At 70.8% G+C, this 52,832-nt stretch carries 54 protein-coding genes (1 of these 54 only partly in view); 28 read left to right on the top strand and 26 right to left on the bottom strand.

The features are described 5' to 3' along the window. Positions 1-122: 122 nt before the first annotated feature. Positions 123-1,196 (bottom strand): zinc-dependent alcohol dehydrogenase, encoded by a 1,074-nt coding sequence (locus AC5020_RS09090; RefSeq protein WP_464988049.1) that lies wholly within the window; start codon positions 1,194-1,196, stop codon positions 123-125. A gap of 98 nt (positions 1,197-1,294) precedes the next feature. Here AC5020_RS09090 and AC5020_RS09085 point away from each other — a divergent pair, with 98 nt between their 5' ends. After that, positions 1,295-2,056, top strand: a complete 762-nt coding sequence (locus AC5020_RS09085; protein ID WP_377018103.1) for an SDR family NAD(P)-dependent oxidoreductase — start codon at positions 1,295-1,297, stop codon at positions 2,054-2,056. 8 nt (positions 2,057-2,064) lie between these two features. Here AC5020_RS09085 and AC5020_RS09080 read toward each other — a convergent pair whose 3' ends face one another. Genes AC5020_RS09080 through AC5020_RS09070 form a run of 3 tightly spaced genes read right to left on the bottom strand, consistent with a single transcriptional unit; the run spans position 2,065 to position 5,418 of the window. Beyond that, complete coding sequence (locus tag AC5020_RS09080; protein WP_464988048.1) at positions 2,065-3,609, bottom strand: tripartite tricarboxylate transporter permease; 1,545 nt, start codon at positions 3,607-3,609, stop codon at positions 2,065-2,067. Between the two features lies 1 nt (position 3,610). Next, entirely contained in the window at positions 3,611-4,327 is a 717-nt protein-coding gene (locus tag AC5020_RS09075) for a tripartite tricarboxylate transporter TctB family protein (protein WP_464988047.1), read from the bottom strand. Further along, positions 4,324-5,418: a tripartite tricarboxylate transporter substrate binding protein gene (locus tag AC5020_RS09070; RefSeq protein ID WP_464988046.1), complete on the bottom strand. Its 1,095-nt coding sequence runs from the start codon at positions 5,416-5,418 to the stop codon at positions 4,324-4,326. The genes AC5020_RS09075 and AC5020_RS09070 overlap by 4 nt, the downstream gene beginning before the upstream one ends. Positions 5,419-5,713: 295 nt before the next feature. On the opposite strand from AC5020_RS09070, the gene AC5020_RS09065 reads away from it, so the two are divergent. Together AC5020_RS09065 and AC5020_RS09060 are read left to right on the top strand one after the other, a co-directional pair. After that, on the top strand, positions 5,714-6,658 hold the full coding sequence (locus tag AC5020_RS09065) for a LysR family transcriptional regulator (RefSeq protein WP_377792440.1): 945 nt from the start codon (positions 5,714-5,716) through the stop codon (positions 6,656-6,658). Then, complete coding sequence (locus AC5020_RS09060) at positions 6,655-7,899, top strand: MFS transporter (RefSeq protein ID WP_464988045.1); 1,245 nt, start codon at positions 6,655-6,657, stop codon at positions 7,897-7,899. Before AC5020_RS09065 ends, AC5020_RS09060 begins: the two co-directional genes overlap by 4 nt. A gap of 78 nt (positions 7,900-7,977) precedes the next feature. Here AC5020_RS09060 and AC5020_RS09055 read toward each other — a convergent pair whose 3' ends face one another. From AC5020_RS09055 to AC5020_RS09030, 6 genes are all read right to left on the bottom strand, one after another. Then, on the bottom strand, positions 7,978-8,769 hold the full coding sequence (locus tag AC5020_RS09055; protein ID WP_464988044.1) for an SDR family NAD(P)-dependent oxidoreductase: 792 nt from the start codon (positions 8,767-8,769) through the stop codon (positions 7,978-7,980). Next, the gene (locus AC5020_RS09050) at positions 8,769-9,797 is read right to left on the bottom strand and encodes an NAD(P)-dependent oxidoreductase (protein ID WP_464988043.1); all 1,029 of its coding nucleotides are present in this window, start codon (positions 9,795-9,797) and stop codon (positions 8,769-8,771) included. The genes AC5020_RS09055 and AC5020_RS09050 overlap by 1 nt, the downstream gene beginning before the upstream one ends. Next, a complete protein-coding gene (locus AC5020_RS09045) occupies positions 9,794-11,077 on the bottom strand; it encodes an alpha-hydroxy acid oxidase (protein WP_464988042.1) in 1,284 nt (427 codons plus the stop codon). The genes AC5020_RS09050 and AC5020_RS09045 overlap by 4 nt, the downstream gene beginning before the upstream one ends. Before the next feature lie 127 nt (positions 11,078-11,204). After that, on the bottom strand, positions 11,205-12,008 hold the full coding sequence (locus AC5020_RS09040) for an SDR family NAD(P)-dependent oxidoreductase (protein WP_377792430.1): 804 nt from the start codon (positions 12,006-12,008) through the stop codon (positions 11,205-11,207). 148 nt (positions 12,009-12,156) lie between these two features. Continuing rightward, positions 12,157-13,713 (bottom strand): GntP family permease, encoded by a 1,557-nt coding sequence (locus AC5020_RS09035; RefSeq protein WP_464988041.1) that lies wholly within the window; start codon positions 13,711-13,713, stop codon positions 12,157-12,159. 47 nt (positions 13,714-13,760) lie between these two features. Next, positions 13,761-14,681 carry a sugar phosphate isomerase/epimerase family protein gene (locus AC5020_RS09030; RefSeq protein WP_377792428.1) on the bottom strand — a complete coding sequence of 307 codons (921 nt, stop codon included), beginning with the start codon at positions 14,679-14,681 and terminating at the stop codon, positions 13,761-13,763. A gap of 239 nt (positions 14,682-14,920) precedes the next feature. Here AC5020_RS09030 and AC5020_RS09025 point away from each other — a divergent pair, with 239 nt between their 5' ends. Together AC5020_RS09025 and AC5020_RS09020 are read left to right on the top strand one after the other, a co-directional pair. Continuing rightward, on the top strand, positions 14,921-15,811 hold the full coding sequence (locus tag AC5020_RS09025) for a hypothetical protein (RefSeq protein ID WP_464988040.1): 891 nt from the start codon (positions 14,921-14,923) through the stop codon (positions 15,809-15,811). A gap of 15 nt (positions 15,812-15,826) precedes the next feature. Then, positions 15,827-17,047, top strand: a complete 1,221-nt coding sequence (locus AC5020_RS09020; protein WP_464988039.1) for a toxic anion resistance protein — start codon at positions 15,827-15,829, stop codon at positions 17,045-17,047. Positions 17,048-17,077: 30 nt separating this feature from the next. On the opposite strand, the gene AC5020_RS09015 is transcribed toward AC5020_RS09020, so the two are convergent. Then, a complete protein-coding gene (locus AC5020_RS09015; protein ID WP_464988038.1) occupies positions 17,078-17,857 on the bottom strand; it encodes a FadR/GntR family transcriptional regulator in 780 nt (259 codons plus the stop codon). Positions 17,858-18,031: 174 nt separating this feature from the next. Between AC5020_RS09015 and AC5020_RS09010 the strand changes: the two genes are divergently transcribed. From AC5020_RS09010 to AC5020_RS08985, 6 genes are all read left to right on the top strand, one after another. Beyond that, positions 18,032-18,841 carry a sugar phosphate isomerase/epimerase family protein gene (locus tag AC5020_RS09010; protein WP_464988037.1) on the top strand — a complete coding sequence of 270 codons (810 nt, stop codon included), beginning with the start codon at positions 18,032-18,034 and terminating at the stop codon, positions 18,839-18,841. Between the two features lie 81 nt (positions 18,842-18,922). Further along, on the top strand, positions 18,923-19,825 hold the full coding sequence (locus tag AC5020_RS09005) for a phosphogluconate dehydrogenase C-terminal domain-containing protein (RefSeq protein WP_464988036.1): 903 nt from the start codon (positions 18,923-18,925) through the stop codon (positions 19,823-19,825). Between the two features lie 67 nt (positions 19,826-19,892). Further along, complete coding sequence (locus AC5020_RS09000) at positions 19,893-21,296, top strand: GntT/GntP/DsdX family permease (RefSeq protein ID WP_464988035.1); 1,404 nt, start codon at positions 19,893-19,895, stop codon at positions 21,294-21,296. Between the two features lie 35 nt (positions 21,297-21,331). After that, positions 21,332-23,047 (top strand): dihydroxyacetone kinase family protein, encoded by a 1,716-nt coding sequence (locus tag AC5020_RS08995; RefSeq protein ID WP_464988034.1) that lies wholly within the window; start codon positions 21,332-21,334, stop codon positions 23,045-23,047. A gap of 41 nt (positions 23,048-23,088) precedes the next feature. Then, positions 23,089-23,847: a triose-phosphate isomerase gene (locus tag AC5020_RS08990; RefSeq protein ID WP_377018075.1), complete on the top strand. Its 759-nt coding sequence runs from the start codon at positions 23,089-23,091 to the stop codon at positions 23,845-23,847. Positions 23,848-23,983: 136 nt separating this feature from the next. Continuing rightward, positions 23,984-24,754 (top strand): hypothetical protein, encoded by a 771-nt coding sequence (locus AC5020_RS08985; protein WP_464988033.1) that lies wholly within the window; start codon positions 23,984-23,986, stop codon positions 24,752-24,754. On the opposite strand, the gene AC5020_RS08980 is transcribed toward AC5020_RS08985, so the two are convergent. Beyond that, complete coding sequence (locus tag AC5020_RS08980; RefSeq protein ID WP_464988032.1) at positions 24,741-25,445, bottom strand: GntR family transcriptional regulator; 705 nt, start codon at positions 25,443-25,445, stop codon at positions 24,741-24,743. The genes AC5020_RS08985 and AC5020_RS08980 overlap by 14 nt on opposite strands. A 124-nt stretch (positions 25,446-25,569) precedes the next feature. Between AC5020_RS08980 and AC5020_RS08975 the strand changes: the two genes are divergently transcribed. Beyond that, positions 25,570-26,103: a hypothetical protein gene (locus tag AC5020_RS08975; protein WP_464988031.1), complete on the top strand. Its 534-nt coding sequence runs from the start codon at positions 25,570-25,572 to the stop codon at positions 26,101-26,103. A gap of 68 nt (positions 26,104-26,171) precedes the next feature. Here the strand turns inward: AC5020_RS08975 and AC5020_RS08970 are convergent, their stop codons facing one another. Next, a complete protein-coding gene (locus tag AC5020_RS08970; RefSeq protein ID WP_464988030.1) occupies positions 26,172-27,161 on the bottom strand; it encodes a Gfo/Idh/MocA family protein in 990 nt (329 codons plus the stop codon). Further along, positions 27,155-28,150, bottom strand: a complete 996-nt coding sequence (locus AC5020_RS08965; protein ID WP_464988029.1) for a Gfo/Idh/MocA family protein — start codon at positions 28,148-28,150, stop codon at positions 27,155-27,157. The genes AC5020_RS08970 and AC5020_RS08965 overlap by 7 nt, the downstream gene beginning before the upstream one ends. Positions 28,151-28,311: 161 nt before the next feature. On the opposite strand from AC5020_RS08965, the gene arfA reads away from it, so the two are divergent. Then, positions 28,312-29,859, top strand: coding sequence for an arabinosylfuranosidase ArfA (arfA, locus tag AC5020_RS08960; RefSeq protein WP_464988028.1), 1,548 nt, complete (start codon positions 28,312-28,314; stop codon positions 29,857-29,859). A 26-nt stretch (positions 29,860-29,885) separates the two neighbouring features. Here arfA and AC5020_RS08955 read toward each other — a convergent pair whose 3' ends face one another. Both AC5020_RS08955 and AC5020_RS08950 read right to left on the bottom strand, forming a co-directional pair. After that, the gene (locus AC5020_RS08955) at positions 29,886-31,130 is read right to left on the bottom strand and encodes a nucleoside permease (RefSeq protein ID WP_377018067.1); all 1,245 of its coding nucleotides are present in this window, start codon (positions 31,128-31,130) and stop codon (positions 29,886-29,888) included. A 41-nt stretch (positions 31,131-31,171) separates the two neighbouring features. Next, positions 31,172-32,506, bottom strand: coding sequence for an aminotransferase class I/II-fold pyridoxal phosphate-dependent enzyme (locus AC5020_RS08950; protein WP_464988027.1), 1,335 nt, complete (start codon positions 32,504-32,506; stop codon positions 31,172-31,174). An 84-nt stretch (positions 32,507-32,590) separates the two neighbouring features. Between AC5020_RS08950 and pdxS the strand changes: the two genes are divergently transcribed. Next, on the top strand, positions 32,591-33,475 hold the full coding sequence (pdxS, locus tag AC5020_RS08945; RefSeq protein WP_464988026.1) for a pyridoxal 5'-phosphate synthase lyase subunit PdxS: 885 nt from the start codon (positions 32,591-32,593) through the stop codon (positions 33,473-33,475). Further along, entirely contained in the window at positions 33,472-34,080 is a 609-nt protein-coding gene (gene pdxT, locus AC5020_RS08940; protein ID WP_464988025.1) for a pyridoxal 5'-phosphate synthase glutaminase subunit PdxT, read from the top strand. Before pdxS ends, pdxT begins: the two co-directional genes overlap by 4 nt. Here the strand turns inward: pdxT and AC5020_RS08935 are convergent. After that, a complete protein-coding gene (locus AC5020_RS08935; RefSeq protein ID WP_464988024.1) occupies positions 34,064-34,564 on the bottom strand; it encodes a flavodoxin domain-containing protein in 501 nt (166 codons plus the stop codon). The genes pdxT and AC5020_RS08935 overlap by 17 nt on opposite strands. 4 nt (positions 34,565-34,568) lie before the next feature. Continuing rightward, entirely contained in the window at positions 34,569-35,039 is a 471-nt protein-coding gene (locus AC5020_RS08930; protein ID WP_464988023.1) for a RidA family protein, read from the bottom strand. A gap of 78 nt (positions 35,040-35,117) precedes the next feature. Between AC5020_RS08930 and AC5020_RS08925 the strand changes: the two genes are divergently transcribed. After that, positions 35,118-35,498 (top strand): winged helix-turn-helix transcriptional regulator, encoded by a 381-nt coding sequence (locus AC5020_RS08925; protein ID WP_464988022.1) that lies wholly within the window; start codon positions 35,118-35,120, stop codon positions 35,496-35,498. A 10-nt stretch (positions 35,499-35,508) separates the two neighbouring features. Here AC5020_RS08925 and AC5020_RS08920 read toward each other — a convergent pair whose 3' ends face one another. Further along, a complete protein-coding gene (locus AC5020_RS08920) occupies positions 35,509-36,234 on the bottom strand; it encodes an SDR family oxidoreductase (RefSeq protein WP_464988021.1) in 726 nt (241 codons plus the stop codon). Positions 36,235-36,326: 92 nt separating this feature from the next. On the opposite strand from AC5020_RS08920, the gene AC5020_RS08915 reads away from it, so the two are divergent. Continuing rightward, positions 36,327-37,163 carry a LysR family transcriptional regulator gene (locus tag AC5020_RS08915; RefSeq protein WP_464988020.1) on the top strand — a complete coding sequence of 279 codons (837 nt, stop codon included), beginning with the start codon at positions 36,327-36,329 and terminating at the stop codon, positions 37,161-37,163. Between the two features lie 95 nt (positions 37,164-37,258). On the opposite strand, the gene AC5020_RS08910 is transcribed toward AC5020_RS08915, so the two are convergent. Together AC5020_RS08910 and soxR are read right to left on the bottom strand one after the other, a co-directional pair. Next, positions 37,259-37,888: a superoxide dismutase gene (locus tag AC5020_RS08910; RefSeq protein ID WP_464988019.1), complete on the bottom strand. Its 630-nt coding sequence runs from the start codon at positions 37,886-37,888 to the stop codon at positions 37,259-37,261. 83 nt (positions 37,889-37,971) lie between these two features. Further along, positions 37,972-38,433 (bottom strand): redox-sensitive transcriptional activator SoxR, encoded by a 462-nt coding sequence (soxR, locus tag AC5020_RS08905; RefSeq protein ID WP_377018061.1) that lies wholly within the window; start codon positions 38,431-38,433, stop codon positions 37,972-37,974. Between the two features lie 147 nt (positions 38,434-38,580). On the opposite strand from soxR, the gene fdxA reads away from it, so the two are divergent. From fdxA to AC5020_RS08890, 3 genes are all read left to right on the top strand, one after another. Continuing rightward, complete coding sequence (gene fdxA, locus AC5020_RS08900) at positions 38,581-38,910, top strand: ferredoxin (protein ID WP_377018060.1); 330 nt, start codon at positions 38,581-38,583, stop codon at positions 38,908-38,910. Between the two features lie 79 nt (positions 38,911-38,989). Then, positions 38,990-39,397 carry a YciI family protein gene (locus AC5020_RS08895; protein ID WP_464988018.1) on the top strand — a complete coding sequence of 136 codons (408 nt, stop codon included), beginning with the start codon at positions 38,990-38,992 and terminating at the stop codon, positions 39,395-39,397. Further along, entirely contained in the window at positions 39,394-40,551 is a 1,158-nt protein-coding gene (locus AC5020_RS08890; protein WP_464988017.1) for an RNA polymerase sigma factor, read from the top strand. Before AC5020_RS08895 ends, AC5020_RS08890 begins: the two co-directional genes overlap by 4 nt. Before the next feature lie 7 nt (positions 40,552-40,558). Here AC5020_RS08890 and AC5020_RS08885 read toward each other — a convergent pair whose 3' ends face one another. The 3 genes from AC5020_RS08885 to AC5020_RS08875 form a co-directional block, all read right to left on the bottom strand. Then, positions 40,559-41,260, bottom strand: coding sequence for a TetR/AcrR family transcriptional regulator (locus AC5020_RS08885; RefSeq protein ID WP_464988016.1), 702 nt, complete (start codon positions 41,258-41,260; stop codon positions 40,559-40,561). Continuing rightward, positions 41,260-41,556, bottom strand: coding sequence for a hypothetical protein (locus AC5020_RS08880; RefSeq protein WP_464988015.1), 297 nt, complete (start codon positions 41,554-41,556; stop codon positions 41,260-41,262). Before AC5020_RS08880 ends, AC5020_RS08885 begins: the two co-directional genes overlap by 1 nt. Before the next feature lie 109 nt (positions 41,557-41,665). Continuing rightward, positions 41,666-42,397 carry a GAF and ANTAR domain-containing protein gene (locus AC5020_RS08875; RefSeq protein WP_464988014.1) on the bottom strand — a complete coding sequence of 244 codons (732 nt, stop codon included), beginning with the start codon at positions 42,395-42,397 and terminating at the stop codon, positions 41,666-41,668. Between the two features lie 360 nt (positions 42,398-42,757). On the opposite strand from AC5020_RS08875, the gene AC5020_RS08870 reads away from it, so the two are divergent. From AC5020_RS08870 to AC5020_RS08855, 4 genes are all read left to right on the top strand, one after another. After that, positions 42,758-43,261 carry a hypothetical protein gene (locus AC5020_RS08870; RefSeq protein WP_464988013.1) on the top strand — a complete coding sequence of 168 codons (504 nt, stop codon included), beginning with the start codon at positions 42,758-42,760 and terminating at the stop codon, positions 43,259-43,261. A 65-nt stretch (positions 43,262-43,326) separates the two neighbouring features. Further along, on the top strand, positions 43,327-44,184 hold the full coding sequence (locus AC5020_RS08865) for a DUF4097 family beta strand repeat-containing protein (RefSeq protein WP_464988012.1): 858 nt from the start codon (positions 43,327-43,329) through the stop codon (positions 44,182-44,184). Next, positions 44,181-44,972: an ABC transporter ATP-binding protein gene (locus tag AC5020_RS08860; RefSeq protein ID WP_464988011.1), complete on the top strand. Its 792-nt coding sequence runs from the start codon at positions 44,181-44,183 to the stop codon at positions 44,970-44,972. Before AC5020_RS08865 ends, AC5020_RS08860 begins: the two co-directional genes overlap by 4 nt. Continuing rightward, positions 44,969-45,733, top strand: coding sequence for an ABC transporter permease (locus AC5020_RS08855; RefSeq protein ID WP_464988010.1), 765 nt, complete (start codon positions 44,969-44,971; stop codon positions 45,731-45,733). Before AC5020_RS08860 ends, AC5020_RS08855 begins: the two co-directional genes overlap by 4 nt. 16 nt (positions 45,734-45,749) lie before the next feature. Here the strand turns inward: AC5020_RS08855 and manA are convergent, their stop codons facing one another. Both manA and AC5020_RS08845 read right to left on the bottom strand, forming a co-directional pair. After that, entirely contained in the window at positions 45,750-46,967 is a 1,218-nt protein-coding gene (manA, locus tag AC5020_RS08850) for a mannose-6-phosphate isomerase, class I (protein ID WP_464988009.1), read from the bottom strand. Beyond that, complete coding sequence (locus AC5020_RS08845; protein WP_464988008.1) at positions 46,967-48,730, bottom strand: class I mannose-6-phosphate isomerase; 1,764 nt, start codon at positions 48,728-48,730, stop codon at positions 46,967-46,969. Before AC5020_RS08845 ends, manA begins: the two co-directional genes overlap by 1 nt. 74 nt (positions 48,731-48,804) lie before the next feature. On the opposite strand from AC5020_RS08845, the gene AC5020_RS08840 reads away from it, so the two are divergent. From AC5020_RS08840 to AC5020_RS08825, 4 genes are all read left to right on the top strand, one after another. Next, positions 48,805-49,707 (top strand): ROK family protein, encoded by a 903-nt coding sequence (locus tag AC5020_RS08840; RefSeq protein WP_464988007.1) that lies wholly within the window; start codon positions 48,805-48,807, stop codon positions 49,705-49,707. A gap of 230 nt (positions 49,708-49,937) precedes the next feature. After that, on the top strand, positions 49,938-51,236 hold the full coding sequence (locus AC5020_RS08835) for an ABC transporter substrate-binding protein (protein WP_464988006.1): 1,299 nt from the start codon (positions 49,938-49,940) through the stop codon (positions 51,234-51,236). Then, on the top strand, positions 51,236-52,135 hold the full coding sequence (locus AC5020_RS08830; RefSeq protein ID WP_464988005.1) for a carbohydrate ABC transporter permease: 900 nt from the start codon (positions 51,236-51,238) through the stop codon (positions 52,133-52,135). The genes AC5020_RS08835 and AC5020_RS08830 overlap by 1 nt, the downstream gene beginning before the upstream one ends. A gap of 16 nt (positions 52,136-52,151) precedes the next feature. Next, a protein-coding gene (locus AC5020_RS08825) for a carbohydrate ABC transporter permease (protein WP_464988004.1) crosses the window boundary here: on the top strand, positions 52,152-52,832 show its 5' portion. Its footprint extends 126 nt past the window's final position; the window shows 681 of its 807 coding nt (coding positions 1-681); the start codon lies at positions 52,152-52,154; its stop codon lies off the right edge, out of view.

Raw genomic sequence — 52,832 nt, 5'->3', positions numbered from 1 at the left:
CGGATCATCTACGCCTGCTGGCGCGACGGAACGTGCTACGACCCCACCATCCACGAGCGGCGCAGAACCGACAGAAACGACCACAGCAGCGCTCTCACGGCCTAGAGGTTGACTCAGGGAACTCATGCAGCGTTCCCCTCGTGCTCCTCCTGCTGGGACGGGTCCTCCTGCTCGAAGCTCACCAGGATCTTGCCGGCCGGGCCCTTTCCGGCGGCCAGCCTCGCGAAGGACTCCTGGGCCTGCTCGGGCGGCACCACGTCGCTGACCAGCGGGGCCACATCGTCGGCGTGCGCCCCGATCCAGGCGGTGGCGTCGGCGAAATCCTGCGCGGTGTAGGTGAAGGACCCGTGGATGGTGCGCTCCTCGGTGCTGATGGCGAAGGCCGGCAGCTCCAGTCTGGGCGATCCCATGCCCACCAGGACGACTCGTCCGCCCAGCGACGTCGCGGAGAGGGCGTCGGCCATGGTGGCGCTGATGCCGACGGCGTCCACGGCGAGGCCGGCCGGGCCGCCGAGCGCGTCGGCCACGAGGTCGGCGGTGCTGCCCGCAGAGGGGTCGATGGGCTCTGCGCCGAGCGCCGCGACCAGCTCCCGGCGGGCGGGATCCATCTCGGAGAGCACGATGCGGTCGACCCCTGCCATCCGCAGGGCGATCACGACGCTCTGCCCGATCGGTCCGCCGCCGATGACCAGCACTTTCTCTCCCGCATCGGGCCGGCCCAGGCGCACCGCGTGGACGGCGACGGCCAGGGGCTCGACGAGCGCACCGAGGTGCAGGGGAAGCTCCGGATCCAGCAGGTGCACGTTGCGTGCGGGCACGACGAGGTAGTCCGCGAAGGACGCCTGGATCTCCTGGGCGACCCCGATGACCTGCTTGCCGGGAGCGTGCTGCTCGCGGCCGCGGTACTGCTCGGCCTGCTCCGGCGGCACCACCAGCGGGTTGAAGGTCGCGGGGGCGCCGACGGGCAGCTCGTCGGGATCGACCCCGTCCCCGAGGGCTGCGACGGTGGCGGCGGATTCGTGGCCCATGACCTGGCCGGGGACGCGGCGGCCGTTCTCGCCGGTGAACCCGTGGAAGTCGGAGCCGCAGATGCCGGTGGCCGCGATCCGCAGCAGCACCTCCCCGGGACCGGGGTCGGGACGATCCCTCTCGAGGACCTCCAGGCGGTGGTAGTCGGTCAGGACGAGTGCTCGCACGATGCTCCTTCGAGGGGTCGGGTGGTGGAAGCGTGGTGGTCCAGGGGCGGGAGGTCGCCTATCCTGCAGCGACGATCACTCGATGAGGAGGAGAGCCCATGACGGCGAACCAGGACGCGGAGTTCCAGGGCTTGAAGGCGCTGGTGACCGGCGGCGGGGCGGGCATCGGCGCGGCGACGATCCGAGCCCTGAGCGCGCGCGGAGCCTCGGTGGCGGCGCTCGATCTCGATCCCTCCGGCGCTCCCGAGGGGGCGCTGCGCATCCAGGTCGACGTCACCGACACCGAGGCGGTGCAGGCCGCCGTCGACCAGGCGGCCCATCATCTCGGCGGCCTGGACATCGTGATCAACAATGCCGGGATCGGGGCGCAGGGCCAGGTCGACGCCCACGACGACGAGGAATGGGCGCGGGTGCTGGATGTGAACGTCACCTCGGTGGCCCGCGTGACCACGGCCGCGCTCCCCCATCTGCGGCGCTCCGAGCACGCCGTGGTGGTCAACACCGCCTCGATCGCCTCCATGCTGGGACTGCCCGAGCGCGTGCTGTACTCCGCCTCCAAGGGCGCGGTGCAGGCGATGACCCTGGCCATGGCGGCGGACTGGGTGCGTGAGGGCATCCGGGTCAATGCCGTCGTCCCCGGCACGGCGAACACGCCGTGGATCGGCCGGCTGCTGGCCAAGGCCGAGGACCCGGTGGCGGAGCGGCAGGCGCTGGATGCGCGCCAGCCCCACGGCCGCATGGTCGAACCGGAGGAGGTGGCCGAGGCGCACTGCTACCTCGCCTCTCCGCGCAACCGCTCGACCACCGGGGTGCTGCTGCCGATCGACGGGGGGATGACGACGCTGCGTCCGCGCACCTGAGGCCGCGCTCACCGCTCGGCCTCGGCGGCCTGCAGCGCGGCGGCCCGCTCGGAGCGTCGGCCCAGCCATCCCATCAGCGGCACCGAGACGATCGCCGCGACCACGAGCAGGATGAGGACCGCGCTGATGGGGCGGGTGAAGAACTGGGTGAGATCCCAGTTGGTCTTGATCACCGACTGCATGAAGTTCTGCTCGACGATGGGGCCCAGCACGATGCCCAGCACCACTGGGGCCAGCGGGATGCTGCCCTTCTCGAAGAGGTACCCGAGCACTCCGAAGATCACCATCAACCCCACCTCGAGGTAGCCGTTGTTGATGGCGAACGCGCCGCAGATCGAGATGGCCACGATCAGCCCCATCAGCACCGAGCGCGGGATCCGCAGCACCAGTCCGGAGGCCCGGATCAGCAGGAAGCCGAGCGGCAGCAGCAGCAGGTTGGCGAGGATGAAGATCATGTACAGCGCGTAGAGCATGTCCGTCTGGTACAGGAACAGGTCCGGCCCCGGAGTGATGCCCTTGACCAGCAGCACGCCGATCAGGATCGCGGTGATGGTGTCGCCGGGGATGCCGAACGCGAGCGTGGGGACGTAGGCGGAGGCCACGCCGGCGTTGTTCGCGCTGGAGGCACCGGCGATGGACTCCACCCGCCGTTCGTCCGATACCTCGGCCGCGTTCTTCGCGGATCCGCGACGGCTGGTGGCACGGGTGAAGGCGTAGGCGATCCAGGCCGCGATGTCGGCCCCCGCCCCGGGCAGCGCCCCGACGACTCCGCCGATGCCCGAGCCCGCCGCGACGCGCCCCTTGTACCGCCACAGGGCACTGAAGGCCGGACGCACCGTGCCCTGACCGGCGATCTTCGGGATGGGCATCGACTCACCCCGGCGGGCGGTCACGGCACGCAGCACCTCGGAGAGGCCGAACAGGCCGATCATGGCGGCGATGAAGTCGACGCCGCGGTAGAGCTGCTCCTCCCCGAAGGTGAACCTCGGGTAGCCCAGGGTCACGTCGAGCCCGACGGTGGAGATCAGCAGCCCTGCCATCAGGGCGATCGCACCCTTGAGCTGGGAGCCCCGGGAGACGATCACGGCCGCAGTCAGGCCCAGCACGGCCACCCAGAAGTACTCGTAGCTGGTGAAGCGCAGGGCGAACTCCCCGAGCACCGGGGAGACGAAGATCAGCACCAGGGACCCGAACAGACCGCCGATCACCGAGCCGATCAGGGAGACACCGAGCCCGAGGGCGCCCTTCCCGTGCCGGGTCAGGGCGAAGGCGTCCTCGGTGTAGGCGGCGCTGGAGGGCGTGCCCGGGATTCTCAGCAGGGCACTGGGGACGTCTCCGGCGAAGATCGTCATCGCCGACATGGTGATGATGGCGGCGATGGCCGGCACCGGGTCCAGGAAGAAGGTGAAGGGCACCAGCAGGGCTGCTGCCAGGGTGGCGGTCATGCCGGGCAGGGAGCCGATGACCAGGCCGAAGAGCCCGGCCAGGACGACCACGAGGACCGTGGTGGGGTCGGCGACCAGCTGGAAGGCGCTCTGGAGGTCGTATCCCATCTCAGAACCCCCGGATGATGCCGTCGGGGAGCTGGACCATCAGGCCCTGCTCGAACATGGCCCACAGGGCGAGCGCGGTGACCACGCCGGTCGCCACGGCCACCCACCACTTCGCCCGCAGCGACCACACGATCGCGGTCACCAGCAGCGCCATGGTCAGCGGGAAGCCGAGCGTCTCGACGAGCAGCACGTACCCGACGATGCCGCCCATGAGGATCGCGCCGTTGATCCAGCGCCGCGCCCCGTCGGAGCCGATGTCGGTATCCATCACGGCCACGGTCTCCGGGGGCTCGGCCTCCGGCTCGGTGTCCGGTGAGGGCTGCGCCCCGGTCTCCGGCGCGGCGTCTTCGAGCGCGTCGGCCGCACTGTCCGCACCCGGCCCACCGGCCCCGGTGGGTGCTGTTCCGCTGGTCACCGCAGTCGTCGCGATGGCCGGGCCACCGGCCGCAGCGGCGGAGCGTATCTCGGCGAGCTCGTCGCGATGACGACGCTCGCGGCGTGCGGTGAGCACGCTGGTCAGGATCAGCAGGGCGCCGAAGAGGACCAGCAGGCCGCCGATCATCATCGGAAACAGACCGGGCCCGGGGATCCCCTCGCGGACGTAGGGCATCGCGGCGCCGTAGGGAATCACCGCGGCGCCGACCAGGACGGAGGCGGCGCCGATGATGACGTTCCCACGCATCGCCCCCGCCGTGTCGCTGTGTCGGGCGGTGCTCACTTGGCGAGTCCCGCTTCCTCCATGACCTCGCCCTTGGCGGCATCGTCCTCGCGCATGAGGGTCTGGAACTCCTCGGCGCCCGCGTACTTCACGCCCAGGCCGGTGTCGGTCATAAACTCGTTGAACTCATCGGACTCGGCGATCAGACCGAGGTGGCATTCGAGCTCCTCGACGATCGTGGGGTCGAGCTCCTTGGGTCCGGCGATGCCGCGCCACACGGTCATGGAATAGTCGGAGCCGAGCTGCTCCTGGAGGGTCTCGACGTCCGGGAAAGCGGGGTCGCGCTCCGTGCCCATCACGCCCAGGGCCTTGGCGCGGTCCGAGTCGAGCATGGTCTTGGATTCGCCGAGGGCGTTGGTGGTCATGTCGATCCCGCCGGCCACGAGCTCCTGGAGCGCGGGGGCCGCACCCTCGGAGGGCACGAAGTTCACGGCGTCGACGGGGATGTCGTTGTCGATGAGCATGCCCAGCAGGGCCAGATGCCAGATGCCTCCCTGCCCGGTGCCCGAGGCGGTCACCTCCCCCGGGTTCTCCTCGATGTAGGTCAGCAGCTCCTCCGCGTTCTCCCACTCGGCGTCGGCGGCGACGGTGATCCCCGCGCCGTCCTCGTTCATCTGGGAGATGGCGGTGAGGTCCTCGCCGCTGATCTCGGTCAGACCCTGGTGGTGCATCATGCCGATCTCCACGGTGACCAGGCCGAGGGTCTGCCCGTCGGGCTCTGCGTCGACCATCGCCTGGTGGCCGACGACGCCGGAGCCGCCGGTGCGGTTGACGACGTTGACGCTCGTCTCCATCTGGCCGGACAGCTGCTCGCCGATGAGGCGAGCCACGCCGTCGGTCCCGCCGCCGGCGGCCCAGGGGACGATCAGTTCGACGGGGCCATTGGGGTACTCGGCGTTGACGTCGTTGCAGGCCTGGAGAGCATCGCCGTCCACGGAGCCTCCGCCCGAGCCGCCCGAGCAGCCGACGGCGACCAGGGCGAGAGCGGCGGCGCCGGCGATCCCGGAGACCAGGCGCCGCGGGACGCGGGGGGCGCCGGCGGGATCGACGCCGGGACGATCGGAACGTGAGGAAAGGTCGGTGCGCGTCATGGCTGACTCCACTTCATCGTGCGGGTCGGGGGTGAGGCCCATCGATGCGGAGCGACCGCCCGCACGGCTGTGTGCTGGGTCGAGAGAGCCACTCGTCATCGAGGTGCTTCGACGCTACCAACGCCCGGACCCGGGGTCGCCCCCCGAGCGATCCGAGATCCGGAAATCCTATATACAATATTGATATGTGGGTCACACCGGGCCTCTGACCAGGAACCATGCTGCGGCCCGAGCTCAGGGTGCACTCGAGCGTGACCCGCTGCGATCAAGGACGACCACTCCCCAGGAGGAAGCGATGCCCCGCGTCGACCAGACGGACTGGCTGGAGACCTTCGTCGCGGTCATCGATCACGGAAGCTTCTCGGGTGCCGCACGCGCCCTGCACCGCGCGCAGTCCCGCGTGAGCACGCATGTCGCAGCGCTCGAGCGTGCCCTGGGCGGCACGCTGGTGGACCGCAGCCACCGCCCGATCGGGCCGACGGAGCTCGGCACGGCCTTCCTCCCCCACGCCCGCAAGGTTCTGGAGGCGCTCGAGCGCGGAGCGGAGGTGGTCGATCAGCACACCGGCACCCCGCGCGGGCGGGTCGTGATCGGCTGCCATCCCAGTGTCAGCGCGGGGTTCCTGCCCGCCGTCCTCGCCGCGGTCCACGCCGAGCATCCGCACATCCGGATCGAGCTGACTGAGCTGACCACGCAGGACCTCATCTCCGGCATCGTCGCCGGCCGGTTCCACATCGCCATCCACTCGCTGGCCGGTGATCCGCCGCCCGAGGACTTCGAGAGCGTGCATCTGTGGACCGAGCGCTACGTCGCGATCGTGCCTCCTCAGCATCCGCTGGCGCAGCTCGGCCCGAGGACCGATGGAGGGCTGGACCCGTGCCTGATCACCGAGCATCCCCTCATCGCAGTGGCGCAACCGGGGGCGGAGATCGATCCGGACACCGGCAGCGCACTGCACGCCTGGGGCCTGGAGATCCCCGTGGCCTGGCAGACCGAGCAGCCGCAGACCGTCGCGAATCTCGCCAAGGCCGGCCTCGGGGTGGGTGTGCTGAACGCACTGGCGGCGACCATCTCCGATACCAGCGAGCTCGATGTCATCCCGGTGGGCAGGATCGGCGAGGGACGGAAGGTCGCCGCCACCCGTGACCGGCGGACGGCCTCCTCCCCCAGCGTCGACGTCGTCTACCGGGCGATCCTCGAGACGCCGCCACCCGACGGCGTGCTGCCGGGAGCACGGTGACCGCGGCACCGCGCCTCGGCCGCGCCCACCTCGTCTGGGCCGTCGGTGTCCTCGCCTACCTGTGCGCCGTCTCCGGCCGCGCCTCGTTCGGGGTGGCCAGCGTGGAGGCGTCGGAGCGCTTCGATGTCAGCGGCGCCGTGCTGAGCCTGTTCGGGGTCGTCCAGCTCGGAACGTACGCGGCGGCCCAGATCCCCGCCGGGCTCCTGCTGGACCGCATCGGCCCGCGCCGCATGCTGATCCTCGGGGCGGTGACCATGGCCGTCGGGCAGGGGCTGCTCGCCGTCGCCACGGACGTGCCCACTGCCCTGATCGCACGCATGCTCACCGGCGTCGGCGACGCCGCCACGCTGATCAGCGTGGTGCGGCTGACCGCGACCTGGTTCCGCTCGGGTCAGGTCCCTGTGTTCACGCAGCTGGCGGCGATGATCGGCCAGTTCGGCCAGGCCGTGGCGGCGGTACCGTTCCTCGCCTTGCTGGTGGCGGCCGGATGGACCACGGCGTGGGCCTCTCTGGCCGCTCTCCTGCTGGTCAGCGTGCTGCTGGTGATCGCCGTCGTCCAGGATGAGCCGCCCGGGGACGACGGCCACACCGTTCCCGTGCCGTCTCGCCCGGGTCAGGTTCTGCGGGAGGTGTTCACCTCCCGCGCCGCCTGGTCGGGGTTCTTCCTGCACTCGCTGACGCTGCTGAGTGTGAACTCGTTCCTGTTCCTGTGGGGCGTGCCCTTCATGACCGAGGGCCATGGGCTCGCGCCTGCCGAGGTGGGGACGCTGCTGACCCTCAATGTCGTCGTCATGGTGGCGGTGGGCCCGATGATCGGCGTGCTCACCGGCCGCTTCCCCCGGCATCGTGCTCGGCTCGGCTGGATCGCCGGCGGAATCCTCACCCTGGTCTGGACCCTGACTCTGCTCGCGCCCGGGCATCTCTCCGCCGGGCAGCTTCTGCCGCTGATGGTCGCCTTGGCGATCGGTGCGGCGACCTGTCCGGTCGGCTTCGACCTCGCGCGCACGGGAGTCTCCTCACGGGCGATCGGGACCGCCACAGGGATGGTGAACATCGGCGGGTACTCCACGTCGTTGCTCGCCGTCCTCCTGATCGGGGTGGTGCTGGACGTGCTGGCCCCCGACCGTTCCGCCGGGCTCGCGGACTACCGTGCCGCCTTCGCCGCCGTCGGCGTGCTCATGCTCGGTGCGGCGATCGGGCTGCTCTGGACCACCCGATCACGCCGTGCCACGACGCGTTGACCAGGCGTCGTCCCACGCTGCTCCAAGAACTCACTGGCCGGTCGGCCAGCGTAGGCGCGCCCCGGTGTCCGGGGCCCCTCAGCCCACCCGCAGCCCGCCGTTGAGGTTGTAGGTCGCCCCGGTGGTGAACCCGCCGTGGGGGCCGACGAGGAAGGCGACCAGCTCGGCCAGCTCCTCGACGGTGCCGAGCCGCCCGACGGGAGTACGGGCGACGAACTGCTCGCGACGCTCCCCCTCGAGGCGGCCGCCCATGATGTCGGTGTCGATGTTGGCCGGGGCGATCGCGGCGGTGGTGACGCCGGTGCCGGCGACCTCTTTCGCGAGCCCGCGGATCAGACCCTCGACGCCGGCCTTGGAGGCCGCATAGGCCGAGGTCGAGAAGTTCCCACCGCCGTCCTGCGCGGCGGTCGAGCTCATCGCGACGATCCGCCCCAGGCCCTGCTCGAGCATCCTCGGGAGCACGCGCTGGGCGAGGTGGAACGTGCCCAGGGTGTTGATCGACAGGGTGTGCAGAAAGTCTGCGCTGGTCAGCTCGAGGAAGGGCGTCGGGTTCGCGATCCCGGCGCAGCTGACGAGCGTACCGATCGGGGCGACCGCAGCGTCGTCGACCGCGGCGACGGCCGCGCCGACACTGGCCTCGTCGGCGATGTCCGCCTGCGACGTGGCCACGCTCGGTGATCCGGCGGCGCGGGCCTGCTCGGCGGCCTCGGCGAGCCCGTCGGCGTCCAGATCCAGCAGTGCCAGCGGGCGGCCGTCGCGCGCCAGCCGCAGCGCCACACCGCGGCCGATGCCGCGCTCGGAGGCGGCGCCGGTCACGAGCGCGGTGAGTTCGCAGATGCGGGCCTCATCGGCCGCGGAGCGCTCGCCCATCAGGCCTCTCCCGCCAGGGTCGGCTCTCCCGCAGCCCCACCGCGCGGGGCATTGACGACGTGGTGCGGGGTGCGGCCGGCAGCCATCGCGATGACCTCGCCGAGCGCCTCGGCGCCGACGGCATCGGTGAAGTCCTGGGTCCAGCACAGCGAGTGCGGGGAGAGCACCACGTTCTCCATGCCGATCAGCGGGCTGTCGGCCGGGAGCGGCTCGACCTCGAACACGTCGAGGCCGGCGCCGGCGATGCGTCCCTCCTGCAGCGCGGTGATCAGGGCCGGCTCATCGACGACGGCGCCGCGGGCGATGTTGACCAGGAACGCGGTCTCCTTCATCGCCGCCAGCTCGCGCGCACCGATGAGGTGACGGGTCTCCCCCGTCGCGGCGACGGTGACGATGAGGTAGTCGCTGCGGGCGATGACCTCGTCCAGCGCGAGCTGGCTGATGCCCGTCTCGGCGCAGAACTCGGGACGCGGTGAGCGGTTCCAGGCCACCACCTCGAGGTCCAGCGCCCGCAGCTGGCGCACGGTCTCCTGCCCGATGCCGCCGAGACCGATCACGCCGATCGTGGCCGCGGCCAGGCCGGGGCCACGGTAGTCGGCCTTGCGGTCCCAGTCGGCCTCGCGCACCAGGCGATCCTTGGGCAGCAGGTTGTGGGCGAGGGCGAACATGAAGGTCAGCGCGGTGTGCGCCATCGGCACGCGCAGTCCGGTGGGGGCGTTGGTGACGGTGATCCCGCGCTCGTCGCACGCGGCGAGGTCCACGGAGTCGTAGCCGGCGCCGAAGCGGGCCACATGCTTCAGCGTGGTCACGCCCTCGAGCTGGTCCCGGCCGAGCGGCGTGCCGCTGAGCAGCAGCACCGCGTCGTAGCCCTCGAGCTCCCCGGCACGCAGCGGGACGCCGCCCTCGCCGACCAGGGACCACTGGATGCCGTGCTCGGCGAGCGCGCCCAGGCCGATATCGCCGTAGACGGTGGTGCCGTCGGCCTCGGCGTAATCGGCGGTGACGGCGAGCTTCCAGGTGCTGGTCATGGGGTGAACTCCTCGGTGACGTCGGCGGGCTCGGGTTCGCGGTGCCGGCCGTGGCCGTGCCAGGCCTCGGGGTAGTCGACGAAGCTGCGGTCCAGCGCGTCGATGCTGGTCGCGCCGAGCTGGCCCATGGCCAGCGCCAGCTCGCCGTCGAGGATGTCCAGCACGCGCAGCACGCCCTTCTCCCCCGCGGCGGCGTTGCCGTAGCCCCAGGCCCGGCCGATGGAGACGAGGTCCGCGCCGACGGCGAGGGCCTTGGCGATGTCGTCGCCGGTGCGCACGCCGGAATCGAACACGACGGTCATGCGGCCGTCGACGGCGTCCACGATCGAGGGTAGGGCGCGGATGGAGCTGGGCGAGGAGTCGAGCTGGCGACCCCCGTGGTTGGAGACGTAGACCCCGTCGGCCCCGACCTTCAGCGCGCGCAGCGCGTCCTCCGGGGTGAGGATGCCCTTGATGTAGAGGGGGCCGTCCCACTGACGCCGTACCTGTTCGATGTTGTCCCAGGTCAGGGTGAGGTTGGTGAGGTGCTTGTTGACGAACTCCTGGTGCGAGACGGCGTTGTCGCCCTGGATCTCGTCCTTGAGGTTGCGGAACCCGATCGCCGGGGGCCGCATCACCGCTCGGGTCCAGTCGAGGTGACGGATCGCCTGGACGGCATTGCGGGGGGTGATCTTCGGCGGGATCGACATGCCGTTGCGGTGGTCGCGGTACCGCTTCCCGTTCAGGGGCACATCGACGGTGACCACGAGCGCCTCGGCGCCGATGGCCTTGGCTCGGGTGATGAGGCTGGAGACGATGGCCTCGGACTTGTACATGTACAGCTGGTACCACAGCGGCCCCGTCGCCTGGTCGGCGAGCTCCTCCATCGCCCAGTTCGAGGCCGTGGAGATGGTGAAGGGGATGTTCGCCCTGCCGGCGGCGCGGACCGCCCCGAGCTCGCCCTCGCCGCCGATCATGCGCTGCAGGCCCAGCGGGCCGAGTACGTAGGGACGATCCAGGGTCATGCCGTCGACGGTGGTGGAGGCGTCGACGTGGGAGATGTCGGTCAGCCAGCGCGGTCGGAAGAGCACCTCGCGCAGGTCCTCCACGTTCGCCTCGCGGGTCAGCTCGTGGTTGGAGGCTCCGTCGATGATGTCGAAGGCCATCGTGGGCAGGCGTCGCCTGGCGAGCAGGCGGATGTCCTCGATGGAGGGAGCGGATTCCAGCGGGTCCAGGCGGAGACCGCCGGCGGCGAGCATCCTCGCGAATTCCAGGGCGCCGGACAGTGTCGAATCGGCCATGGGTGGGCTCTCCTGTGGGGGCGGTGACGTGGGGGCGCCGAGAGCGCGACGGCGCGGGATGGCGCCGGACGGCGCGGGGCAGGGCAGGCAGGGCGAGCCCCGAAGAGGACCTCCGGGGCCCGGCCCGTCAGTGCATGTGCTTGCCGCCGTCGACGCTGATGGAGGTGCCGTTGACGTAGCTCGAGTCCTCGCTGACCAGGAAGTTGATCAGTCCGGCGACCTCCTCGGGCTGGCCCACGCGGTGCAGCGGGATGTTGGAGGACATGCCTTCCTTGCGCTCATCGGTGAGGGTGCCGCCCATGATGTCGGTGTCGATGGGCCCGGGCAGGATCACGTTGGCGGTGATGCCGTACTGGCCGAGCTCGCGGGCGGTGCCGCGGGTGAGGCCCTGCACGGCGGCCTTCGCCGCGGCGTAGCCGGTCTTGGAGAAGGTGCCGCCGCCGTCGAGCGCGGTGATCGAGGAGGTGTTCACGACGCGCCCGCCGAAGCCGCCGTCGATCATGCGCTTCGCCGCGGCCTGGGTCATCAGCAGGGTGCCCTTGCCGTTGACGTCCATGACCTTGTCCCAGATCTCGCCGGTCAGCTCGAAGATCGTGTGCGGGCTGGGGATCCCGGCGAGGTTCACCAGGGCGGCGATGGGTGGCATCTCGGCGTCGATGCGTTCGAAGGCGGCGTCCACGGCGGCCTGATCGCTGACGTCGACGGCCACGCCGATCACCTTCTGAGCGGCCCCGTCGGGGAGCTCGCCGCTCAGCTCGGTGGCGAACTGCTCCACGGCAGCACCGTCGAGGTCGGCGGCGACCACGCTCCAGCCTTCGCTGACGAGCTTGCGGACGACGCGGCGGCCGATGCCGCGCTCGGCGCCGGCACCGGTGACGATCGCGGTGCGCTCGTCGGGGAAGGGCTGGATCCTGGTGTTCTCGAGGGTCATGGGGTCGGTTCTCCGTCCGGTCGGGATCTGGTGGGTTGCGATGGGTCGGTCGTGCGGGTCGGAGGGGCTGGCAGGGGTCGGGGGATCGGCAGGGGCAGGGGGCCGGTGGGGCAGAGGAGGGCGGGCCCCACCGGCCGGGTGGCCAGCGTCAGCCGCCCGCTCCCAGGACGAGGCTGAGGACGAACAGCATCGGGATCGAGGCCGCCCACATCACGGTGGTCATCCCGGAGTGGGCCTTCAGGGCCGCGGTGCCCTCGAGGCCGAGGAAGCGGGTGACGACCCAGAAGTAGGAGTCGTTGAAGTAGCTGCACACCATGGCGCCGGCGACGCAGGCCATCACCGCGACCAGAGGGTCCAGGCCGATCGTGCCCATTACCGGTGCGGTGACGGAGGCGGCGGTGATCATGGAGACCGTGCCGGAGCCCTGCGCGATGCGCACGATCGAGGCGATCAGGAAGGGCAGCAGGAACGAGGGCAGCGGGAGCCCGCCGATCGCCTCGGCCAGCGCATCGCCGATACCGGTGTCGCGCAGCACCTGGCCCAGGCCGCCGCCGGCGCCGGTGATCAGCAGGATCAGGCCTGCGTCGGCCGCGGCGTCGCCGAGCCACTTGTGGCTCTTCTTGCGCGGCGTCCAGCGCGGCAGCAGCAGGTAGACGGCCATCACCAGACCGATCAGCAGCGCAATCACCGGGTCGCCGAGGAAGATGAAGGGCCCGGCCCATCCGGAGGGCTCGTAGTCCTCGGGCAGGGCCACGCCCTGGGCTTCCATGTCGAGGGCGGAGACGACCGTGTTCATCACGATCAGCACGATCGGCACCACCAGGGGCAGCAGCCCGACCACGGGGCCGACGCGGTGGGGCGGCTCCCCCGCAGGCGGCTCGCCGAGCTCGGCGCCGGTCCCGAGACCGTCCAGGCCTGCCGCGCCGTCGGACCCGTCGGACCCGTCGGGCCCCTCCGGCGCCGGCCCGTCGGCGACCGGGGTTCGGGGTCCCGGCCCGCCGCCCGCAGGGCCGCCGGTCGCGACGGCCACGGCCGAGCGATCCTCGCGCACGTTGCCGTACACGGCTTCCTGGACCTCGGCATTGATCACCGGTTCGACCCGCGGACCGATCCACTTCGCGTAGAGGGTGACGACCGGGATCATCAGCACGGTGAACACGAGGCCGGTGAGGATGACGGAGCCGACGTTGACGCCGAGCAGCCCGGCCACGCCGAGCGGGCCCGGGGTGGGCGGGACGAAGTGGTGGGTGATGACCATGCCGCCGGCCAGCGCGATGCCCACGGTGGCGTAGCCGTACTGCTTGACCCTGGCGATGGCGCGAGCCAGCGGGTTCATGATCACGTAGCCGGAGTCGCAGAACACCGGCACCGAGATCAGCGCACCGATGCTGGTCATGGCCCAGGGCTCACGGCCCTTGCCGAACAGGCGCAGGAACGCCATCGCGATGGCCTGCGCGGCGCCGGAGACCTCGAGGATCTTGCCGATGGCCACGCCGAGGCCGATCACGATGCCGATGGAGGCCAGCGTGTTCCCGAACCCGGTCTTGATGGATTCGACGATGGCCGGCAGCGATTGACCCGCGATGAGACCGACCACCACGGAGGCGATCAGCAGGCCGGCGAACGCGTCCAGGCGGGTGCGCAGGACGATGACGATGATGAGCGCGATGCCGACGAGCAGCGCGATGAGCAGGACGGGATCCATCAGAACTCCTTCGTTCCTCGGACGTCAGGGGCGTGCGCCCCGGGGCCTCATGCTAGAGCCGAGCTCAGCACCTGCCTGATGTAGTGCACGTTCTCGGCGATGACGCCGAGGGAGTCGGAGCCGTAGTGCTCGCAGCAGAACGGACCCGTATAGCCGAGCTCGAGGGCGCGGCGGATCACGGAGCGGTAGTTGATGTAGCCGTACTTCAGCGGCATCGGCGCCGAGGAGTAGGCGCCGGTGGCGGTGTCGTAGTCGCGGGTGTAGTTCTTGATGTGCCAGAAGTTCGAGTGGGGCAGGACCTTCTCGAAGATGTCCTGCCAGGGCTCGACCTCGCGGTGCAGGCGCACCAGGTTGCCGACGTCGGGGTTCAGGCCGACGGCCTCGTGGTCGACGTCGGCCAGGAAGGCGACGGCGTCATCGGCCGTGCCGACGTAGGTGTCCTCGTACATCTCGAGGCTGACCTGGATGCCCTGCGCCTTCGCGGCATCCCCGAGGGTGCGGATGCGTTCGATGGCCAGGTCGCGCAGGGCCGGATCGTCGTGGTGGCCGTCCTCGAGCCAGAACCAGATGGCCTTGCTCTGGGCCTCGGTGAGGGCCTGCATGAAGCCGGTGTTGACGACGCTCACGCCGAAGCTCGGGGCGAGTTCGATGAACCGCAGCGCGTCGGCGAGGTTCTGCTCCCCGTGGCGGGCGTCGACGACGGAGTTGCGCGTCATGGAGATCGAGGACAGCGACAGACCCTCCCCGTCGAGCACGCTGCGGAACTCCTCGAGGCGCTCATCGCTGAGCTTGGCCAGCGGCAGCCAGGCATCGGTGGGGTCGATCTGGTCGACACCGAGCTCCTTGACCTGGCGCAGCTGCGAGGCCCAGACGGAGGACGGGGCCTCCAGGGTCGGGGTGCCGTCCGAGGTGGTGTTCCCGAACGACAGCATGTTGGCCCCGATCGGCCAGTTCTCCGCGGTGAACATCGCTGTCCCTTCAACGTCGACGGTGTCTCGACGTGGATCCTATAGGATCATCGCGGCGGTGTGAAGGGCGACGGCGTCAGCGCCCCGGCATCGTGGCGGGCGTGAAGGGCCGGGTGTGAAGGGCGCAGCCATGTTCCCTCCCAGCCGATCGCGATAGCCTTCCGACAAGCCGACGACGGGGCGCTCGGGCGGCTCCCGGGCCCCGCGCCGGCTCCGCCTTCCGAGAGATCGGGTTACCTGTGCACGAGGGGAACGATCGCCCGGCCCACCGGCCGGACACCGGGGACGGCACGTCCCCCGATCCCGTCGCGCCCGGCGACCGCGACCTGCCGTGGAAGGCCACGCCCGAGCGCCGGGACCTGTGGGGACCCGCCCGGCGCCCGCTTCAGGGCACCGTCCACCCGCCCTCCGAGACCGCATTGGACCGCCCGCGGCGTCGGGGCGGCCTGCTCTGGGTGGGGGCGCCTCTCCTCGCCGGTGGCGCCGCCGGCCTCACCAGCCTTGTGCTCGGCCTCGGCAACGTCATCGCCGGCCCCCTCGACACGGTCGGGGTCGCCCTCGGCGTGGGCGCGCTCGTCGCCGGCGGCAGCGGTGCGCTGGCGCGTGCGCTGCGGCCGAAGCCGGCGCTGCTGAGCCCCGTCGGCCCCGACGTCCCCGAGACCACGCGCGAGACCCTCGAAGGGATCCTGGAGGCAGCGGCCCGCACCCGGGAGCGCACCACCGCACTGCGTGAGCGCGCCTCCGACCCCGCCGCACGGCTCGCACTGGACCACGTCGACTCCCTGCTGGAGCGCATCGAGACCCTCGTGGGCTCGGAGACGATCCAGGCGCGGCGTCCCTACGACGGCGACGTCACCATGCTCGAGGGCATGGCCACCCGGTACCTGCCGGACCTGGTCGACGCCGCCGAGGACACCATCGGCTTCCTCGCCTCCTTCGCCGGCGCAGCCCGCCAGGAGGCGCTGGAGAACCTCGGCACCATCGACCAGCAGCTGAGCGTGCTGGACGAAGGGCTCGAACGCATCGAGGCGGACATCGTCGCCGGGGTCTCCCGCGACCTCGACGTCCACGCCGAGTTCCTGCGCTCACGCTTCGCCGACCAGCACCTGAACCCGATCATCGACGTCTGATCCGAAGGAGACCCCATGGACAAGCTCGAACCGCCGGAACCCGCCGAGGAGATCGTCCCCTCCGAGCCCGTGGAGGAGGTCAGCGAGGACAAGGCCGTCTCCCTCCTGCCCGACCTCCCTGCCGAGCAGCACCAGGAGCTGGAGGCCAAGGCGAATTCCTGGCTCGACACCGTCACCTCGCTCAATCCGCACTCCCAGGAGTTCACCGCGGAGGTCGCGGCCATCGGCTCGGTGGCCCGCCGCACCTTCGAGCGCACCAGCACCACCTCCTCGCGCTTCATGGAGCAGTCCCTGCGCGACGCCCGCGACAGCGGCGACGCCCAGCAGTCCGTCTCCAAGTCCCTCGTGGACCTGCGCACCACCATGGAGGACCTCGCCCCGCAGGAGGACACCTTCGCCTCGAAGGCACTGTCCTTCCTGCCGGGGATGGGAAGCGCCAAGCGCTATTTCCGGCGCTTCGAGTCCAACCAGAAGCAGCTCGACGAGGTGCTCCAGGCCCTGGGTCGCGGCCAGGAGATGCTCCAGCGCGACAACGCGGAGCTCACCGTGGAGCGCCGGTCCCTGTGGGAGGACCTCGGCGCCCTCCAGAAGGCCTCCCACCTGCTCGGTCTTCTCGACGATCAGGTGGTGCGCCGCGCCGAGCGGTCCCGCGCCGAGGGCAAGGCCGAGGTGGCCGACGCGCTGGAGCGCGACGTGCTGTTCGCCGTGCGCCAGCGCCGGCAGGACATGGCCACGCAGATCGCCGTGACCGTCCAGGCCTACATGGCGATGGGATTGATCGAGGACAACAACACGAAGCTCGTCCAGGGGGTCGATCGCGCCCGGACCACCACCGTCACCGCGCTGCGCACCGCCGTGATCACGGCCCAGGCGCTGGAGAACCAGAAGATCGTGCTGGACCAGATCGACGCGGTCAACCGCACCACCGACGACCTGATCGACCGCACCTCCGAGATGCTCTCGAAGAACACCGTGCGCATCCAGGAGCAGGCGGCGACCTCGGGTGTCTCCCCCGAGACCCTCGAGCGGGCCTTCGACAACCTCTTCACCACCATGGACGGCCTGGATGCGTTCCGCACCAAGGCCAACGAGTCCATGCTGACCACCGTGAACGCCCTCGAGCACCAGGTCGAGCGCGCCCAGCCGTACCTGCGGCGCATGCAGCAGGAGCCGGCCGAGGAGATGAACCTCGAATCGGCCAGCGACCTGCTCTCGATCGAGGACGAGACCCGCTGACGGCGCGGCCGCCGTGGCCGCCTTCGGTGGTCAGTCGGTCGCTGTGTCCTCCCGGAGGATGCGCTCGGTCGCCGTGGCCATGTGTCGTTCCATCGCCTCGGCGGCCGCCGTCGCGTCCCCGGCGGCGATGGCGCGCGCGATGACGTCGTGCTCCTCGATCGCACGGTCGATGTCCTCGCGATTGTCGACGGCACGGTCGAACCAGACCCGCAGCAGGGATCGGGTGGTGGCCAGCAGCTCGCCGATCAGGCCGTTGCCGGCGATCTGGGCGAGCACGCGATGGAAGGCGACGTCGGCCGCGACATACCCCTCGGCATCATCCGCGGCCGCACGCTGCTCCTCGACCAGACGCACCAGCTCGGCCTTCTGCTCCGCGCTCGCACTGAGCGCGGCGAGCTGGGCGGCCGAGCGTTCCAGCGCTCCGCGCACCACGCTCAGCTCCGCCGTGCGCTCCTGATCCATCAACAGGGACCACGACAGCGTGCTGGGCAGCAGCTCGGAGGTGTTCGAGCGCAGATACGTTCCTGACCCGGCACGGGTCTCGACGACGCCGAGCACCTCGAGCGCGGAGATCGCTTCGCGCACCGCGCTGCGTCCCACCCCGAGGCTCTCGGCGAGTGCGCGCTCCCCCGGCAGGCGGTCCCCGGGGCGCATCGACTCGCCCAGCAGAAGGTCCAGGAGACGGTAGGTCACGGCGCTGCTGGGTGAGCGACTGAGCCCGGCGGGCACGGCACGGCCGGGGCCGAAGCGCGGGGGCGCGGTTCCGTCGTCGTCCTCGGGCCCGGGGGCAGCTGGCGAAGGGGTGCTCACAGTGCCACACAGTACCGGGGAGGCCCTCTCCGGCCCATCTCGACGGCCCGGAGATTGTCCAACCGGTTGACCAATTACGGGGCGCGGGTCTAGTGTGCTCGTCGTCCGGGGTGCGAGCCCCTTCGCGCCCCGGACCCTCAGCACACCGCGACCGCACGACGGAGTGACCCGCGCATGAAGATCGGTATCGGCACCTACGCCCTGTTCTGGGAGTTCCAGGACGTCAACCCCGACCCGCTGGACATCCCCGGCATGATCGACCGCGCCGCCGAGCTGGGCTGCGACGTGTTCCAGATCTGCGACGACCCCCGGATCGAGGCCGAGGGTCCGGCCGGCCTGGCCGCCCTGCGCGAGCACGCCGACGCCCACGGGCTCGAGCTCGAGCTCGGCACCCGCACCATCGACCGGGAACACCTGGGCCGCTACGTCGGCATCGCCGAGGCGCTCGGCGCCCGCACCCTGCGCTCAATGATCCAGACCCACGAGATCGCCGACGGAGTCGAGTCCGCCGCCAAGGAGCTCCGCGCCACCCTCCCCCGCCTCGAGGGCGCCGGCATCACCCTCGCCCTGGAGACCTACGAGCAGGTGGCCACCGCGACGCTGCTCGAGGTGATCGACCGGATCGGCTCGCCGCGAGTTGGCATCTGCCTGGACCCGGCCAACTGCGTCGCCGCGCTCGAGCACCCGAAGCAGGTCGTCGAAGCCTGCGCCGCGCACACCGTGAACCTCCACGTCAAGGACTTCGCCTTCACCCGCCAGGAGGGATGGGTGGGCTTCGCCTACACCGGCGCCCCGCTCGGGGAGGGACTGCTCGACCTCGACCACGAGCTCGGTGCCGTCTACGCCGAGGGGTCGCCCAGCGCGATCGTCGAGCACTGGCTGCCCTGGCAGGGCGACCTCGACGCCACCCTGGCTGCCGAGCGCGACTGGACCGAGCGGGCCCTGGCGGCGCTGCGCAGCCGGCGCGACGCCCTCACCAGCTGAGTACCGACCTGCGACCGCACGTCCCGCGGTCGCCCCGTACCGCGCCCCGAGCCGGAGCGCGCCACCCAGAGGAGTCATGAGATGACCAGCAGCAAGGAACTGAACCCCCTGTTCGGCAAGACCGTCGAGCTCGACCCGTCGATCAGCGTCGCCGTCGTCGGCGCCGCCGGCAAGATGGGCACCCGGGTCTCGAACAACCTCAACCTCACCGACGCACCGGTGTACTACGTCGAGGCCTCCGAGGCCGGCCGGCAGCGCCTGGCCGAGCTGGGCCGCGAGGTCACACCGCTCGAGGAGGCCGCCCAGGCCGCCGACGTCGTGATCCTCGCCGTGCCGGACGTCGTGCTCGGCAAGCTCTCCGAGCAGGTCGTGCCGCTGATGAAGGACGGCTCCGTGCTGCTGACCCTGGACCCGGCCGCCGCCTACGCCGGCCTGCTCGCCGAGCGCGACGGCGTCCACCAGGCGTGCGCGCACCCGGCCCACCCCTCCGTCTTCCTCGAGCGGACCAACAGCGAGGAGTGGGCCGACACCTTCGGCGGGATCGCCGCCCCGCAGGAGGTCGTCGCCGCCTACGAGGGCGAGGACGAGACGATCCGCGAGCGCACCGCCGCCGTGATCCGCGCGATCTACGCCCCCGTCATCGACGTGCACTGGGTCAGCGTCAAGCAGCTCGCCCAGCTCGAGCCGACCCTGGTCGAGACCATCGGCTGCATGATTGGCCAGTTCCTCAAGGACGCCATGGACCACGCGGTCAACGAGAAGGGCATCCCCGAGCCGGCCGTGAAGGCCCTCTTCCACGGCCACATCTTCATCGCCCTGACCAACGCCCTGCGCGGCTCCAACCCCTTCTCCGACGCCTGCCTGCGCGCCATGGACTACGGCCGCGAGAGCATCATCCAGCCCGACTGGACCAAGGTCTGGGACGACGAGGAGCTCGACAAGGTGCTCGCCCAGATGCTCGACCTCGACACGATCGAGCGCTGAGGCTCCACGACCCCCCGACCCCGGGGCGACCAGCGACGGTCGCCCCGGGCCCCCTTCGAAAGGCCCAATGATGGATCCTCTCGTCCTCACCCTGATCGCCGTCGGCGCGATCGCCATCCTGCTCTTCACCGTGATCGCGCTGAAGTGGCCGGCCTACGTCTCGCTGCTGTTCGTCTCGATCCTCACCGCGCTGGCCGGCGGCATCGCCGTCCAGGACATCATCCCGCTGGTCATCGAGGGCATGGGCGGGACCCTCGGCAGCGTGGCGCTGCTGGTGGGCCTCGGCGCCATGCTCGGCGGCATCATCGAGCGGACCGGCGGCGCTGAGGTCATCGCCCACCGCGCCGCCGGCGTGCTCGGCGAGAAGCGCCTCGAGCAGGCTCTGCTGATCGCCTCGGGCCTGGTCGCGATCCCGATCTTCTTCGACGTCGCCTTCATCATCCTGGTCCCGATCATCTTCGCCTTCGCCAAGGCCGCCGGGCACCGCGGGCCGGTCGCCATCGGCATGCCCGTCGCGGTGTTCATGGTCTTCATCCACAACACCGTTCCGCCCCACCCGGGCGTCGTCGGCTCCACCACCCTGCTGGGCGAGGGCCTGATGGGCCTGGTGACCGTCATGGGCATCGCCCTGGCGATCCCGATGGGCTTCCTCGTCTACTTCGCGGGCAAGCAGGTCACGGCTCGTCCCGTCTTCCGCCTCGCCGCCCCGGTCCAGGAGAAGTACGCCCAGGCCGGTGCCGCGAGCTTCGGCTCTCCCGGGCCGGCGGCCGACGGGGACGCCGACGCGGCGGCAGTCCGCCGCCCCTCTGCCGGCCTGGTCATCGCGCTGATCCTGCTGCCGATCCTGCTGATCACCGCCGGCACCGTCGGCTCCGTGGTCTTCGAGGAGGGCTCGCGGGCCGCGAACGTCATCTCCTTCGTCGGCGCCCCCGGGTTCGCCCTGCTGGTCGCCACCATCGCCGCGATGTACCTGCTGGGGATCATGCACGGCTGGGGCCGCCAGCAGGTCAGCGAGCTGATGGACGGCGCTCTCGGTCCGGCCGCGATCGTGATCTTCGTGACCGGTGCCGGCGGGGTCTTCGCCAAGGTCCTCACCGAGACGGGCGTGGGGGATGCGGTCTCCGGGCTGCTGATCGGTGCGGGAGTGCCCATCCTGCTGCTCGCCTTCCTGGTCGCCCTCGCCTTCAAGGTCGCCCAGGGCTCCGGGACCGTGGCGACGCTGTCGGCCGCGGGAATCGTGCAGGGCACCGTGCTGGCCGGGGACTACTCCCCCGTCCAGGTGGCGCTGATCATCCTGGCCATCGGCCTGGGCTCGGTCTCGCTCTCCCACATCAACGACTCCGGCTTCTGGATCGCCACGAAGTTCCTGGGCCTCTCGGTGGCCGACGGACTGCGCACCTGGACCGTCCTCACCTCGATCCTCGGCTTCACCGCCATGGCGATCCTCGGCCTGGTCTGGCTGATCGTCTGAGCCCTGCCCTCCACCCGCAGCGAAGGAACGACCCGATGACCTACCTCCACAACGACCCCGCCGACTTCGCCGACGAGGCCGTCGCCGGTCTCGCCCTCTCCCACCCCGATCACCTGATCCGGGTCCACGGCGGGGTCGTGCGGCCCACCGAGACCCCTGAGGGCCGACCCGCACTGGTGATCGGCGGCGGCTCCGGCCACTACCCGGCCTTTTCCGGCTGGGTGGGCCCCGGCATGGCCCACGGCACACCGTGCGGCAACGTGTTCGCCTCCCCGTCGGCCTCGCAGGTCCACTCGGTGGCCCGCAACGCCGAGAACGGCGGCGGCGTGCTCCTGGGATACGGCAACTACGCGGGCGATGTGCTGCACTTCGGCGCGGCCGCCGAGAAGCTGCGCGCCGAGGGCATCGACATACGGATCATCCGGGTCAGCGATGACATCGCCTCCAACTCGCCCCGCAACCATCGCGACCGCCGCGGGATCGCCGGTGACCTGCCCGTGTTCAAGATCGCCGGTGCAGCGATCGAGGCCGGAGCCGACCTGGACGAGGCCGAACGGATCGCCTGGAAGGCCAACGACGCCACCCGCACCTTCGGGGTCGCGTTCGAGGGGTGCACCCTTCCCGGCGCCACCGAGCCGCTGTTCGAGGTGGCCGAGGGCAAGATGGGCGTGGGCCTGGGGATCCACGGCGAGCCCGGCGTGCGCGAGGAGCCCCTCGGCTCCGCGGCGGAGGTCGCGAAGCTCCTGGCCGAGGGCGTCCTGGCGGAGGAGCCCGAGCGCACCGAGGACGGATACACGGGCCGCGCCGCGGTGATCGTCAACGGCCTGGGCACCGTGAAGCACGAGGAGCTGTTCGTCCTCTACTCGCACATCGTCCGGCACCTCGAGACGGCCGGCATCACCCCGGTGCGCCCCGAGGTGGGCGAGTTCATCACCAGCCTCGACATGGCCGGCGTCTCGCTGACCCTCGTCTTCCTGGACGAGGAGCTCGAGCAGCACTGGCTCGCACCGGTCGACACCCCCGCCTATCGCCGCGGCGCGATGCCCACCGCCGAGCGTCCGCCGCGGACGAGCTTCTGGGAGCCCGGCGCCGACGAGACCCCGCGCTCCACCGAGGACTCCCGCACCGTCGCCGCGAGCATCACCGGCGTCCTGGACCTGTTCGAGGCCGTCTGCACCCGGGAGGAGACCGAGCTGGGGCGGATCGACGCGATCGCGGGCGACGGCGACCACGGCCAGGGCATGGCGTACGGCTCCCGAGGGGCAGCGGCCGCCGCACGCTCCGCACGCGAGCAGGGCGCCGGGGCCCGTACCCTGCTGGTCCGCGCGGGCGAGGCCTGGGCCGAATCGGCCGGCGGCACCTCGGGCGCGCTATGGGGCGCAGCCCTGACCGCCGCCGGTAGCGTGTTCGCCGACGACTCCGGCGCCTCCTCCGCACTCGTCGTCGAGGCGCTCGATGCCGGGATCGACGCCGTGCTGCGCCTGGGCGGAGCCCAGGTGGGCGACAAGACCATGGCCGACGCGGCCATCCCGTTCCGGTCCGCCCTGGCGGAGGCGTTCTCGGGGGACAATGCCTCCGAGGCGATCCTCACCGCAGCCCAGGCGGCCCAGGCCGCTGCGGAGGGGACCGCCGAGATCACCGCCCGTCGGGGCCGCGCACGCGTGCTGGGGGACAAGTCCCTCGGCACCCCCGACCCGGGTGCCGTCTCGTTCTCCCTGCTCATGTCCGAGCTCGGCCGGCACCTGTCCTGACCGGCCCCGAACCGCCCATCGAACACCCGAGGAGACCCTTCGTGACCCTGTGGATCGGCACCAGCTGGAAAATGACCAAGACCCTCGCCGAGGCCCGCGCCTGGGCCGAAGGATTGCGCGAGCACCTGGCCGGAGGTGCCCCGGCCGGCGTGCAGCCCTTCGTCATCCCCTCGTTCACCGCGACCACCACGGTGCGCGAGATCCTCGGCGAGGACTCCCCCGTGCTGCTGGGCGTGCAGAACGCCCACTGGGAGGACGCTGGGGCCTGGACCGGTGAGGTCTCGGTCCCGCAGGCGAAGGACGCCGGGGCCCAGCTCGTCGAGATCGGTCACTCCGAACGCCGTGAGCACTTCGGCGAGAGCGTCGAGACCACCCGCTGGAAGGTCGCCGCGGCGCTCCGTCACGGCCTCACTCCCCTGCTGTGCATCGGCGAGAGCCTCGAGGTGAAGGATGCCGGGGGCTCCGCGGAGTTCATCCTGGAGCAGGCCGCCGGGGCGCTGGACGGTCTGGATGCCGACGAGCTCTCGCGCGTGGTCATCGCCTATGAGCCGATCTGGGCGATCGGCGAGAAGGGGCGCCCGGCCACGGTCCGGGAGCTCATCGAGCCCTTCGCCGCGCTCGGGGAGGCCTACGGCGGGAACGTCACCGGGCTGCTCTACGGCGGCTCCGTCAACCTCGACAACGCCGCCGATCTGCTCGGCATCGAGCACGTCACCGGCCTGTTCGTCGGCCGCACCGCGTGGGAGCTCGAGGGCTACCTCGAGCTGCTGCGCATCGCGGAGGCGCACGCCGCGGTCTGACTCCGCTCAGGCGCCCGCGATATCGTGGTGGCCCTCAGCTTCATCCCACGAGACTCTGCGGGTGACCATGAGCGACCAGGGCCGATCGGCACGTGCTCAGCCGACCAGAAGGGGCCGCCTCCCCTTCCGACCCCCTATGTCACAGGGCCCGCTCGTGGGAAAGGTCCACCCGCCGCCGTCGACATCGATCACCGTGCCGCGCCGGCGCGGCCGCTGGCTGACCGTCTGGGTGCCCAGTGTCCTCGGTGGCGTCTTCGGGATCAGCAGCTTCCTGGTGCTCGGCGTCAGCTCCCTGATCGGCGGTGCCGGGCTCCTCGCCCCGCTGCTGGCGGGCGCGGGGGTCGGGGTCGTCGTCGGCGGCGGTCTGGGCATCCTGCTGCGGAACCGGGGCCCGGCACCGGTGCGTCTCAGCGTCGGCCGCGCGGAGATGCCCGTCGGCACCGGCCCGGTGCTCGAGCGCATGGTGAGGTCCACGAAGCGGGAGCGTCGCCGCCTCGCCCGGATGCGGCGGAGGCGGCCCGGTCCCCTCGTCAAACCGGTGCTCAAGCGCGCCGAGGCGCTCCTGCAGAGGATCGATGCCCTGGCGGGCTCACCCTCGCTGCAGTCGCGCCGCGCCTCGGACGAGGACGTGATGATGCTGGAGGGGATGGCCTCGCGCTACGTCCCCGACCTCGTGCAGGCGCTGGAGGACACCGCCGGCTTCCTCGCGAGCCCCACGGACGGGGCCAGGCAGCGGGCGGCCGCGAACGTGCGCAGCATCGACGAGCAGCTGGCAGCGCTCGACCGGGAGGTCGATCGCCTCGAGAGCGACGTCATCGATCGCCTCGCCCGGAACCTCGACGTCCACTCCGAGTTCCTGCGGCACCGCCTCCCCGATGAGCGGACCGACCCCCTCACCGGCCGCTGACCTGCGCCGCCGCTTCCGTATCCATCTCGACCGACCGGGTCAGCACTGCGTCGAGATGATCGGCCAGGGCCTTCAGCGCCGCATCGTGGTGATGGCGCCGGACCTTCTCGAGGATCTTGCCGTGCTCCTCGTACGCCTCCCGGGCATCGAGCTGCATGGGCCCGCCCTCCCAGGTCTGACGCATGCGGTGGGTGTGCGTGCGCAGGCTCTCGAACATGTGAGCCAGGTACCGGTTGTTCGCATGCTTGTAGAGGGTCTGGTGAAAGCCCCAGTCCGCCTGGAAGTGCTCGCGCACCAGCTCGTAGTCGACCTCGTCGGCCGCATCGATGCGGGCCATCACCTCGGCGTGGCGGGCCTGCGCCGCCTCGAGATCGGCCACCAGCGCGTCCCAGTCCTCGAAGGCACGGTCCAGGACCGCCAGCTCGATGGTCTTGCGGGCCTCGAGCAGCTCCGTGATCTGCTCCGTATCCAGCATCGGTGCCACCACGTAGCCGCGCAGCGCGACGTACTCGACCAGGCCCGATCGCTCGAGGGAGACCATCGCCTCGCGCACCGGGGTCGGAGAGACATCCAGGTCACGGGCGAGACCGTCGATGCTGAGCCGGGAACCGGGGGCCCAGCGCGATTCGAGCAGACGCTGCAGCATCAGCTCCTCGACCTCGTCGCGCAGCACCTGTCGTCTGATGGCCATGTCGTCAGTCCCTTCGTGCGCCGAGGGGGAGGCAGGACCAGCACACCCTTGCGCTACGGCGATCCGTTTTCCCATAGGATACCCAGGTCGCGAGGGCGGACGGACCGCGCCGCAGGAAGGTGCCATGACCCAGTCGCCCGAGCACAGCCCCGATGTCACCGGTGACTGGGAGGACGAGCAGATCCGACGGCTCGTGGCCAAGTGGTCCTGGGCGTCCCTGCTGCCCGCGACGTCCCATCCGGTCTGGGTTCATGCGCCGGGCCTGGATCCCGGCGTCGCCCGCGACGCCCTGGGCCGCATCGCACGGGCGAACGCGGAGGTCGACCCGGATTCTCGGCCCGAGATCGGCCTGCTGACGGGACTGCTGAGCGCCCGGCGCCGCCGCGAGCATCGCGATCGGCTCGAGCAGTGGCTGGCGCCGTACACGCGCGCCTGCGAGCGCGACCGGCACCTGGTCAGGCCACTGCACGAGGGGGCGGACCTCGCCGCCGCCTCCGTCGTGCTGCGGCTGGATCCGGCCGCCGAGGCAACCGTCCACGACCTGCTGTGGCGGATGGGCCACCACGACGACGAGGATCAGGCGCGCAGCGACTGGCTGGACCTGGTGGTCGCCTACGAGGAGAAATACCCGCAGGAGACCTTCGACGGGCCCGCCTGAGTCGGATCCAGCCCGGTCCAGACAGGATGCCGTGCAGCCGGGGCCGGACCAGCCCGGTCCAGTCCTGTCTAGCCCTCCAACGCCACCGGCTGCCCCGTCCGCACCGATTCCTGGGCAGCGGCGACGACCTTCACGGTCCGCAGCCCCACGTCGCCCGAGGGCTCGACGGCCTCCCCTGCGCGGATGGCGTCGAGGAATGCCGTCAGCAGCAGCGCGTCGGGGTCGCTGCCGTAGGGCAGCCACTGGCCGTGCCCGCCGACATGCTGGGCGAAGGCGTCGACCTGGAGCTGCCCGCCGGTGCCGACGGCCTGCACGCACAGCCCGCCCCAGGTGGGGGCGTCCGGCGGCTGCGACCAGGAGCAGTCGATGGTCGCGACCAGCCCGCTGTCGTAGGTGAGCGTGACCAGCCCGCCGGTCTCGGCGCCCTCCCCCGCACGATCGGCGTACAGGATCCGGTTGGCGACGGCGTGCACGGTGGTGGGCGGGCCGAAGACGGAGTCGAGGATCTCGGCGATGTGCACGGTGTGGTCGACCATGGCGCCGCCGCCGGCGAGCTCGACGTCGGTGAACCATGCCCGCGAATCGGGCAGCATCCCGTTGTTGGTGCCAGTGATGCCGATGACCTCCCCGAGCGCCCCCTCGCTGATCGCGGTGCGCAGCGACTGGACGGCGGGGGCGAAGTGGACGGGGAAGGCGGTCATCAGCACCACGCCGGCCTCGCGGCAGGCGGCGACCATGGCCTCGGCGTCGGCGACGTTCGTAGCCAGCGGCTTCTCGCACAGCACGTGCACGCCTCGGCGCGCGGCTTCCAGCACCAGATCCTTGTGGTGCGCGTTGGCGCTGGTGACGACGATGGCGTCGGGCCCCTCGGGCCAGGCCTCCCAGGCCGCGGCGTACGAGTGGACGATGTGCTGGGCGGGCACGTCGCCGTAGTCGTCCGGATCGGCGACCACGAGATCCACCTCGGGCAGTGCCTCGAGCCGGCTCGCGTAGGAGACGGCGTGGGTGTGCGCGCAGCTCATCAGCGCGATCTTCAGCGGGGTGGTGGCATTCAGCATGTGACGCTCCCTCCGGTGCGCAGGGATTCGAGGGCGGCGGAGGAGACCTCGACGGCGTAGGCGCCGTCGGCCGCGGAGACCCGGGAGGGGCCGCCGTCGCGGATCGCGGCGGCGAACTCGAGGATCTCCTCGACGTAGGGGCTCGGCCCTGCCGCCACATCGGGGAGGTATCCGTCACCGCTCCTCTGGCGCGCAGAGGCGACCTCGTCGAAGATGACCGGGGAATCGCCCGCGGAGTCGTACTGGAGCTTGCTCACGTCCCCGGCCAGGTCGAAGGTGTAGCGGAACTGCGTCCCCGGTGGGCCCCACAGGCCACGGCAGTGACTGATCGCCCCGGAGGTGTGGGTCAGGATCACGTGGGCGGTGCGCACGGTGTCGGTCTCCGTCGCCGTCGACTGCCGCGCGTAGACGGTGCCCACGGGGCCGGCCATCCAGATGGCCTGGTCGATGTCGTGGATCATCTGGTCCATGACGATCCCCCCGGAGCGGGATTCGTCGCCGAACCAGGGCTGGGTCGGGAAGGATCCGGTGCGCTCGAAGCGCAGCACCGCGAGACGGCCGACGGCGCCGGTGTCGATCGCGGCCTTGGCGGCGGCGTACTGCGGGAAGAACCGCACGACGTGGGCGGGCAGCAGCAGGCGGCCGGCACGCTCGGCGTGCTCGAGGACCGAGCGGGCGTCCTCCGGGGTGAGGGTCAGCGGCTTCTCGCAGACCACGTCCTTGCCGGCGTCCAGCGCGCGGTGGACGATCTCGCCGTGGTCCGGGGTGGGCGTGCAGATGTCCACGGCATCGACGGCCGCGAGGATCGACTCCAGGCTCTCGTGGACCCTCGCGCCGAACTCCTCGGCGAAGGCCGGGGCCCCCTGCAGGCTGTAGCAGTGCAGCTCGGCACCGGCCTCGATCCAGCCGGGGGCGTGGGCGCGGGAGATCCCGCCCGTGCCGATGACGCCGACGCGCAGTGGCGCGGCGGGCGGGGACGTGGAGGTCATGGTCAACCTTTCCTGCCGGAGCGGGCGGGCCCGAGGACGGATATATGAAAGCCTATTTCAGAACGTCGGCTCGCGCCATCCCTGAGGAGAAGTGCCCATGGGCTAGCCTCGGGGGCACCGGCTCGCGCCCCTCCCGAACGCCGCGGGCGGAGGACTCCTCGATGACCCTGCACGCCACCGTCCACCTCCATCCTGCCCACGACGTCGGCCCCGTGCGCCGCCGCACCTTCGGCAGCTTCGTCGAGCACATGGCGCGGTGCGTCTACACCGGGATCGTCGAGCCCGACCATCCCTCGGCCGACGCCGACGGCCTGCGCACAGACGTCCTCGAGCTGACCCGCGAGCTCGGCGTGAGCTCGGTGCGCTACCCCGGCGGGAACTTCGTCTCCGGCTATCGCTGGGAGGACGGCGTCGGCCCCATCGAGCAGCGGCCGTGGCGCCACGAACGGGCCTGGCATTCGATGGAGCCCAACACCTTCGGCCTGGACGAGTTCATGACCTGGGCCGCGAAGGCGGGCGTCGAGCCGATGTACGCGGTCAACCTCGGCACCCGCGGGCCGCAGGAGGCCCTCGACGTGCTCGAGTACGCCAACGCCCCCGTCGGCAGCGCCCTGTCCGATCAGCGCGCGGCCCACGGGCACCCGGAGCCGTACGGCATCCGGATGTGGTGCCTGGGCAACGAGATGGACGGCCCGTGGCAGCTCGGGCACAAGCCGGCCGACGTCTACGGGCGGATCGCGGCCGAGACGGCACGGGCGATGCGCCGCGAGGACCCGGACCTCGAGCTCGTGGCCTGCGGCTCCTCCCACTCCTCGATGCCGACGTTCGGTGCGTGGGAGCAGGCGGTGCTGGAGGCGGGCTACGACGCGATCGACATGCTCTCGGCGCACGTCTACTACCGCGAGGAGGACGGCGACCAGGCCTCCTACCTGGCGGTGGCCGAGGACATGGACGCCTACATCGACGCCGTCGTCGCCACCTGCGACCACGTGCGGGCGCTGGGCCGGCACGGCAAGCGCATCATGATCAGCTTCGACGAGTGGAACGTGACCAGCAACGGCCACGGCGACCCGGGCGCCGAACCCAGTGGCGACGACTGGCCCGTGGCGCCGCGGTTCGCGGAATCGACGTACACGGCGCAGGACGCCGTGGTGGTGGGCAACCTGCTGATCAGCCTGCTGCGGCACACCGACCGCGTCGCCTCCGCCTCGCAGGCCCAGCTGGCCAACGTGCTGGGGCCGATCCGCACCGAACCGGGCGGACGCGCCTGGCGCCAGAGCATCTTCCATCCCTTCGCCCTGACCTCCCGGCACGCGCGCGGGCAGGTGCTGCGCACCGCCCTCGACTCCCCGGCCTACGAGAACCGACGCTTCGGGGCGAGCTCCGTGCTCGATGCCGTGTGCACGTGGGACGAGGAGAGCGGCGAACTGGTCGTGTTCGCGGTCAACCGCTCGCTCGAGGAGTCGCTCGAGCTGACGGTGCCGCTGGATGCGTTCCGGGAATCGTTCGAGGTGGCCGAGGCCGTGATCGTGCACGAGGAGGACCCGTACGCGGTGAACACGGCCGATGATCCCGATCGCGTGATCCCGCGGCCCTTCGGCGGGGTGGGGGACGAGGACGGGGCCGTGCCCGCGGACGAGGACCTCTCCGCGCTCCTGCCCCCGATCAGCTGGGTCATGATCCGGCTCCGGGCGCGGCGCGGGGCCTGAGCCGGCTTCTCTGCCCTGCCCGGCGCTCAGCCGGCGGCAGCGGGCTCGGCCTCGTCGTCGGCCTCGTCGGCCGTTTCCTCGTCCGTGAAGAACGTGGCGAAGAAGATCGCGACCAGCACCGCGAGGCCTGCCGGGACCAGCCAGATCGCCCGCCAGTCGTGCGTGCCGTCGGCCGCGAGGAAGGCGTCCACGATCACGCCGGAGATGAGCGTGCCGATCAGCAGGCCCACCCCGTAGGTGGCCAGCGAGATCAGCCCCTGGGCGGCGCTGCGCACGCGAGCGGGGGCGAAGCGGTCGGTGTAGATCTGCCCGGCGACGAAGAAGAAGTCGTAGCAGATGCCGTGCAGGACGAGGCCGATGATCACCATCCACAGCAGCGATCCGGCGTCGCCGAAGCCGAACAGCACGTACCGCAGCGCCCAGGCGAGCATGCCGATCAGCAGGGTCCACTTGATGCCGAGACGCTTCAGCATGAACGGCATGGCCAGCAGGAACAGGGCTTCGGAGAACTGGCCCAGGGATTGGTACGCGGCGGCCCGGGGCACCCCGATCTCGTTGAGGTAGAGGTTGGTGAAGGTGTAGTAGAAGCCCAGCGGGATGCAGATCAGCACCGAGGAGACGAAGAAGACCAGATAGGAGCGGGTCCGCAGCAGAGCCAGGGCGTCCAGCCCGAGCACGTCCCGGACGGTCGCCTTGCCCTGGTTCGGCTCCGGCGGGGTGTGCGGCAGCGTGAACGCGTAGAGGCCGAGCACGGCCGAGCCGATCGCCGCCATGTAGAAGGTGTTCTCGAGGCTCCCCGAGCCCTCCCAGCCCATCCAGCCGATGGCCAGGCCCGCGATGATCCAGCCGATCGTGCCGAACACGCGCACGGCGGGGAACTGCTGATCGGGCTTGGTCATGCGTCGGAACGAGATCGAATTGACCAGGGCGAGGGTCGGCATGAACGACACCATCGCCAGCAGAGCGAAGAGGAAGAAGCCGTTGAAGTCGTCCTGCCGCCCGGCGAGGACGAGCATGACCGCGCTGAACAGGTGCAGCACGCCGAGGATGCGCTGGGCGGCGAAGAACCGGTCCGCGATGAGCCCCACCAGGAACGGGGCGATGATCGCGCCGAGGCTCTGGGTCATGGTCGCCAGGGAGATCTGGCCGCCGGAGGAGCCCAGCTCGGTGCCGAGGTAGGTGCCGAGCGTGACGAACCAGCTCCCCCAGACGAAGAACTCCAGGAACATCATCAGCGACAAGCGGAGACGGATGGCAGGCTCGAGCCTCATGGTCGACAGCACCTTTGTTGTGTGGCCGGGGTCACGGCATGTTAACCCGTCTCGCGCACCGCGGCCGCGATGTCGGCGGCCAGCGATTCCGCCTCCCGCTCCTCGAGGTCGTGCACGGTGACGCGCAGATGCCGCGAGGGGGCGTCCGCCTGATCCAGGCGGAATTCGTCGCCCGTGCGCACCAGCCATCCCCGTCGCATGAGTCGCTCGGCCACGGCCCGCGCCGGCGCCCCGACCGGGACCCACAGGCTGATCCCGTCGCCGGGCTCGGCCGACATGCCGTGGGGCTGCAGCCGCGCCCGGAAATCGGCATTGCGCTCGGCATAGTGCTGGCCGGCCCGCTCGATCAGCGCACGGGAACCGTCATCGCGCAGCACGGCGTGGGTGATGCGCTGCAGCAGATGCGAGACCCACGTCGTGCCGGGGCTGAGCCGCATCGCGAGCCGCTCGGCCGTCTGCGGATCCGTCGCGGTCAGCGCGAGGCACATGTCCGGGCCCACGAACTTCGAGACCGAGCGCACCAGTGCCCAGCGCCGGTGCTCCGGTCCGATGATCGAGCGGAACGGGGACCGGGAGAGCATCGAGTAGTAGTCGTCCTCGATGACCAGCACGTACGGATGGTCCGCGAGCACCTCGCGCAGCCGGCGGGCGCGGGCCTCGCTGAGCGAGGCGCCCGTTGGGTTCTGGGCGCGCGGGGTGCACACCACGGCCCGGACCCCCTGCTCGAGGGCCGCCCGGAGACCGTCGGCCGTCATGCCCTCCGCATCGACCGGGACCGGCACGGCGCGGTAGCCGTTCACGCGCACGGTGTGGATGCTGGCCAGGAAGCACGGATCCTCCAGCGCGACCGCGTCGTCGCGCATCAGGGCCTGGGCCAGCAGCCGCTCGACGGCGTCGACAGCGCCACTGGTCAGCGTGAGGCGGAAGTCCTCGCCCCCAGAAGGAACATCGGGCGCCATCCACTGCCGCGCCCACGACTCGAGCTCCGGATCGATCACCGGTTCGCCGTAGAGCACCGGCCGGCCACCGGCAGCCTGCAGGGCGGGGCCGAGCTCCGGGATGAGCTCCGGGGCCGGATTGCCGGTGCCGAGGTCGCGCAGGACTCCGGCGTCGGCGTAGCCCTCCTGCGGGACGGCGCTGGTGCCGGCCACGCGGGTGCCGGCCCGGCCCTGGGCGACCACCGCCCCGGAGCGGGCGAGGAGGCGATAGGCGGCCACGGCCGTGTTGCGGTTGACCCCGAGCTGCTCGGCCAGGGAGCGCACCGGGGGCAGGGCATCGCCGGGAGTGAGTTCGCCGCGGTCGATCAGGGCGCGCACGCTGTCGGCGATCTCGGCGGCGGTGGCGCCGGTGATCGACGTCGATGCAGGTGTGGGCACGATCCGAGTGTACGACCCGCACCCTCTCCCACTTCGGCATACGCCGTGCTAGCTTTTGGCCTAGATCAAACGAAGGAGTGCACCATGACCACGACGGGCACAGGGCGCGTCAAGCGCGGGCTGGCCGAGATGCTCAAGGGCGGCGTCATCATGGACGTCGTCACGGCCGAGCAGGCGAAGATCGCCGAGGACGCCGGCGCGGTCGCCGTGATGGCCCTGGAACGCGTCCCCGCAGACATCCGCGCCCAGGGCGGCGTGGCCCGGATGAGCGACCCCGACCTCATCGACCAGATCATCGAGACCGTCTCGATCCCGGTCATGGCCAAGGCCCGCATCGGTCACTTCGTCGAGGCGCAGGTCCTCCAGCAGCTGGGGGCGGACTACGTGGACGAGTCCGAGGTCCTCTCCCCCGCCGACTACGTCAACCACATCGACAAGCACGCCTTCACCGTGCCGTTCGTGTGCGGAGCGACCAATCTGGGCGAGGCGCTGCGCCGCATCACCGAGGGCGCCGCGATGATCCGCTCCAAGGGCGAGGCCGGCACCGGGGACGTCTCCGAGGCCACCAAGCACATCCGCACCATCACCGCGGAGATCAGCGCGCTGCGCTCCAAGTCCAAGGACGAGCTGTACGTCGCCGCCAAGGAGCTGCAGGCTCCCTACGATCTGGTGGCCGAGGTCGCCGAGACGGGCACCCTGCCGGTGGTGATGTTCACCGCGGGCGGCGTCGCCACCCCGGCCGACGCCGCGATGATGATGCAGCTCGGGGCCGACGGGGTCTTCGTCGGCTCGGGCATCTTCAAGTCCGGCAACCCCGCCGAGCGGGCCGCCGCCATCGTCAAGGCCACCACCTTCCACGACGACCCCACCGTGATCGCCGACGTCTCGCGCGGGCTGGGCGATGCGATGGTGGGCCTGAACGTGGCCGACGTGCCCGCCCCGCACCGTCTGGCCGACCGCGGCTGGTGAGCGGGACGGCTGGGGCGGCCCCGCGCGTCGGCGTCCTGTCCCTGCAGGGCGACGTCCGCGAGCATGCGCAGGTCCTCACCGACCTCGGCGCCGAGGTGACCCTGGTGCGCCGGGCCTCGGAGCTCGCCGCGGTCGACGGCCTGGTACTGCCCGGCGGCGAGTCGACCGTGATCGACAAGCTCTCGCGGGCCTTCGGCCTGCAGTCGCCGCTGCGGGAGGCGATCGCGGCGGGGCTGCCGGTGCTGGGCACGTGCGCCGGTCTGATCCTGCTGGCTGATCGTCTCGCCGACGGGATTCCTGGTCAGGAGACCTTCGGTGGGATCGACGCGACCGTGCGGCGCAACGCCTTCGGCAGGCAGGTGGAGTCGTTCGAGTCGGATCTCGAGGTACCGGTCCTCGATCCGCCGACGGTGCGGGCGGCGTTCATCCGCGCCCCCGTCATCGAGGAGGTCGGTTCGTCGGCGACGGCACTGGCAGCCCTGCCCGACGGCCGCGTGGTCGCCGTCGAGCAGGGGAACCTGCTGGCGATGGCCTTCCACCCGGAGTCCACGGGCGAGACCCGCTTCCACCGGAGGTTCCTGGACCGGGTCAGTTCCCGCGTCTGAGCAGCGGGGCGATCTCGCGGGTCCACTCGGCGACCGCCGGCAGGTCACGAAAGTCCCCGGTGGGCGTGCGCATGGACTTCAGCAGCAGCCGCTCGTGGACCGGGAGCCTGTCCATGAGCACCCAGCCCGGGAAGTTCCGCACGGCGACCGGGGAGAAGTCGATCCGGTCCAGGAACGACTCGGTGGCCTTCTGTCGGCCGCCCTTGGCGGGGTCCGAGGCGGAGCCGGAGCAGGAGAAGAATGCGAACGGACGCTCCAGCACGCTGGCGCGATGCTTCTGGACCCAGCTCACCGCAGGCTTGTCGATCGACTCGGCCCGCACGGGCGCACCCAGCACCACCGCGTCGTAGGCACCCGGGTCCGGGTCACGCGTGACGTCGACCAGATCCGAGGGGATCTCGCGCTCGCTGAGGGTGGCCGCGACGGTCTCGGCCAGGGTCAGGGTGGCTCCGGAGTGGGTCGCGTAGGCGACCAGCACGCTCATGGCTTCAGTGTGCCAGCAACGCCGTGGCACCGATAGGCCGACCGGCGTATCCACCGGACCTCACTCGGTCGAGTATCGCCTCGGCCTCGACCTCCACCAGCACATCGGGCTCGAAGAGGTAGTCCACGCCGATGGCCGACAAGGGCGGCAGCGGCTGCGGGAGGTCCAGCTCCTCGGCCACACCGTCGATGCCGGCGGCGAACTGCGGGTACTTCTCCGGCTGCCAGTCGGTCACGTAGAAGCGCAGACGCACCACGTCGGCGAAGCTCGCCCCCGCGGCGGCCAGTCCCCGCGCCGTGCTGCGCAGCGCGTGGGCCATCTGGCCGGCCAGATCCCCGGTGGCGATCTTGTTGCCCTGCGCATCACGCGCGATCTGTCCGGCGATGTGCACGTGGCGGCTGCCGGTCGCGACGGAGACGTGGTGGTAGGGGACGGGCTGGAACATGCCTTCGGGGCTGAAGAGCTCGACGCTCATGGCAGGGCCTTTCTGGAGGCGATCAGGTATCGCATGACTACCTGGTCGAAGCGGGCCACTTCAACGAGACTAGGTGTCATGGACGAAACCACCCAGCTCACCGCCACCCCGCCCCAGATCTCCGCTGAGCACCGGGAGCTGCTGGACGAGATCCTCGACAAGTGGTCGCTGCTGGTGCTCGACCGGCTCTGCGAGAGCCCGCGGCGATTCAACGAGCTGCGCCGGTCCATCCCGGCCGTCTCGCAGAAGTCGCTGACGGCGACGCTGCGCCGCCTCGAGCGCAACGGCATGGTCGATCGCATCGTGCTCTCCACGCGCCCGGTGGCGGTCGAGTACCGCATCTCCGCACTGGGGTCGACGCTCCAGGACCTCGTCGATTCGCTGCTGGCCTGGGCATCGACGACACTTCCGCACGTCGAGCAGTCCCGAGCGGTGTTCGACGGCGAGGATCAGGGCTGAGGCCGTTCCCTCACCACGGAATGGGACCGCTGTCGTTGAAGAATCCGCCGCGGGGCCCGTCGTCGGGCAGGGTCGCCAGGTGGATCGCGATGGCCGCCCCCTCCTCCGGCATCCGCGAGGAGCTGTGGCCGGTGAAGTCGGTGGCGACGTAGCCGGGACACGCGGCGTTCACGATGATCTTCGTGTCGGCGAGCCGTCGCGCGTACTGAGCGGTCAGGCTGTTGAGCAGCGTCTTCGACGGGGCATAGGCGGCCAGCTGGGGTCCGCTCTGCAGTGTCAGTGAGCCCATGTCGCTGGACATGTTCACGATCCGTGGCGAGGTGGCGCGATGCAGCAGTGGCAGCATCGCGTTGGTGACTCGGACGGGACCATAGGCGTTGGTCTCCATCACGGTTCGCAGGACGTCCAGGTCCAGCGTCGTCGGGTCCTGGGCCCCGCCATCCGCCCTGCCGCTGATGCCCGCGTTGTTCACGAGGACGTCCAGCTGCCCCGCGACACGGTCGATCGTGTCCGCCGCGGCGGCGACGCTGGCCTCGGAGGTGACATCGAGGGCGACTCCGAACGCGTCGATCCCCGCCGAGCGCAGGTTTTCGACGGCGTGCTCGCGGCGTGCATCGTCGCGAGCTCCGACGGCGACCGAGAAGCCGGCCGCCCCCAGGCCCTGAGCTATGGCGAAGCCGATTCCCTTGTTCGCGCCGGTGACGAGCGCAGTCTGTGCAGTCTTGGTGGTGTTCATGCTCGCCATCCTCTGCGGGCGGAGCCGGCGGCGTCCAAGACCGATGTGGCCGCCCGTGATACCCGCGAGGTATGAGCAGTAGGCTCCGTGGTGTGGATGACCTCGAGACGCGTGAGCTGCGCTATTTCCTCGCCGTCGCGACGGAGCTGCACTTCGGGCGCGCGGCCGAGAGGCTGGGTATCGCGCAGCCACCGCTGTCGAGAGCGATCGCTCGCCTCGAGCGCCGACTCGGGGTCCAGCTCTTCGATCGGGACCGACGGGGCGTGGCGCTCACGAGAGCCGGGACGGGCCTGCTCCAGGACGCCCAAGCGGCGTTGGACGCCGTCTCCGCCGCGGGGCGCCGGGCCCGACGTGCCGGGAACCCCGACCGCACACTCGTTCTCGCCACCAAGGCCGGCGCCTCCCACGAGCTGCTCGACCGATTGCTGGACACAGCGCCCTTCCCCGTCGAGGTGCTCCTGTGCGAGGTGGGTGAGCAGGCGCGGCTGCTCCGCGACGGAAGCGCCGACGTCGCACTCATGCACCGGCCGTTCGACGATCTGGCGGGTTTCGGCACCGAGGACCTCCTGACCGAAGGGCAGGTCGCCGTCCTCCCCGCGGCGCACCCGCTCGCCGCTCGGGATCAGCTCGCGATGGCGGAGGTGCAGGCGGTCCCGGATCTCCCGATCGTCCGGTGGCCGCGCCTGGACGGCTCGTATCCCGAGGGTCCCGGCCCGGAAGCGCGAAACCAGTCCCAGCTCTCCCAGCTCGTCGCGCTCGGCAGGGCGCTGCTGGTCATCCCGGCGTCCAGTCGCGCGTGGCAGTGGCCCTCGCACGCAGCGATCCCGGTGACCGACGCCACCGAGGTCACCACGGTGCTCGCCTGGCCGTCGGACAGCCGCTCGCAGGAGGTCGCCGCGTTCGTACGTAACGCCGGCGGACTCGACTGACAACGAGCCACGCGCGACCATGCGAAGCGGCCGGCCCCGCTGTGGGGACCGGCCGCCGGCGATGGTGTGTCGATCCGTCGGATCGACGCGTGTGATCAGGCCTGGGGGACGACCAGACCGGAGGCGCTGGAGCGGGCGGTCTCGAACCGCTTGGCCACATCGGCCCAGTTCACGATGTCCCAGATCGCCTTGACGTAGTCCGCCTTGACGTTCTGGTAGTCGAGGTAGAAGGCGTGCTCCCACATATCCAGCTGGAACAGCGGGATCGTCGCCACCGGCACCCCGTTCTGCTGATCGTAGAACTGCTCGATCACCAGGTTGCCGCCGGCCGGCTCGTAGGCCAGCACGGCCCAGCCCGAGCCCTGGATGCCCAGCGCCGCCGCGGTGAAGTGCGAGCGGAACGCATCGAAGGAGCCGAAGTACTCATCGATCGCGGAGGCCAGTTCACCGGTGGGCTTGTCCCCACCTTCCGGGGAGAGGTTCTTCCAGAAGATCGAGTGGTTCGTGTGGCCACCGAGGTTGAACGCGAGGTCCTTGGAGAACTGGTTGATCGAGGTGAAGTCACCCGACTCCCGGGCCGCCGCCAGACGCTCCAGCGCCGTGTTCGCGCCCTTGACGTAGGTCGCGTGGTGCTTGGAGTGGTGCAGCTCCATGATCTGCCCCGAGATGGACGGCGCGAGAGCCCCGTAGTCGTAATCGAGATCCGGAAGCGTGTATTCCGCCATGATCAGTCCTTTCGGTGAGGGATGCCTCGACCTTAGAACCTCGAGCGGGCTTGAGGTCAAGGCGTCTCACGTCGGCCCGGCGCTCAGCTCTCCGGGATGTCATCGAGCCGTCGCGGGCCGGATCCGGTCGCGGCGAGGGCGTCATCCGGATTCAGCAGCGCGCAGGCCCGCAGCGAGAGGCATCCGCAGCCGATGCAGCCGGTCAGCTCGTGCTCGAGGCGCTCGAGGCCGCGCCGGCGCTCCTCGAGCTGGCTCTTCCACCGGCGGGAGGCGCGCTGCCAGTCGGCGTGCGAGGGCGTGCGCTCCATGGGGACGTCGCCGAAGGCCTCGTGCACCTCGGACAGCGGCATGCCCAGACGTTTGGCGACGGTGATCAGGGAGACCCGGCGCAGCATGTGGCGCGCATAGCGACGCTGGTTCCCCGCGGTGCGCACCGAGGCGATGAGGCCGAGATCCTCGTAGTAGCGCAGGGCGGAGACGGCGACCCCGGTGCGACGGCTCATCTCTCCGATGGTCAGCAGCTCGTCGGGTTCGTGCGCGTCCACGGGCACCTCCTCGTTCCGTGTCAGCCGGGTCGTCTCGTGGTGTGTCGGATCGTGTCCCAGTGTGTCCACGCGCGTCTCCCCCGCTTGACCTCAAGTGCACTTGAGATCTTACGGTGCGGGAAGATTCGACCGGGAAGGACGCTCAGCGTGACCTATGTGATTGCACTGCCCTGTGTGGACGTGAAGGACCGCGCCTGCGTGGACGAATGCCCCGTTGACTGCATCTATGAGGGCGACCGGATGCTCTACATCCAGCCCGACGAGTGCGTCGACTGCGGCGCCTGCGAACCCGTCTGCCCCGTGGAGGCGATCTTCTACGAGGATGACACGCCGGACCAGTGGGCCGACTACTACAAGGCCAACGTCGAGTTCTTCGACGATCTCGGCTCCCCCGGCGGCGCGGCCAAGATGGGCGTGATCCACAAGGACCACCCGCTCGTGGAGGCGCTGCCGCCGCAGGAGAACCCGCTGGAGTAGATGTCGAGAGCCGGCCATCGGTTCCGTCCCCCGGGTGAACGCGGCCACAATGGGCCGCACACCCGAGAGGACACCCACCATGGCCAAGTACCTGATGCTCAAGCACTACCGCGGGGCCCCGGCCGCCGTGAACGACGCGCCCATGGACCAGTGGACGCCGGACGAGGTCGACGCCCACGTGCAGTATATGGACGACTTCGCCGACCGGCTGCGGGAGACCGGCGAGTACGTGGGCTCCGGGGCGCTGGCTCCGGAGGGAACCTTTGTCCGATATGGCGGGGAGGGGAAGCCGCCGGTGACCGACGGACCCTTCGCCGAGACCAAGGACCTCGTCGCCGGAGGGATGGTCATCGACGTCGACAGCTACGAGCGGGCGCTCGAGCTGGCCGGTGAGCTCTCCGCCGCCCCCGGCAAGGGCGGCGAGCCTATCCACGAGTGGCTCGAGCTGCGCCCGTTCCTCGGGGAGCACGCACCGGGCGCCGAGTGAATCCACCCGCGCTGGACGAGGCCGAGCTCCGAGAGCTCGTGCCCGCCGTCCTCATCGCCCTCCGCCGCCGCGGCGCCGATTTCGCGGCGGCGGAGGACGCCGTGCAGGAGGCCCTGCTCGAAGCGCTCACCGCCTGGCCGCAGAGCCCACCCCGGGACCCGAAGGCCTGGCTGGTCACGGTGGCGTGGCGGAAGTTCCTCGACGCCGCCCGCTCCGAGACGTCCCGACGGCGCCGGGAGGCGGCCGACGCCGACGCCCCACCGTCGGGCCCGGTGGCGTCGGCCGACGAGACGCTGCAGCTGTACTTCCTGTGCGCGCACCCGTCACTGACCGCGTCGTCGGCGATCGCGCTGACGCTGCGCGCGGTGGGAGGTCTCACCACCAGGCAGATCGCCGCGGCATACCTGGTGCCCGAGGCGACGATGGCGCAGCGCATCTCCCGTGCCAAGCGCACGATCGCGGGCTCGCGGCTGGATCGGCCCGGTGACGTCGCCACGGTGCTGCGGGTGCTGTACCTGATCTTCACCGAGGGCTATTCGGGCGATGTGGACCTCGCGGCCGAGGCGATCCGGCTGGCCCGGCAGCTGCACGCCGCGGTGGATCATCCGGAGGTCGCCGGGCTGCTCGCACTCCTGCTGCTCCATCACGCACGATGCCCGGCCCGAGTCACCGCGACCGGCGCGCTGGTCCCCCTCGCCGAGCAGGATCGCACCCTGTGGGACACCGCCACGATCGCCGAGGGCGTCGCGATCCTGCAACGGGCCCTGGCCCGTGACCGGCTCGGTCCGTTCCAGGCCGAGGCCGCGATCGCCGCCCTGCATGCCGACGCCCCGAGGGCGGAGGAGACCGATTGGCTGCAGATCCTTCAGTGGTACGACGAGCTGCTGCGGTTCTCCGACACGCCGATCATCCGCCTGAACCGGGCCGTCGCCCTCGGGGAGGCCGACGGGCCCCGCGCCGGGCTCGCGGCTCTCGCCGAGCTCGACCCGGCCCTGCCCAGATACGCCGCCGTCTCCGCGCACCTGCACGAACGCTGCGGGGACGTGGCCACGGCCGCGCGGCGGTACGCCGAGGCCGCGGCAGCGGCCACCAATGTCGCCGAGCGCGACCATCTCATCAAGCAGGCGGCCCGGCTGAACTCCGCTCCGGACTGACGCGGCCTCAGCCCGCCTGCAGCATCAGCCGCACCAGCTTCCCGAGATCAGACATCGGGGCGTCGTCCCGCATCGCGCTCTGCATGGTGCGCACGGTGCGCTCGCGCATCGCATGGCTGAGCACCAGGGCGACCATCGTCCGGGCCGCGAAGGCCGGCTCGACCCCTTCCTGGAGGAAGCCGCGCTCGTCCAGAGCCGCCAGGCACTGCTCCAGCACGTGCTCGTGCACCCGGCGCAGGCGCGCCACCCGGAACCGACCTGGATGGTCGGAGCTGATCACGTTGGCGTCCAGCGTCGCCAGCAGCTGGATCGGCGTGCACCCGGGGTGCCAGAACCTGGCCAGTCCCCGCAGCAGCGTGTCCGGATCGGTGCCGAGCTGATCGATCTCGTCCAGGGCCTCCTGTGCGTGGGCCTCGAGGAGATCGATGACGCCGTCCAGCAGCGCTTCCTTCGACGCGAAATGGTGCAGCATCCCGGGATGGGAGATGCCGACCCGGGCCGCGATGTCACGCAGGCTGGCGCCGTAGTACCCGTACTCGGCGAACATCTCCGCCGCGCCCTCGAGGATCTTCTCGCGGCGCGAGGAGCGCTTCTCGGTGGTCGGTGGCGCCGCGGGGGCCTGCACAGTCGCCGTCACCGCTGCGGCCGTATCGACCGGGAGGGCGGCATCCTCGGGCGGGACCACGGCCGCTGAGTCGACGCCCGCCATCAGAGCACGCTCAGCGCCGGGACGTCACTGCTGGGTGAGCAGTCGGGGAAGGGTTCCGGAGGGAGCAGGAGGTGCACGGGCTCCAGGACGGAGCGCAGTTGAGCCACGCCCGTCGTCTCGATGTGACGGGCCTCGGTGAGGTCGATCGTCACCTGGAGGGGGCCGAGAGCGCATGCCCGTCGGGCCAGCGGGAGGAGAGTCTGCTGGGTATCTTCGGTGAGGCACCCGGTGACGAGGAGCCGGATCTCGCGGGCATCCACATCAGCACGAACGGTGACCGAGATTCTGTGGGTCATGGCGGGCCTTCTTGCGCATCACGAACGACGCGGCCCCATGCTTGACCAGCGAAAAGGATTCTACCAGCGGTCCATATCAGATCGAACCCAGCTGTGGTTCAGACCATCCTCAGGCGTCGAAGTGCGTGTTCGGCTCCGCGGGGTCGAGCTTGGTTACGAGTTCCGCGGCCAGCTCGCGCAGCTTGACGTTGCGATGACTCGAGGCCGCCTTGAGGATCGCGACCGCCTCTTGCTGCGCGCACCGGTTCTGGGCCATGACGATGCCCACCGCCAGATCGATGACTGTTCGCGATTCCATGGCGGCGTGAAGATCCTTCTCGGTCTCCCGCAGTCGCGCCATCCGCACTGCCAGCCGCAGCGCGTTCGAGGCCTGGCGGACCTCGTGCTCGAGCAGCTCGACCTTCTCGGGACCGAAGTCGTTCGGCGTCGGGGAGTAGATGTTCACGACCGCGAATCCTTCTTCGCCGAGCTCGAACGGGATCCCCAGCACCGAACGGACACCCTCCTTCGAGGCGATGGCGTGATACTCGGGCCACCGAGTGTCGTCCTGCGTATCGCCGACGCGGATGATGGTGTGCTCGCGGATCGCCGCCAGGCAGGGTCCGTCGGAGAAGCTGGTCTGCGTCTCATCCAGCGCCTCGGCCTGAGGGCTGGAGGCGGCTGCTGTGGCCGCTCTCTTCTCGCGCAGGAGGCTGACTGCGCACCACGCGGTTCCCTCGCCGTCCGAGAGCCGCTCGGCCAGAAGAGACGTGAACTCCCCGAGGAAGCTCGTGATGTCTTCGCTGTCCAGCAACAGCTGCTGAACAGAATTCGCAGGAGCGCCCGCGCCGTGGTCCGGCATGCATCGTCCGTCCCGTTGTAGGCCGGCCGACAAGCCGCCGACCGGTGACGACCATGGTCGACCTTCCCAGCTTACGCTCCGGCGCTCGCACCGGAGGGGCGGCGTGAGCAGTCCGACAGCGCGGAGGTCGGGGAGGAGACGGAGACATTCTTGTCACCGGGATCGGACCGGCGGACCCCGAAATCCTGGCCGCTGCCTCGAAGACTGCGGGCACGCGGCACGCTAGGGAGACTCTCCGCGCGGACCGAACACATGGTCGGGCCTCCGCGTACTGACGGCCAGCAGTCCCCGGTGCCGTGCATGAGCCCGCGGCCACAACGCCCCCTTACACTGACGTCACAATGGTGTCATAGTGGTGTCATGGACGTGAACCGATACGTCGACGAGCTGCAGCACCAGCTCGCCACCGCCGCGGCCGCCGGGGGCGAGGACGCCCGCGAACTCGCCGATCGCCTCACCGCCCCACTCGATGCCGCTGTCCGCCTGGTGCTGCTGCAGGCCCTCTCCGACGCCGCCGGGGAGATCTCCGCCGAGCTCGCGCCCGGCGCGGTCGACGTGCGCCTGCGCGGCGGCGAGCCCGAGTTCGTGGTGGATCCGCCGGCCGCCCCGTCCCCTGGCCACGAGCCCGAACCCGCACGTGGCCACAACGAACCGGTCGTGGACGTGGAGAGCGCCGCCACTTCCCGCACCACCCTTCGCCTGCCCGATCACCTCAAGAGCCAGACCGAGGTCGCCGCCGCCCGCGACGGCGTCTCGGTGAACACCTGGCTCGTGCGCGCCGTCGCCGCAGCCCTCGAACAGCACGCCGGCCGGCCCACCGCACGGCAGGGATCCGGCAGGCGCCTGACCGGCTGGACACACTGAGTCGCGCCGCTTGACACCACCTGGCCCCGCCTGACACCACACGACACCGCCTCTGGAGCTACCCCATGCCCACTTTCAGTGCCTCCGGCCCGATATCCCTGACCGTCGAGGTCCCCTTCGCCACCGTCCACGTCGTCGCCTCCGAGCGGGAGGACGTCGTCGTGACCGTGCTGCCTGCCGATCCGGGCACGTCCGGCAGCGTCCGCGCCGCCGAGGAGATCACGGTCGATCAGCGCGGCGATGCCGTCGCCATCGCCCACCCCGGCGCCTGGAAGCAATACCTGAACCCTTTCGCGGCCGGCACGGCGAGCATCACCGTCGAGCTGCCCGCGGGCTCCGCCGTCCGGGGCAAGAGCGGTTCGCTGGTGGCCGAGGGTCCGCTCGGCACCGTCGAGATGGCATTGACCAGTGGTGATGCCCGACTCGACGATGCCGGGCGCGTGGACCTCACAGTCTCCGCCGGCTCCGTTATCGCCGGTCGCCTCGACGGCCCGGCCACCATCACGGCCGGCGCCGGCTCGGTGCGGGTCGGCGAGATCGGCGGCGAAGGGACCCTCCGCGCCAGCAACGGGACCATCACTGTCGCCAGTGTCAGCGGGTCCCTCGAGATCCGCGGCGCCCACGGCGACATCTCCGTCGCCCACCTTCGCGGCGACCTGGTCGCGAAGTCCTCGCACGCTGGCATCCGCATCGGCAGATTCGCCAGCGGGACCGCCACCCTAACCACGTCCTACGGATCCCTCGAGGTGGGCGTTCCCGAGGGGACAGCCGCCCATCTCGACGTCGAGACCGAACACGGGTCCGTGCGGAACCGGCTCACGCCCACCGACGGGCCCGCAGACCACGAGACCACCGCCCAGCTCACCGCGAGCACCCGCTACGGCGACATCGTCGTCCAGCGCCCTGAGAGGAACACCCCATGACTGCCCAGCCGGCACAGCCCATACAGCCCGCCCTGAGCGTGCGGGGCCTGAAGAAGTCGTTCGGCGACATGCCGGTCCTGCGCGGCGTCGACCTCGAGGTCGCGCCCGGCAGCATCGTCGCTCTGCTCGGCTCCAACGGCGCCGGCAAGACCACCCTCGTGCGGATCCTGGCGACGCTGCTCAGCGCCGACGCGGGACGCGCCACCGTCCACGGGTACGACGTCGCCGCCGATCCCGGCAGGGTCCGCGAGTCGATCAGCCTCACCGGCCAGTTCACCGCGGTCGACGGCGTCCTCACCGGCCGCGAGAACCTCGTGCTGGTCGCCCGGCTGCGCCATCTGCCCGAGCCCGGCGCGATCGCGGACGACCTGCTGGCGCGGTTCTCCCTCACCGAGGCCGGCGCGCGCCCCGCCTCCACGTACTCGGGCGGGATGCGCCGCCGCCTCGACATCGCGATGAGCCTGATCGGTGACCCGCCGATCCTGTTCCTCGACGAGCCCACCACGGGCCTGGATCCGCAGGCCCGGATCGAGGTGTGGCAGACCATCGCCCAGCTCGCCCACGGCGGCACCACCGTGCTGCTGACCACGCAGTATCTCGACGAGGCCGAGCAGCTCGCCGACCGCATCGCGATCCTGCACGAGGACCGGATCATCCGCAGCGGGACCCTCGCCGACCTCAAGCGGCTGCTGCCGCCCGCCGAGGTCGAGTACGTCGAGAAGCAGCCCTCACTCGAGGACGTGTTCCTCTCCCTCGTCGGACCCACCGCAGACAAGGACGAGTCATGACCGCCCACTTCCTGGCCGACACCCGTGCCCTGACGGGCCGCTCGCTGCGCCACATCCTGCGCAGTCCCGACACCATCATCACCACGGCCGTCACCCCGATCGCCATGCTGCTGCTGTTCGTGTACGTGTTCGGCGGCGCCATCGACATCGGCTCGGACGGGTCGTACGTGGACTACCTGCTGCCCGGCGTCCTGTTGATCACGGTCGCCTCGGGCGTGGCCTACACGGCCTACCGCCTGTTCCTGGACATCCAAGGGGGCATCGTCGAGCGACTCCGTTCGATGCCCATCGCCCGCTCCAGCGTCCTGTGGGCGCACGTGCTGACCTCCGTGATCGGCATCCTCGCCTCCCTCGCGATCGTGGTGGCCGTGGCGCTGCTGCTGGGGTTCCGCAGCGGCGCCTCCGTCCTCGCCTGGCTCGCGGCGGCGGGGATCCTGGTGCTCTTCACGCTGGCGCTGACCTGGATCGCTGTGATCGCAGGGCTGTCGGCGAAGAGCGTCGACGGGGCGAGCGCGTTCAGCTACCCGCTGATCTTCCTGCCCTTCGTCTCCTCGGCCTTCGTGCCGACGTCCTCGATGCCCGGTCCCGTCGCCTGGTTCGCGGAGAACCAGCCCGTCACCGCCGTCGTGGACACGCTGCGGGCGCTGCTGGCCGAGCAACCCGTCGGCGGGGACATCTGGGTGGCCCTGGCCTGGCTCCTGGGCGCTCTCGTGATCGCCTGGGCCGGGGCCGCGGCGATCTACCGCCGGAAGGTCCGCTGAGCCGCAGGTTGGCGGGTCAGCTCGCGGTCGTCACCAGCGCGATCCGGCCGGTCCCGGACACGTGCAGCGAGCACTCATCGGGAGTGATGAACAGGGCCTGGCCGCGGGTCGGGGCGGCGCTCTCGTGCCGGCCGCGCAGCTGCGGGGCGCCGTCCAGGACGAGGGCGATCCCCGGGCCGTTCAGCTCGGCGGAGACCTCGCCGTCGGCCGGTGCGCTCAGCACGCTGAGCTGGAAGTCGGGTTCGTCGGGACGGTAGATCGCCACGCCCTCGGCGGGCTGCTCCGCCGTGTGGACGGGTCCCGGGGTCTCCGCGAAGCGCGTGATGCGCTGGAGCTCGTCGACGTCGAGATGTTTTCCCGTCAGGCCCGCGCGCACGACGTTGTCGGAGGCGGCCATGACCTCGACGGCGAGGCCCCGCAGATAGGCGTGGACGTTGCCCGGCGGCAGGTAGACGGCCTGGTCCCGCTCGAGGGTGACGCGGTTCAGCAGCAGGACGACCAGCAGCCCGGGATCACCGGGCCGGGCGGCGGCGATCTCGGCCAGGGTGGTGATCTCGGCGGCGAACTCCCCGTCCACGGCCGGCTCGGCGACCGCGGCCGTGACAGCGTCCAGCAGCGGCGCAGCGGCGGTGTCGTCGAGGAACTGCGCCATGACCTGCCGCAGGGCGGGCTCCGTCGGCCCTTCGAGCTGCGCGGCCAGCTGGGTCAGGATGCGCTGGGCATCCGGCCGGTGGGCGGCTCGCTCGCTCAGCTCGGTGAGCAGCCGCCGAGTGCGCTCGAGAGGCCGGAACCCCGCCAGCGCGTCGAAAGGATCCTCGAGGGCGAGCGCGATCTCGGGTTTGTGCCGGGGATCCTTGTAGGTGCGCACCGGGCTGTCGACGGGAACGCCCCGGGCGTTCTCCGCCTCGAACCCCTCCCGGGCCTGCTCAGCATCGGGGTGAACCTGAATGGACAGCGGCTCGCCGGCGGCCAGCAGCTTCATGAGGAACGGCAGCTCGTCACCGTCGCGGTCAGCACCCAGCGTGCGCTCCGGCTCGGCCGCGATCCAGGCATCGAGGTGCTCGTGACCGCCGGTACGGGAGGGGTCGAGGATGCGGCTGGGGCACAGCGGGTGCGCACCCAGCCACAGCTCTGCCTCCGGGTACCCGCTGGGAGCGCGTCCGAGGAACTCCGGGATGAGCGTGCGTGATCCCCAGGCATAGGGCCTGGGCTCGTTCGTGATCTCGACGAACATCAGCGCCGACGCATCTCGGTGCCGCGCACGGACGCCTTGACCGTCGCGTGCTCGCCCTCGCCGAGCGGACGGATCCGGTACCGGCCCACCTCGGCGGGGACGATGAAGGTCTCCGCGTAGTGCACGGTGAAGCGGTCGAAGGCTCCGTCGGGGCTCTCGATGACCGCTTCGGTGCCCTGGACCAGGTTCAGCACGTTCACGGTGCCCTCGGTGTCGTGCTCGACGGGCGCGGTGAACCAGTGCCGGCGCACCTCGATGAACTCGAGTTCATGCAGCCCGGTGCGCTCCTCGCGCCAGCCGTCCCCCTCGGCCACGGGCTCGACGGGGTTGACCAGCTGCTCGCGGATCCACTCCGTGTCGCGGTCCCATTGGACGTTGGCCATGGCGTGGTCGAGGTGGATCGGGCGCGGGATGCCGTCCAGGCCCACCCGGCCCCAGTCCCACATCTTGAAGGTGAAGATGTACGGCGTCGCGGAGATCTCCAGCACCATCGATCCGGCGCCGGAGGCGTGCACGGTCCCGGCCGGGATCGCGAAGTGGTCGTGCGCCTGCGTCGGGAAGGTGTTGACGTACTCCTCCGCCTCGAAGGGCGCCTCCCCTGTCTCCGCGCGGCGCAGCGCGGCCTCCATCTCCCGGGGGTCGATGCCGGACTTGAGCCCGAGGTAGACCTTCGCGTCCTCGTCGGCGTCGAGCATGTAGTAGCTCTCGTCCTGGGTGTAGGTCATGCCGAAGGTCTGCTTGATGTATTCCGTCAGCGGGTGGACCTGCAGCGACAGGTTCCCGCCGCCGATGGTGTCCAGGAAGTCGAAGCGGATCGGGAACTCCGCGCCGAAACGGGCGAAGGTCTGTGGGCCGAGCAGCTCGCGCGGGTGGCTGATCACCACGTCAAGGGCGGGGATCTCGAGCACCTCGGAGCCGACGGACAGCAGCAGGCTGTTCTCCTCCGGGACGCAGTCGAAGCACCAGGCGTAGTTGGCGGCCTCAGGATCCAGACCGCAGACCTCCTTCATCCACTGACCGCCCCAGACCCCGGGATCGAAGAACGGCACCACCCGGAAGGGGCGCCGCGCGGCAGTCTCCAGGCCCACACGGAGGGCATCACCGGTGGTCAGCTTGACCTCATCGACGGAGGCATTGGCGTCCAGCAGGAAATCCAGGTGATCGAACAGGCTCAGCTTGTGGCGGTCGGCCGTGCGCCATTCGACGAAGTAGCCGCGCTTGAACTTCCGCAGTGCGTCGTCCTCGCCGTTGCCCGCGCGCCAGTTGCCCCCGCCCCGGCGGAAGCGCTGCTGGATCTCCCAGCGCGCCAGATCGGCCAGCACCAGGGTCGCCGGTTCCAGCGGGACCAGCGCCGCGCCCCACCCGATCAGCACGTGCTGGAGGGGATCACCGACGACGCGATCGGCCAGCGCCTGCAGGCGAGCGGCGTCGTAGAACTCCTCGAGCCGGTGATGGGACATGATCCCGAAGACCCGGTCGTCGGTGAGGTCGCCCTCGATCTGGGCGGCGATGGTCTCGGGCGGCAGCGCCGCCTCCTCCTCCACGTCGATCACGACGGCCTCCGGCATCGCCTCATCGGCCGCGGCGATCAGGGCCGGAAGGTCGCTGCCGGGATAGGCGTCGATGACGATGGTGCCCCCGTGGGCATGCTCCGCCAGTGCGGTCCAGGCCCCGGATCCCCGCCACGCCTCGTGGCCACCGGGGACCTCGATCACGGGCTGCTTGTCATAGTTGCGCGCCGCGGCGCTGGCTGGGATCCGCATCGTGCTCCTGCTCATCTGCTTGGTATCGTTACCACAGCATGCCACACGCGCCGCGAACACGGAAGGATGGGCCGATGCCCCTCGACCCACAGACAGCGAGCACCGTCACCGCGGTGGACATCGGCGGGACGCACGTCTCCTCCGCCCTCGTCGCGCGGGGGCAGGAGGTCCGTCAGGAACGGCGCGACCCGCTGGACGCCGACGCTGCGGCCGAGGTCATCCTGGACCGCATCGCCGACTGCGCCCGCGAGCACAGCCGCCGCAGCGAGCGGGTCGCGCTCGCCATCCCGGGCCCCTTCGACTACGCGCGGGGCCACGGCGACTTCGAGGGCGTCGCGAAGTTCGCCCAGCTCAGCGGGGTGGACATGCGCGGCGGGCTCGCGGCGCGCTGGGACCGCGATCCCGCATCGGTGCGCTTCGTCAACGACGCCGAGGCCTTCGGCCTGGGTGAATGGGCGGCCGGCGCCGGCGCGCGCGTGGACCGATGTGTGGCCATCACGCTGGGGACGGGGATCGGCAGCGCCTTCGTCGACCGCGGACGCTGCCTCAGCTCGGGGCCCGAGGTCCCGCCCGACGGGAACCTGCACCTCGCCGAGGTCGACGGTGCCCCGGTCGAGTACCTCGTCTCCCGCCGCGCCCTGCGCCAGGCCTATCGCGAGCGCACCGGCCGACCCGCCGACGTCGCGGAGATCGCCGCGTGCGCCCGCACCGGCGACCGTGATGCCATCGCGACCCTCGAGACCGGGATGGACGCCCTCGGCCGCGCCCTGGCTCCCTGGCTGCAGCGTTTCGGGGCGGAGCGCCTGGTCATCGGCGGTTCCATGGCCGCCTCCGAGGATCTGCTGCTCCCGACGCTGCGCCGGAGGCTCGCCGCCTCCATAGGGGGCGAGGAGCAGGTCCCGCACGTGGTGCGCGGCGTGCTGCCCGCCGAGCAGGCGAGCATGATCGGCGCGGTCCTGGGCACGTCGGAGGCCTGACACCCGACGCGTGCGGGTATCGCTACCACCGCGTTACCCGCACCTGACGAGGCGCCTCGGACACCAAGGGGCCATCGGCCCGAGTTTGTCTGCATCTACCTGCAGCATCGGCGCCAACCCCAGACGAGCCCCTTGCGCGCCTTCGCTGTTAACGTTACCTTCGTGCCGTCACTCCGGCGCGGTAGTCCTCTCCGTGCTGCCGATGTGCCCTGAGAGAGATAGGAGCCCCGGTGTCAGCGACGACTCGGATCACCACGCCGGTCAGCAGACGCACCGCACTGTCCGCCGCAGGAGCGGCCGGTGCCGTCGCCCTGCTGCCGGGATGCGCCCGCGGCACGCTCACCCGGGCCGCACCCGGGCCCGACGTGACGCTCAGCAACGACAACCCCACCTGGGCGCCCGGCCTCACCGACGCCGGGGACCTGCTGCGCGAGCAGACCGGCCACGGCATCGCCGTGCGCGCCACTCCCGACGTGAGCAGCTACCAGCAGATCGTGCGCACCTCGGCCCGCACCGATTCGACCACCGACCTGGTCAAGTGGTGGAACGGCTACCGGCTGCGCGACGTGGCCCGCAGCGGCATCTTCGCGGACCTCACGCAGATCTGGGACGAGGCGGAGGCCCAGCAGTGGGTCGACCCCGCGATGAGGGAGAGCTTCAGCGTCGACGGCACGCCCTACGCGGTCCCGCTGCACCAGTCCTACTACGCGATGTTCTACTCGCGGCCGGCGTTCGACAAGCTCGGCCTGCAGCCCCCGCAGACCTGGGACGACCTCCTCGGCGTGGCCGACGAGCTCAAGGCCGACGGCATCACCCCCATCGCCAGCGGCGGCACCAGCACCTGGGAGGCGATCATCTGGTTCCAGCAGCTGGTCAACGGCCTGGACCCGGACTTCTACACCGACCTCACCGAGGGCCGGGCCTCCTACCTCGACGACGTCGCCGTCGAGGCGATGGAGACCTGGGCCGAGCTGTACGACCGCGGCATCTTCTCCCCGCCGGACTTCTCGGTTCCCGAGGTCCCCGGCCGCTTCGAGGAGGCGACGGTGGGGATGAACCTCTACGGCACCTGGAACGCCAACACCTACGTCCAGGCCGGCCTCGGCGACGTCTTCAGACTGTTCATGGTCCCGCCCGTGGACCCGTCGGCCGCGCCGACCATCGTCACCGAGAGCGGGGCGCTGGCCGTCGCCGAGAACGCGCACAAGCGCGAGGAGGCGCTGGCGGTGCTCGGCTCCTGGCTGCGCACCGATGTCCAGCAGGTCTGGGTCGACTTCCTCAACGATCTCTCGGCGAACCTCGAGGCGCTGCCGCCCGTGCCCGCGGTCCAGGAGCTGGCCACGACGGTCGCCGAGACCGCACCGCAGTTCGCCACCCGCTACTGGGAGGCGTCCCCGCCGGTGATGGTCGAGGGCAACGTCCAGGAGCTGGGCGCCTTCATGGCCTCGCCCAGTTCGCACAACGCCACGGCGACGCTGGCGAAGATGCAGAAGCGCGCCGAGGACGAATGGAAGAAGTGGAACCTGTGATGACGACGTCGACCTCCGCCCGACCTGCCGCCCCCACCCGCACCCGGACCACCCGCGGTGTGCTCGCCCTGTTCCTCACCCCGGCCGTCGCCCTGGTGGCCGTCGTGCTGTTCACGCCCTTCGTGGTCACCGTCTACCGCAGCTTCTTCAGCGACAACGGCCTGCAGCGCAGCTGGGTGGGGCTGGAGAACTACGTGACGCTGGTGGGCGATCCGAACTTCGGCCGCTCCCTGGTCAACACGGGCATGTGGACCGTCGGCAGCCTGCTGCTGCCGGTGCTGCTGGGGCTGCTGATCGCGGTGGGCACCAACAACCTCGGCTGGGGGCGCATCGCCCGCTTCGCCGTCGTGCTGCCCTACGCCCTCTCCGGGGCGACCACCGCGATCCTGTGGAACTTCATGCTCGCCACCGACGGGGCGATCAACGACATGCTCGGCATGCTCGGGCTGACCGCCCTGCAGCAGGAATGGCTGCTGCAGTGGCCGATGAACACCATCGTCATGATCCTCGCCTCCACCTGGCAGGCGACCGGGGCGGCGATGATCCTGTTCCTGGTGGGTCTGCAGTCCATCCCGCCGGAGACCATCGAGGCCGGCCGGCTGGACGGGGCCACGGGCCCCCGCATGCTGGTCAGCATCATCCTCCCCCAGCTAAAGCCCATCACCATCGTGGTGGTCGGGATGTCGCTGGTGGCCAGCCTCAAGACGTTCGACATCGTCTGGCTGCTGACCAAGGGCGGCCCCGGCACGGCCTCGGAGACCCTGGCGCTGACGATGTACCGCCAGACGTTCACGCTGAGCCGCTACGGCTACGGGGCCGCGGTCGCCGTGGTCCTGACGATCATCGTGCTCGCCGCCTCCTGGATCTACCTGCGCCGCCAGCTGCGGACGACCGCCTGAGGAAAGGACCCTCGAGATGATCCGACGTCTGCATGGCGCCCTGCTGATCCTGGTGGCGGTGATCTGGCTGATCCCCTCCTACCTGGTCGTGGTCAACTCCTTCACCGCCGCCGACGCCTACTCCGGGCCGAGCTGGTGGTTCGTGTCCTTCGACTTCCTGGCCAACCTGCGCGTGGCCTTCGAGACCGCCGCGATCGGGCAGGCGATGGTCAACAGCTTCCTGTACTCCGCGGGGGCCGGCGTCCTCTCGGTGCTCATCGCCGCACTGGCATCGTTCGCCGTGGTGGTGATGCCCGTGCGGCACCCCGCCATCTGGTTCTGGGCGATCTACGCCGGGACCCTGCTGCCGCTGCAGGTGTTCCTCTCGCCGCTGTTCAACGGGTACGCGGCCACGTCCCTGTACGACACCCAGTACGGGATGCTGCTGATCTACACGACCCTGGCGATCCCCTTCGCCTTCTTCGTGGTGCGCAACTACATGACCACCGCCCCGAAGGAGATGATGGAGGCCGCCCAGCTGGACGGGGCGAGCTGGATCGTGATGTTCCTGCGCATCCACCTGCCCCTGGCCCGCGGCGCCCTGATCGCCGCGTTCCTGTTCCAGTTCCTGGCCACCTGGAACGACCTGCTGTTCGGGATCACCCTCTCGACCAGCCCCAACGTGCGACCGTTGATGGCGGCCCTGGCGGAGCTGAAC

It is taken from the genome of Brachybacterium sp. SYSU DS0246 (assembly GCF_059391765.1).
The sequence above is the reverse complement of the archived record's forward strand: the minus strand, read 5'-3'. Positions and strand labels throughout refer to the sequence as shown.

Coding starts and splice junctions, on each gene's coding strand:
- AC5020_RS09065 (WP_377792440.1), top strand. CDS start 5,714: ATGCCCCGCGTCGACCAGACGGACTGGCTGGAGACCTTCGTCGCGGTC.
- AC5020_RS08845 (WP_464988008.1), bottom strand. CDS start 48,730: ATGCGGATCCCAGCCAGCGCCGCGGCGCGCAACTATGACAAGCAGCCC.
- AC5020_RS08980 (WP_464988032.1), bottom strand. CDS start 25,445: ATGGCCATCAGACGACAGGTGCTGCGCGACGAGGTCGAGGAGCTGATG.
- AC5020_RS08855 (WP_464988010.1), top strand. CDS start 44,969: ATGACCGCCCACTTCCTGGCCGACACCCGTGCCCTGACGGGCCGCTCG.
- AC5020_RS08925 (WP_464988022.1), top strand. CDS start 35,118: ATGGACGAAACCACCCAGCTCACCGCCACCCCGCCCCAGATCTCCGCT.
- AC5020_RS09005 (WP_464988036.1), top strand. CDS start 18,923: ATGACCAGCAGCAAGGAACTGAACCCCCTGTTCGGCAAGACCGTCGAG.
- AC5020_RS08975 (WP_464988031.1), top strand. CDS start 25,570: ATGACCCAGTCGCCCGAGCACAGCCCCGATGTCACCGGTGACTGGGAG.
- AC5020_RS08935 (WP_464988024.1), bottom strand. CDS start 34,564: ATGAGCGTGCTGGTCGCCTACGCGACCCACTCCGGAGCCACCCTGACC.
- arfA (WP_464988028.1), top strand. CDS start 28,312: ATGACCCTGCACGCCACCGTCCACCTCCATCCTGCCCACGACGTCGGC.
- AC5020_RS09045 (WP_464988042.1), bottom strand. CDS start 11,077: ATGGCCGATTCGACACTGTCCGGCGCCCTGGAATTCGCGAGGATGCTC.
- AC5020_RS08870 (WP_464988013.1), top strand. CDS start 42,758: ATGGACGTGAACCGATACGTCGACGAGCTGCAGCACCAGCTCGCCACC.
- AC5020_RS08885 (WP_464988016.1), bottom strand. CDS start 41,260: ATGGCGGGCGTCGACTCAGCGGCCGTGGTCCCGCCCGAGGATGCCGCC.
- AC5020_RS08955 (WP_377018067.1), bottom strand. CDS start 31,130: ATGAGGCTCGAGCCTGCCATCCGTCTCCGCTTGTCGCTGATGATGTTC.
- AC5020_RS09070 (WP_464988046.1), bottom strand. CDS start 5,418: ATGACGCGCACCGACCTTTCCTCACGTTCCGATCGTCCCGGCGTCGAT.
- AC5020_RS08970 (WP_464988030.1), bottom strand. CDS start 27,161: ATGCTGAATGCCACCACCCCGCTGAAGATCGCGCTGATGAGCTGCGCG.
- AC5020_RS09040 (WP_377792430.1), bottom strand. CDS start 12,008: ATGACCCTCGAGAACACCAGGATCCAGCCCTTCCCCGACGAGCGCACC.
- AC5020_RS08865 (WP_464988012.1), top strand. CDS start 43,327: ATGCCCACTTTCAGTGCCTCCGGCCCGATATCCCTGACCGTCGAGGTC.
- AC5020_RS08930 (WP_464988023.1), bottom strand. CDS start 35,039: ATGAGCGTCGAGCTCTTCAGCCCCGAAGGCATGTTCCAGCCCGTCCCC.
- AC5020_RS09010 (WP_464988037.1), top strand. CDS start 18,032: ATGAAGATCGGTATCGGCACCTACGCCCTGTTCTGGGAGTTCCAGGAC.
- pdxS (WP_464988026.1), top strand. CDS start 32,591: ATGACCACGACGGGCACAGGGCGCGTCAAGCGCGGGCTGGCCGAGATG.
- AC5020_RS09000 (WP_464988035.1), top strand. CDS start 19,893: ATGATGGATCCTCTCGTCCTCACCCTGATCGCCGTCGGCGCGATCGCC.
- AC5020_RS08840 (WP_464988007.1), top strand. CDS start 48,805: ATGCCCCTCGACCCACAGACAGCGAGCACCGTCACCGCGGTGGACATC.
- AC5020_RS08880 (WP_464988015.1), bottom strand. CDS start 41,556: ATGACCCACAGAATCTCGGTCACCGTTCGTGCTGATGTGGATGCCCGC.
- AC5020_RS08920 (WP_464988021.1), bottom strand. CDS start 36,234: ATGAACACCACCAAGACTGCACAGACTGCGCTCGTCACCGGCGCGAAC.
- AC5020_RS08910 (WP_464988019.1), bottom strand. CDS start 37,888: ATGGCGGAATACACGCTTCCGGATCTCGATTACGACTACGGGGCTCTC.
- AC5020_RS09055 (WP_464988044.1), bottom strand. CDS start 8,769: ATGGGCGAGCGCTCCGCGGCCGATGAGGCCCGCATCTGCGAACTCACC.
- AC5020_RS09085 (WP_377018103.1), top strand. CDS start 1,295: ATGACGGCGAACCAGGACGCGGAGTTCCAGGGCTTGAAGGCGCTGGTG.
- AC5020_RS08985 (WP_464988033.1), top strand. CDS start 23,984: ATGTCACAGGGCCCGCTCGTGGGAAAGGTCCACCCGCCGCCGTCGACA.
- AC5020_RS09050 (WP_464988043.1), bottom strand. CDS start 9,797: ATGACCAGCACCTGGAAGCTCGCCGTCACCGCCGATTACGCCGAGGCC.
- AC5020_RS09030 (WP_377792428.1), bottom strand. CDS start 14,681: ATGTTCACCGCGGAGAACTGGCCGATCGGGGCCAACATGCTGTCGTTC.
- AC5020_RS09080 (WP_464988048.1), bottom strand. CDS start 3,609: ATGGGATACGACCTCCAGAGCGCCTTCCAGCTGGTCGCCGACCCCACC.
- AC5020_RS08895 (WP_464988018.1), top strand. CDS start 38,990: ATGGCCAAGTACCTGATGCTCAAGCACTACCGCGGGGCCCCGGCCGCC.
- AC5020_RS08860 (WP_464988011.1), top strand. CDS start 44,181: ATGACTGCCCAGCCGGCACAGCCCATACAGCCCGCCCTGAGCGTGCGG.
- AC5020_RS08965 (WP_464988029.1), bottom strand. CDS start 28,150: ATGACCTCCACGTCCCCGCCCGCCGCGCCACTGCGCGTCGGCGTCATC.
- AC5020_RS08995 (WP_464988034.1), top strand. CDS start 21,332: ATGACCTACCTCCACAACGACCCCGCCGACTTCGCCGACGAGGCCGTC.
- AC5020_RS08875 (WP_464988014.1), bottom strand. CDS start 42,397: ATGCCGGACCACGGCGCGGGCGCTCCTGCGAATTCTGTTCAGCAGCTG.
- AC5020_RS08830 (WP_464988005.1), top strand. CDS start 51,236: ATGACGACGTCGACCTCCGCCCGACCTGCCGCCCCCACCCGCACCCGG.
- AC5020_RS09020 (WP_464988039.1), top strand. CDS start 15,827: ATGGACAAGCTCGAACCGCCGGAACCCGCCGAGGAGATCGTCCCCTCC.
- AC5020_RS09035 (WP_464988041.1), bottom strand. CDS start 13,713: ATGGATCCCGTCCTGCTCATCGCGCTGCTCGTCGGCATCGCGCTCATC.
- manA (WP_464988009.1), bottom strand. CDS start 46,967: ATGTTCGTCGAGATCACGAACGAGCCCAGGCCCTATGCCTGGGGATCA.